The 46,529-nt window shown below is 60.8% G+C and carries 43 protein-coding genes, 1 pseudogene and 1 riboswitch; of the genes and pseudogenes, 25 read left to right on the forward strand and 19 right to left on the reverse strand.

The features are described from left to right. The first annotated feature begins 507 nt into the window (after positions 1-507). Positions 508-819: a hypothetical protein gene (locus PSEUDOMOFG3G_RS21870; RefSeq protein ID WP_047229442.1), complete on the forward strand. Its 312-nt coding sequence runs from the start codon at positions 508-510 to the stop codon at positions 817-819. A gap of 131 nt (positions 820-950) precedes the next feature. On the opposite strand, the gene PSEUDOMOFG3G_RS21875 is transcribed toward PSEUDOMOFG3G_RS21870, so the two are convergent. Next, positions 951-1,322 (reverse strand): PH domain-containing protein, encoded by a 372-nt coding sequence (locus PSEUDOMOFG3G_RS21875; protein WP_047229441.1) that lies wholly within the window; start codon positions 1,320-1,322, stop codon positions 951-953. Positions 1,323-1,771: 449 nt separating this feature from the next. Here PSEUDOMOFG3G_RS21875 and PSEUDOMOFG3G_RS21880 point away from each other — a divergent pair, with 449 nt between their 5' ends. From PSEUDOMOFG3G_RS21880 to PSEUDOMOFG3G_RS21900, 5 genes are all read left to right on the forward strand, one after another. Next, a complete protein-coding gene (locus tag PSEUDOMOFG3G_RS21880) occupies positions 1,772-2,767 on the forward strand; it encodes a TRAP transporter substrate-binding protein (RefSeq protein ID WP_047229440.1) in 996 nt (331 codons plus the stop codon). A gap of 66 nt (positions 2,768-2,833) precedes the next feature. Continuing rightward, on the forward strand, positions 2,834-3,466 hold the full coding sequence (locus PSEUDOMOFG3G_RS21885) for a TRAP transporter small permease (protein WP_139051126.1): 633 nt from the start codon (positions 2,834-2,836) through the stop codon (positions 3,464-3,466). Next, on the forward strand, positions 3,463-4,746 hold the full coding sequence (gene dctM / locus PSEUDOMOFG3G_RS21890; RefSeq protein WP_139051127.1) for a C4-dicarboxylate TRAP transporter large permease protein DctM: 1,284 nt from the start codon (positions 3,463-3,465) through the stop codon (positions 4,744-4,746). The genes PSEUDOMOFG3G_RS21885 and dctM overlap by 4 nt, the downstream gene beginning before the upstream one ends. A gap of 108 nt (positions 4,747-4,854) precedes the next feature. After that, positions 4,855-5,850: a TRAP transporter substrate-binding protein gene (locus tag PSEUDOMOFG3G_RS21895; RefSeq protein WP_139051128.1), complete on the forward strand. Its 996-nt coding sequence runs from the start codon at positions 4,855-4,857 to the stop codon at positions 5,848-5,850. A gap of 147 nt (positions 5,851-5,997) precedes the next feature. Further along, positions 5,998-7,905 carry an alkaline phosphatase D family protein gene (locus PSEUDOMOFG3G_RS21900; RefSeq protein WP_139051129.1) on the forward strand — a complete coding sequence of 636 codons (1,908 nt, stop codon included), beginning with the start codon at positions 5,998-6,000 and terminating at the stop codon, positions 7,903-7,905. Positions 7,906-8,052: 147 nt separating this feature from the next. Here the strand turns inward: PSEUDOMOFG3G_RS21900 and PSEUDOMOFG3G_RS21905 are convergent, their stop codons facing one another. From PSEUDOMOFG3G_RS21905 to PSEUDOMOFG3G_RS21930, 6 genes are all read right to left on the reverse strand, one after another. Next, positions 8,053-8,553, reverse strand: a complete 501-nt coding sequence (locus PSEUDOMOFG3G_RS21905) for a methylated-DNA--[protein]-cysteine S-methyltransferase (RefSeq protein WP_076386269.1) — start codon at positions 8,551-8,553, stop codon at positions 8,053-8,055. 47 nt (positions 8,554-8,600) lie between these two features. Then, positions 8,601-11,330 (reverse strand): LuxR C-terminal-related transcriptional regulator, encoded by a 2,730-nt coding sequence (locus tag PSEUDOMOFG3G_RS21910; RefSeq protein WP_139051130.1) that lies wholly within the window; start codon positions 11,328-11,330, stop codon positions 8,601-8,603. 326 nt (positions 11,331-11,656) lie between these two features. Further along, complete coding sequence (locus tag PSEUDOMOFG3G_RS21915) at positions 11,657-13,021, reverse strand: DUF1329 domain-containing protein (protein ID WP_047229433.1); 1,365 nt, start codon at positions 13,019-13,021, stop codon at positions 11,657-11,659. Between the two features lie 25 nt (positions 13,022-13,046). Continuing rightward, the gene (locus tag PSEUDOMOFG3G_RS21920; protein WP_139051131.1) at positions 13,047-14,912 is read right to left on the reverse strand and encodes a DUF1302 domain-containing protein; all 1,866 of its coding nucleotides are present in this window, start codon (positions 14,910-14,912) and stop codon (positions 13,047-13,049) included. A 335-nt stretch (positions 14,913-15,247) separates the two neighbouring features. Further along, positions 15,248-16,930 carry a fatty acid--CoA ligase gene (locus tag PSEUDOMOFG3G_RS21925; RefSeq protein ID WP_139051132.1) on the reverse strand — a complete coding sequence of 561 codons (1,683 nt, stop codon included), beginning with the start codon at positions 16,928-16,930 and terminating at the stop codon, positions 15,248-15,250. 153 nt (positions 16,931-17,083) lie between these two features. Beyond that, the gene (locus tag PSEUDOMOFG3G_RS21930; RefSeq protein WP_139051133.1) at positions 17,084-17,713 is read right to left on the reverse strand and encodes a LysE family translocator; all 630 of its coding nucleotides are present in this window, start codon (positions 17,711-17,713) and stop codon (positions 17,084-17,086) included. Between the two features lie 140 nt (positions 17,714-17,853). On the opposite strand from PSEUDOMOFG3G_RS21930, the gene PSEUDOMOFG3G_RS21935 reads away from it, so the two are divergent. The 3 genes from PSEUDOMOFG3G_RS21935 to PSEUDOMOFG3G_RS21945 all read left to right on the forward strand — a co-directional run bounded on the left by PSEUDOMOFG3G_RS21935 (position 17,854) and on the right by PSEUDOMOFG3G_RS21945 (position 20,698). Continuing rightward, positions 17,854-18,819, forward strand: coding sequence for a 2-hydroxyacid dehydrogenase (locus tag PSEUDOMOFG3G_RS21935; protein ID WP_139051134.1), 966 nt, complete (start codon positions 17,854-17,856; stop codon positions 18,817-18,819). A gap of 33 nt (positions 18,820-18,852) precedes the next feature. Beyond that, complete coding sequence (locus PSEUDOMOFG3G_RS21940) at positions 18,853-19,851, forward strand: class I SAM-dependent methyltransferase (protein ID WP_139051135.1); 999 nt, start codon at positions 18,853-18,855, stop codon at positions 19,849-19,851. A 51-nt stretch (positions 19,852-19,902) separates the two neighbouring features. Beyond that, positions 19,903-20,023, forward strand: a riboswitch (yybP-ykoY riboswitch). 90 nt (positions 20,024-20,113) lie between these two features. Further along, positions 20,114-20,698, forward strand: a complete 585-nt coding sequence (locus tag PSEUDOMOFG3G_RS21945; RefSeq protein ID WP_047229427.1) for a TMEM165/GDT1 family protein — start codon at positions 20,114-20,116, stop codon at positions 20,696-20,698. A 195-nt stretch (positions 20,699-20,893) separates the two neighbouring features. Here PSEUDOMOFG3G_RS21945 and PSEUDOMOFG3G_RS21950 read toward each other — a convergent pair whose 3' ends face one another. Then, entirely contained in the window at positions 20,894-21,709 is an 816-nt protein-coding gene (locus tag PSEUDOMOFG3G_RS21950) for a M48 family metallopeptidase (protein ID WP_047229426.1), read from the reverse strand. Between the two features lie 1,303 nt (positions 21,710-23,012). Between PSEUDOMOFG3G_RS21950 and PSEUDOMOFG3G_RS28445 the strand changes: the two are divergent. Both PSEUDOMOFG3G_RS28445 and PSEUDOMOFG3G_RS28450 read left to right on the forward strand, forming a co-directional pair. Beyond that, positions 23,013-23,207 (forward strand): annotated as a pseudogene (locus tag PSEUDOMOFG3G_RS28445) (HAMP domain-containing protein); the annotation flags it as partial. 114 nt (positions 23,208-23,321) lie between these two features. Continuing rightward, positions 23,322-24,065, forward strand: coding sequence for a methyl-accepting chemotaxis protein (locus PSEUDOMOFG3G_RS28450; RefSeq protein ID WP_372241397.1), 744 nt, complete (start codon positions 23,322-23,324; stop codon positions 24,063-24,065). 113 nt (positions 24,066-24,178) lie between these two features. Here PSEUDOMOFG3G_RS28450 and PSEUDOMOFG3G_RS21960 read toward each other — a convergent pair whose 3' ends face one another. Genes PSEUDOMOFG3G_RS21960 through PSEUDOMOFG3G_RS21970 form a run of 3 tightly spaced genes read right to left on the reverse strand, consistent with a single transcriptional unit; the run spans position 24,179 to position 25,293 of the window. Then, positions 24,179-24,802 (reverse strand): SOS response-associated peptidase, encoded by a 624-nt coding sequence (locus PSEUDOMOFG3G_RS21960; RefSeq protein WP_047229424.1) that lies wholly within the window; start codon positions 24,800-24,802, stop codon positions 24,179-24,181. 35 nt (positions 24,803-24,837) lie between these two features. After that, complete coding sequence (locus PSEUDOMOFG3G_RS21965) at positions 24,838-25,098, reverse strand: putative signal transducing protein (RefSeq protein ID WP_014340166.1); 261 nt, start codon at positions 25,096-25,098, stop codon at positions 24,838-24,840. A gap of 12 nt (positions 25,099-25,110) precedes the next feature. Continuing rightward, positions 25,111-25,293 carry a CPXCG motif-containing cysteine-rich protein gene (locus tag PSEUDOMOFG3G_RS21970; protein ID WP_047229423.1) on the reverse strand — a complete coding sequence of 61 codons (183 nt, stop codon included), beginning with the start codon at positions 25,291-25,293 and terminating at the stop codon, positions 25,111-25,113. A 139-nt stretch (positions 25,294-25,432) separates the two neighbouring features. Here PSEUDOMOFG3G_RS21970 and PSEUDOMOFG3G_RS21975 point away from each other — a divergent pair, with 139 nt between their 5' ends. Next, positions 25,433-26,599 (forward strand): 1-acyl-sn-glycerol-3-phosphate acyltransferase, encoded by a 1,167-nt coding sequence (locus PSEUDOMOFG3G_RS21975; RefSeq protein WP_139051136.1) that lies wholly within the window; start codon positions 25,433-25,435, stop codon positions 26,597-26,599. A 99-nt stretch (positions 26,600-26,698) separates the two neighbouring features. Here PSEUDOMOFG3G_RS21975 and PSEUDOMOFG3G_RS21980 read toward each other — a convergent pair whose 3' ends face one another. Next, positions 26,699-26,980, reverse strand: a complete 282-nt coding sequence (locus tag PSEUDOMOFG3G_RS21980) for a hypothetical protein (protein WP_047229421.1) — start codon at positions 26,978-26,980, stop codon at positions 26,699-26,701. 361 nt (positions 26,981-27,341) lie between these two features. Here PSEUDOMOFG3G_RS21980 and PSEUDOMOFG3G_RS21985 point away from each other — a divergent pair, with 361 nt between their 5' ends. Beyond that, complete coding sequence (locus PSEUDOMOFG3G_RS21985; RefSeq protein ID WP_047229420.1) at positions 27,342-27,548, forward strand: hypothetical protein; 207 nt, start codon at positions 27,342-27,344, stop codon at positions 27,546-27,548. Between the two features lie 129 nt (positions 27,549-27,677). Here PSEUDOMOFG3G_RS21985 and PSEUDOMOFG3G_RS21990 read toward each other — a convergent pair whose 3' ends face one another. Then, positions 27,678-28,262, reverse strand: coding sequence for a YajG family lipoprotein (locus PSEUDOMOFG3G_RS21990; protein ID WP_047229419.1), 585 nt, complete (start codon positions 28,260-28,262; stop codon positions 27,678-27,680). A 205-nt stretch (positions 28,263-28,467) separates the two neighbouring features. Between PSEUDOMOFG3G_RS21990 and PSEUDOMOFG3G_RS21995 the strand changes: the two genes are divergently transcribed. The 3 genes from PSEUDOMOFG3G_RS21995 (at position 28,468) to PSEUDOMOFG3G_RS22005 (ending at position 32,093) form a co-directional block, all read left to right on the forward strand. Further along, complete coding sequence (locus PSEUDOMOFG3G_RS21995) at positions 28,468-28,701, forward strand: hypothetical protein (protein ID WP_047229418.1); 234 nt, start codon at positions 28,468-28,470, stop codon at positions 28,699-28,701. Between the two features lie 737 nt (positions 28,702-29,438). Next, the gene (gene mqo, locus PSEUDOMOFG3G_RS22000; protein ID WP_047229417.1) at positions 29,439-30,947 is read left to right on the forward strand and encodes a malate dehydrogenase (quinone); all 1,509 of its coding nucleotides are present in this window, start codon (positions 29,439-29,441) and stop codon (positions 30,945-30,947) included. Between the two features lie 120 nt (positions 30,948-31,067). Next, positions 31,068-32,093 (forward strand): IS110 family transposase, encoded by a 1,026-nt coding sequence (locus PSEUDOMOFG3G_RS22005; RefSeq protein WP_139051137.1) that lies wholly within the window; start codon positions 31,068-31,070, stop codon positions 32,091-32,093. Between the two features lie 327 nt (positions 32,094-32,420). Here PSEUDOMOFG3G_RS22005 and PSEUDOMOFG3G_RS22010 read toward each other — a convergent pair whose 3' ends face one another. Next, a complete protein-coding gene (locus PSEUDOMOFG3G_RS22010; RefSeq protein ID WP_047229416.1) occupies positions 32,421-32,708 on the reverse strand; it encodes a PA4642 family protein in 288 nt (95 codons plus the stop codon). A 63-nt stretch (positions 32,709-32,771) separates the two neighbouring features. Then, on the reverse strand, positions 32,772-33,257 hold the full coding sequence (locus PSEUDOMOFG3G_RS22015; RefSeq protein ID WP_047229415.1) for a hypothetical protein: 486 nt from the start codon (positions 33,255-33,257) through the stop codon (positions 32,772-32,774). 287 nt (positions 33,258-33,544) lie between these two features. On the opposite strand from PSEUDOMOFG3G_RS22015, the gene dauA reads away from it, so the two are divergent. Beyond that, on the forward strand, positions 33,545-35,284 hold the full coding sequence (dauA, locus tag PSEUDOMOFG3G_RS22020; RefSeq protein WP_047229414.1) for a C4-dicarboxylic acid transporter DauA: 1,740 nt from the start codon (positions 33,545-33,547) through the stop codon (positions 35,282-35,284). 128 nt (positions 35,285-35,412) lie between these two features. Here the strand turns inward: dauA and PSEUDOMOFG3G_RS22025 are convergent, their stop codons facing one another. After that, entirely contained in the window at positions 35,413-35,886 is a 474-nt protein-coding gene (locus PSEUDOMOFG3G_RS22025) for a WbuC family cupin fold metalloprotein (RefSeq protein WP_139051138.1), read from the reverse strand. A 3-nt stretch (positions 35,887-35,889) separates the two neighbouring features. Further along, positions 35,890-36,447 (reverse strand): hypoxanthine-guanine phosphoribosyltransferase, encoded by a 558-nt coding sequence (locus PSEUDOMOFG3G_RS22030; protein WP_047229412.1) that lies wholly within the window; start codon positions 36,445-36,447, stop codon positions 35,890-35,892. Between the two features lie 175 nt (positions 36,448-36,622). On the opposite strand from PSEUDOMOFG3G_RS22030, the gene upp reads away from it, so the two are divergent. Together upp and PSEUDOMOFG3G_RS22040 are read left to right on the forward strand one after the other, a co-directional pair. Beyond that, a complete protein-coding gene (gene upp / locus PSEUDOMOFG3G_RS22035) occupies positions 36,623-37,261 on the forward strand; it encodes a uracil phosphoribosyltransferase (RefSeq protein ID WP_030138594.1) in 639 nt (212 codons plus the stop codon). A gap of 2 nt (positions 37,262-37,263) precedes the next feature. After that, on the forward strand, positions 37,264-38,538 hold the full coding sequence (locus PSEUDOMOFG3G_RS22040; protein WP_076386292.1) for a uracil-xanthine permease family protein: 1,275 nt from the start codon (positions 37,264-37,266) through the stop codon (positions 38,536-38,538). Positions 38,539-38,667: 129 nt separating this feature from the next. Here the strand turns inward: PSEUDOMOFG3G_RS22040 and hemH are convergent, their stop codons facing one another. Together hemH and PSEUDOMOFG3G_RS22050 are read right to left on the reverse strand one after the other, a co-directional pair. Continuing rightward, on the reverse strand, positions 38,668-39,693 hold the full coding sequence (gene hemH / locus PSEUDOMOFG3G_RS22045) for a ferrochelatase (RefSeq protein ID WP_139051139.1): 1,026 nt from the start codon (positions 39,691-39,693) through the stop codon (positions 38,668-38,670). 13 nt (positions 39,694-39,706) lie between these two features. Then, positions 39,707-40,606, reverse strand: a complete 900-nt coding sequence (locus tag PSEUDOMOFG3G_RS22050) for a TIGR01777 family oxidoreductase (protein WP_139051140.1) — start codon at positions 40,604-40,606, stop codon at positions 39,707-39,709. Positions 40,607-40,802: 196 nt separating this feature from the next. Here PSEUDOMOFG3G_RS22050 and PSEUDOMOFG3G_RS22055 point away from each other — a divergent pair, with 196 nt between their 5' ends. The 6 genes from PSEUDOMOFG3G_RS22055 to PSEUDOMOFG3G_RS22080 all read left to right on the forward strand — a co-directional run bounded on the left by PSEUDOMOFG3G_RS22055 (position 40,803) and on the right by PSEUDOMOFG3G_RS22080 (position 46,528). Beyond that, on the forward strand, positions 40,803-41,789 hold the full coding sequence (locus tag PSEUDOMOFG3G_RS22055; protein ID WP_047229408.1) for an NAD(P)/FAD-dependent oxidoreductase: 987 nt from the start codon (positions 40,803-40,805) through the stop codon (positions 41,787-41,789). A gap of 170 nt (positions 41,790-41,959) precedes the next feature. Beyond that, positions 41,960-42,922, forward strand: coding sequence for a DUF523 and DUF1722 domain-containing protein (locus tag PSEUDOMOFG3G_RS22060; protein WP_047229407.1), 963 nt, complete (start codon positions 41,960-41,962; stop codon positions 42,920-42,922). Then, positions 42,922-43,860: a MerR family transcriptional regulator gene (locus PSEUDOMOFG3G_RS22065; RefSeq protein WP_139051141.1), complete on the forward strand. Its 939-nt coding sequence runs from the start codon at positions 42,922-42,924 to the stop codon at positions 43,858-43,860. The genes PSEUDOMOFG3G_RS22060 and PSEUDOMOFG3G_RS22065 overlap by 1 nt, the downstream gene beginning before the upstream one ends. Further along, the gene (phrB, locus tag PSEUDOMOFG3G_RS22070) at positions 43,861-45,294 is read left to right on the forward strand and encodes a deoxyribodipyrimidine photo-lyase (RefSeq protein ID WP_139051142.1); all 1,434 of its coding nucleotides are present in this window, start codon (positions 43,861-43,863) and stop codon (positions 45,292-45,294) included. Positions 45,295-45,420: 126 nt separating this feature from the next. Then, on the forward strand, positions 45,421-46,194 hold the full coding sequence (locus PSEUDOMOFG3G_RS22075; protein ID WP_139051143.1) for an SDR family oxidoreductase: 774 nt from the start codon (positions 45,421-45,423) through the stop codon (positions 46,192-46,194). 28 nt (positions 46,195-46,222) lie between these two features. Further along, a complete protein-coding gene (locus tag PSEUDOMOFG3G_RS22080) occupies positions 46,223-46,528 on the forward strand; it encodes a YkgJ family cysteine cluster protein (protein ID WP_076386300.1) in 306 nt (101 codons plus the stop codon). Position 46,529: the final 1 nt, after the last annotated feature.

Below are 46,529 nucleotides of genomic sequence, written 5' to 3' on the forward strand. Positions count from 1 at the left end.
CTGTCTGAAACGGTGATGTTGGATGGGCCGCCGTCATCGCGAGCAGGCTCGCTCCCACAGGGGATCTGTGGCGGGCACAAAATCTGTGAACACCACCAAAAAACTGTGGGAGCGAGCCTGCTCGCGATAGCGGTCCGTCTGAAACGGTGATGTTGGATGGGCCGCCGTCATCGCGAGCAAGCTCGCTCCCACAGGGGATGTGGGGCGGGAACAAAATTCGTGAACACACCGATCAAAACTGTGGGAGCGAGCTTGCTCGCGATAGCGGTCTGTCTGAAACGGTGATGTTGGATGGGCCGCCGTCATCGCGAGCAAGCTCGCTCCCACAGGGGATGTGTGGCGGGCTTTCGCTTATAGCGTTCCAATACAAAATCCGTATTCACTTACTTCCATCAGGTCTTGGCTACTGTCAGATATGACAGTGGTCCTCACTGCGGCTCACTTCTAACCTGATCCAGCCTCGCAAGTATGCGAAGCCAATCTTCGATGACCCGCAAGGAGTTCATGATGAACACAAGATACTGTCCCACTAAACCGACCCTGCTGGCTCTTTCCCTATTATTGAGCGGCATGACTTTTCAAGCTTTCGCGGCAGGACGCGAGCCTTGCAGCGCGGACAAGGTCGCGCAAGCCAAGGAGTTGAAACCAGGGGGGATGGGTGAAACGGCTCTGTCCGAAGAAGAGTACGTAACGCAACTGAACCTGGAAGCGGTCAGGGTCACCGGAGTCGTCATGACCAAGGACTTGAGAAATGATCGTCTCACGGTAGTTACCGACAACTCCAGCAGCAAAATAGTGACCGACATGTACTGCAAATGAACGGTCCCGAAGGACTCGCCACATGCCCCTCATTGAAGTGGCATGTGGCTGTCACCCTTCGCTTGAATGCTCAACGTAACAGGCGTCACTTCACCCATCGAGTTTTCGTATTCACTCAGGGTCCGCTGACATCAGGCCAAAAGATGCCTGGAGATCAGCTTCGATATTTCGACGATGCCTGTCTTGCCGGTGAATTCAAACTTCACCTTGCCCAGGGATGAAAAGTAAATCTCCAGTTCCGAATCCAGGTCGAAGGTACCGGAGGTTTCTACCGAGTAGGCCACGATGTTCTTATAAGGCAGAGAGGTGAAGTCCTTTTTGCTGCCGGTGATGCCTTGCACGTTCACCGCGATGATGCGCTTGTTGGTGAAGACTACGCCGTCGCGCATGGACTTATAGGCGTCGATGACCTGTTCGCCATCCAGCAGCAGGGCTGTTACGCGTTCGGCATACTCATCGTTCTGCTTGAGCTTGAAGAAGCCTTTGTTGTTGAAATCGATCATCCGTAAATCCTTGTGGGGTTGAAAAGCGTTCCAGGCTTCCTGGGCCCATATCGAGACGGGCGCGGGGATTCTGGCGCAGCCAGGAGTAACATCACAAGGCCATGACCGAGCATTTCGCCGTCTCACCAGGCTAAATCCCCCGACACCCGATGCGTGGCCAGCGAACAGGCCAGTAGCCATTATTTCGCTTTTATGGTTTCCTGACCCCCGTTACGGTTGCAGGCTGAAACCTTTCGCCCTGTTTCGGTCCCGATGGTTGTCGCCCCAGCCCTGGAAGGCTCTAACGCACCCTTTTGAGGCGTTAGCCAATACCCGCGATTTTTCCCGCACTGACCGTCACAATCCCCCGGCAAACTGTTTTTCTGCCTAGACTTGCAACTGTCCCGCCGTGCGCTGCGTTTTGAATGAGCCCGCACGATAAATACAAAAACAAAAGAGGAAACCCCACAATGTTCAAACCTATCTGGAAAGCGCTCGCCTGTACGCTGGCACTCAGTGCGTTGAGCACGGCCATGGCGGCGGATCCTGTCGTCATCAAGTTCTCCCACGTAGTAGCCGAACAAACGCCCAAGGGCCAGGGCGCACTGATGTTCAAGAAGCTCGTGGAAGAGCGTCTGCCAGGCAAAGTGAAGGTCGAGGTGTACCCCAACTCCTCGCTGTTCGGCGATGGCAAGGAAATGGAAGCCCTGCTGCTGGGCGACGTGCAGATGATTGCGCCGTCGTTGGCCAAGTTCGAGCACTACACCAAGTCCGTGCAGTTGTTCGACCTGCCGTTTCTGTTCGATGACATCTCCGCTGTGGACCGCTTCCAGTTGAGCCCTGAAGGCCAGAAGCTGCTCAAGTCCATGGAAAGCAAGAACATCACCGGCCTGGCCTATTGGCACAACGGCATGAAGCAGTTGTCGGCGAACAAGCCACTGCGTGAACCCAAGGATGCCCGTGGCCTGAAGTTCCGCGTGCAGGCCTCGGCCGTGCTGGAAGAGCAGTTCAAGGCGGTGAACGCCAACCCGCGCAAAATGAGTTTCGCCGAGGTCTACCAAGGCCTGCAGACTGGCGTGGTCAACGGCGCGGAAAACCCGTACTCGAACATCTACAGCCAGAAAATGCATGAAGTACAGAAGTACATCACCGAGTCCAACCACGGTGTACTCGACTACATGCTGATCACCAACACCAAGTTCTGGAACGGCCTGCAACCTGACATCCGTACCGAACTGGACAAGATTCTGGTTGAAGTCACCACCCACGTGAACAACGAGGCGGCGCAACTGAACCAGAAAGACAAGCAGCGCATCCTGGACGCCAAGACCACCGAAATCATCACCCTCACGCCTGAAGAGCGCGGCGAGTGGCGCGACAAGATGAAGCCGGTATGGAAGAAGTTTGAAGGTGACATCGGTGCTGATCTGATCAAAGCCGCCGAAGCCTCCAACAAGGCTCAGTAATGGGTTGGCCGGTGCTGCCGCCCTGGCAGCGCCGGCCTGTCGTCCCCCCTGCAGGAGATGTCATCCATGAACGCCCTTCGGCGCATCTGGGAACACTTCGAGGAAGGTTTCATTGCCTTTCTTCTGGCCGCCATGACGCTGGTTACTTTCGTCTACGTGGTGCTCAACAACCTCTACACCGTTTTTTACAGCCTCGGTGACAACTGGCCAGCCGCCAGTGAGCCGGCGTTCGCCATTGGTGACAGCATCATGGGCATGGCCCAGGCCATGACCTGGAGCACCTCGCTGACCAAGGCCCTGTTTGGCTGGCTGATCTTTTTCGGCTTGTCCTACGGCGTACGCACGGCCGGGCATATCGGCGTGGATGCGCTGGTGAAGCTGGCGAGCAAACCGGTACAACGCTTTATCGGCGTGATCGCCTGCCTGTGCTGCCTGACTTACGCCGGGCTGCTGGCCGTCGCCAGTTACGAGTGGATCAATACCCTGATGATCGCGCAGATCGGCGCAGAGGACCTGGGCCACTTCGGCATCATGCAATGGCACATCGGCCTGATCGTGCCGGTGGGTTTTGCGTTGGTGTTTATCCGTTTCGCGGAAATTCTCGTGCGCATCCTGATGAATCGTCAGACCGGCCTGGGCCTGGCCGATGAAGCGGCCGAAGCCATCAAATTGACTGAACACGAGGAAGACAAGCCATGACCATTGCCTTCCTGTTCGTGGCGCTGTTCGTGCTGATGTTTATCGGCGTGCCCATCGCCATTTCGTTGGGGCTGGCCGGTTCGCTGACCATCATTTTCTTCAGCCCGGACTCAGTGCGCTCCCTGGCGATCAAGCTGTTCGAAACCTCTGAGCACTACACACTGCTGGCGATTCCGTTCTTCCTGCTGGCCGGTGCGTTCATGACCACCGGTGGCGTGGCGCGACGCCTGATCGACTTTGCCAACGCCTGCGTCGGGCATATCCGTGGCGGTCTGGCGATTGCGGCGGTACTGGCGTGCATGCTGTTTGCCGCGTTGTCGGGTTCAAGCCCTGCGACGGTGGCGGCGGTCGGTTCCATCGCCATTGCCGGTATGGTGCGCTCGGGTTATCCACAGGCGTTCGGCGCCGGCATCGTCTGCAACGCCGGCACCTTGGGCATCCTGATTCCGCCGTCGATCGTGATGGTGGTGTACGCCGCCGCGACCGAAACCTCGGTGGGCAAGCTGTTCATGGCCGGGGTGATTCCGGGCCTGCTGCTGGGGTTGTCGTTGATGGTGGCGATCTACGTCGTTGCCGTGAAGAAAAACCTGCCGGCCCTGCCTCGGGCGACGTTTCGCGAATGGCTGTCCACGGCGCGCAAGGCGCTCTGGGGTCTGCTGCTGATGGTGATCATCCTCGGCGGGATTTATTCCGGGATGTTCACACCCACCGAAGCGGCGGCTGTGGCAGCGGTGTATTCGGCATTCATCGCACTGTTCGTCTACAAGGACCTCACGTTCCGTGAGACGCCCAAGGTGCTGCTCGAATCGGCCAAGCTGAGCATCATGCTGATGTTCATCATCGCCAACGCCATGCTCTTCGCCCATGTGCTGACCACCGAGCAACTGCCGCAGCAAATCACCGCTTGGGTGATCGAGGCCGGGCTGACGCCGGTGACCTTCCTGCTGGTGGTGAACATCGTGCTGTTGATTGCCGGTGCGTTCATGGAGCCTTCGGCGATCATCCTGATCCTGGCGCCGATTCTGTTCCCTATCGCCATGCAACTGGGCATCGACCCGATCCACCTGGGCATCATCATGGTGGTGAACCTGGAGATCGGCTTGATCACGCCTCCGGTGGGGCTGAACCTGTTCGTCACCTCGGCGGTGACCGGCATGTCGCTGCCCGCCACCATCCGCGCAGCCATGCCATGGCTGATGATCCTGCTGGCGTTCCTGATGCTGATTACCTATGTGCCATGGATCTCGCTGGCCTTGCCGAACTGGTTGGGGATGAACTAGCCCCGACTCAAGACAGGCGCAGCGGCGAGGGCATTTGTTCCCTCGCCACTGCGCTGTCGGGCTAAGCCTGCGTGTCGCACCGTCGACCAATAAAAGGGAAGCCTCACCATGCTAAAACCTCTTTGCAAAGCGCTCGTCTGTACCTTGAGTTTCAGCCTGCTGGGCTCAGCCATGGCGGCTGAACCGATCGTGATCAAGTTTTCCCATGTCGTGGCCGAGCAAACGCCCAAGGGCCAGGGCGCGTTGATGTTCAAGAAACTGGCGGATGAACGATTGCCAGGCCGGGTGAAGGTCGAGGTGTATCCCAACTCCACGTTGTTTGGCGATGACAAGGAGATGGAAGCGCTGCTGCTGGGTGACGTGCAGATCATTGCGCGCTCGCTGGCCAAGTTCGATCAGTACACCCGATCCGTGCAGCTGTTCGACTTGCCGTTTCTGTTCAACGACATTGCCGCGGTGGACCGCTTCCAGCAGAGCGCGGAAGGCCAGAAACTGCTCAAGTCCATGGAAAGCAAGAACGTCACTGGCCTGGCCTATTGGCACAACGGCATGAAGCAGTTGTCGGCCAACAAACCTCTGCGTGTACCCGAGGATGCCCGTGGCTTGAAGTTCCGGGTGCAGAGTTCGACCGTGCTGGAAGAACAGTTCAAGGCGGTGGGCGCCCGGCCCCAACCGATGATTTTCTCTGTGGTGTACCAGGGCCTGCGCACCGGTTTGGTCAACGGCACGGAAAACACCTACTCAAACTTCTACAACCAGAAACAGCATCAAGTGCAGAAGTACATCACCGAATCCAACCACGGCATTCTCGACTACATGCTGATCGCCTCGTCCGACTTCTGGAACGGCCTGCCGCCGGATATCCGCACCGAACTGGACAAGATCGTGGTCGAGGCCACCGCCTATGCAAACAGTGAGGCGGACCGACTGAACCAGCAGGACAAGCAGTTCATCCTCGACGCCGGGACCACCGAGATCATCAGCCTCACCCCCCAGCAGCGCAACGCCTGGCGCGAGAAGATGAAACCGGTGTGGGCAAAGTTTGAAAAAGAGATTGGGCCGGATTTGATTAAAGCCGCTGAAGCTTCCAACCAGGCGCAGTGAGGCAGCAAAGCCCGGTGAACCTTGTGGCGAGGGAGCTTGCTCCCTCGTCACAAGAGCTGGAGCACGTCGCCTTTTCACCGAGTCCCAGTTCTCCAGCGCATTGCGTTATGATCCCCGCCTCCATCGGAGCCAGAGCTTTACCTGCGAATGTTGCCGTCCTCATCTGACATCTCCCCTGCCCTGCCCCCTGTCCTGGTCGGCCCGCTGCTGCGGCGACTGGAGCCCACACGGCTGGTGATGTGGCTGGTGGGTACACGCCCCCTCACGTTGACGCTGCGTGTGGCCGGTGTGGGCGATCTCACCCTGGATGCCCCGCGCTGCACCGTAGTGCCGGTGGGACAGCAGGCCTTTGTGCACCTGATCGATGTACGACTCGACACCGCCCTGCCCCAGGACGTGGTGATTGACTACGACCTGCTGGTGGACGGCGCGCCCATTGCCGAATGGGCGCCCCATCTGTTGTATGGCCAGGCGCAGTGCCCGAACTTCGTCCTGCATTCGCGTATCGATCAACTGGTCCATGGTTCCTGCCGCAAACCCCACTATCCGACCCACGACGGCTTGCTCTGCGTCGACCGGCTGTTGGCACAAGCCCCACAGCAGCGTCCGGCGTTGTTGATGATGAGCGGCGATCAGGTCTATGCCGATGACGTCGCCGGGCCCATGCTGCGGGCGATTCACGCGTTGATCGAGCGGCTGGGGCTGTTCGAGGAATGCCTGGACGGCGCGGTGGTTGAAGACAGCGCCAAGCTCTATGAACACCCGGCCAGCTACTACCACCGCGCCGATTTATTACCGGCGCTGGAAAGCAATGAAACCCTGCGCGAGCGTTTTTTCGGCGGGGCCCGCAAGCCGATATTCACCAGCAGCAGCGCCGACAATCATCTGGTGACCTTCGCTGAAGTGATGGCGATGTACTTGCTGGTGTGGTCACCCGTGCCGTGGACCCTGATCGACCCGCAACCGCCGGAACTGACCGCCGAGCGGCGCCAGCGCTATGCGCTGGAACAGCAGCGCATCGAGGGTTTCAAGACCGGTCTTGGGGACGCGGCGCGGGTGTTTGCACACCTGTCGTGCCTGATGATTTTCGACGATCACGACATCACCGATGACTGGAATCTATCCGCGCAGTGGGAAGAAACGGCCTACGGCCACCCGTTCTCCAAGCGCATCATCGGCAACGCACTGATCGCCTACATGCTCTGCCAGGGCTGGGGCAACAACCCCGACGCGTTTGATGAGGTGATCCAGCAAACCCTGGCCCTAAGCGACACCGCCCGGGACCGCTACCTGGACAGCGGCCCACAGGACAAACTGATCGACACGCTGCTGGGTTTCCAGCAATGGCACTACGTGTTGCCGACCACCCCGGCCCTGGTGGTGCTCGACACCCGCACCCGCCGCTGGCGCAGCGAGCGCAACCTCAAGCAGCCTTCGGGACTGCTCGATTGGGAAGCCCTGAGCGAACTTCAGCAGGAACTGCTGGATCACCCCTCGGCGATCATCGTTTCACCGGCGCCGATCTTCGGTGTGAAGCTGATCGAAACCGTGCAACGGGTGTTTAGTTGGTGCGGTTATCCGCTGCTGGTGGACGCGGAAAACTGGATGGCCCATCGCGGCGCGGCGCAAGTAATCCTGAACATTTTCCGGCACTCACGCACGCCCGGTAATTACGTGGTGCTGTCCGGGGATGTGCATTATTCCTTCGTCTATGAGGTGCTGATCCCACACCGTAAGGGCGGCCCGCGCATCTGGCAGATCACCAGCAGCGGCATCAAGAATGAGTTCCCGCCGGCGCTGCTGGAATGGTTCGATCGCCTGAACCGTTGGCTCTACTCTCCCCGCTCGCCCCTGAACTGGTTCACCAAGCGCCGCAGCATGCGCATCATTCCTCACACCCCCGAACACGCCGAGGCGGGAGAGCGGTTGTGGAACTCGGCGGGGATCGGGCAGGTGTTCTTCAATGAACAGGGGCAGCCGACGCAGATATTCCAGCACAACGCTAACGGCCAACCGCCGACGCGCATGCTGGCGCCGCAAGAGCCTTCGGCCTGAACCGAGTGAGTCCTGTGTGGGAGCGAGCCTGCTCGCGATAGCGCAGGCCCATCCAACATCCTTGCAAGCTGACCTTCCGCTATCGCGAACAGGCTCGCTCCCACAAGGGATTTGCAGTGTTATGGGCTTGCGGCCAAATGAAATAACTCAAAACACCAACTGCAGCGTCTGCTGACCTTCCAGGCTCAGCAGGAACTGCTTGGCCGCAAGGCCCCCCGCAAAGCCGGTAAGGCTGCCGGAGGTGCCGATGACGCGGTGGCAGGGGGCGATGATGGAGATGGGGTTGCGGCCGTTGGCGGCGCCTACCGCCCGCACCGCCGTGGGCTGGCCGATCTGGATGGCGATGTCGCGGTAGCTGCGGGTTTCACCGAACGGAATGCTCAGCAGCGCCTGCCAGACCCGGACCTGAAAGTCGGTGCCGGCAAAGTCCAGCGCCAGGTCGAAACGGCGGCGCTGGCCGGCGAAATACTCCATGAGCTGGCGCTCGGTTTCCTTGAGGACCGGATGCTGGCTGTCCTCTTCCAAAGGCCCCAGGCGCACGCGGTTGAGACGCTCGTTTTCCCAGAGAATGGCCGCCAGTTTTGTATCCCGGGCGACGAGAATCAGTTGGCCCACGGGGGATGGGATGGTTTTGTACAGGGGTAACATCAGGCATTCCTTATCGCTGGCCAACCGCTTGGCACAAGTAACCAGTCCTAGCCCAACAACCCCAGCACCTTCGCCCGCGCCACGGCCTGGGTGCGGCGCTCCACGCCGAGTTTGCTGTTGATGTGGCTGGCGTGGGTCTTGACCGTGTGCAGCGAGATGAACAACTGCTCGCTGATTTCCTGGTTCGAACAGCCCTGGGCAATCAATTGCAGCACCGCCCGCTCGCGACTGCTGAGGGTTTCGACGGGGGCCGGTGAATCGGCAGCCACCGTCGACGGCAAGCGCTCAAGCAGGTTCTGGCGCAAGGGACTGAGGGGTGCGCGCAACAATTGCTCGCGCAGCCACTCCCGATGTTCGCCCAGCAACCATTCGAACGGCTGCAGCACACCGCCAGCGGCGGCTTCGAGGGCTTGGGCCAGGGTACTGCGGGCTTCGGGTTCGCGGCCGACGCTCAGCAGCAAGGCGACCTTCTGGTTGAGCGCCATCACACTGAGCATCTGCCGGCCGGTTTGCTGGCCGTGTTCAAGCAAGGCATTGAGCCGTCCTTCGGCCAACATGGGCTGGCCGCGGATGGACTCCAGCACCGCCTGTTGCAATTCGACGTGCAGCGGCAGTTGCGGGTGGAATTCCGGCGGCGCGGCGGCCCGCTCACCGGTGTAGGTCTGCCCCAGTCGCGCCAGCCAGGCTTCGGCCAGGTCCGTACGGCCCTGGGCCAGCCAGAGTTCGCATTTGACCAGGGTGATCATCGCCAGGTAATAAATCGGCGGAACGTCCCAGATATGCATCAGGCGCTCGGCTTCGGCCAGTTCGGCAAAGGCCCGGGCGAATTCGCGAGCGTGGCCTTCAACCCGCGCGATCACGCAGTGGCCGATCAACACGCTGATGTCGCGACACGCCCGCGCTTCGGTAAGACCGGCCTGCAACCGCGCCAAGCCGGCCTGGGGCTGCATGCGCAAGGTCAGCAGGAACCCTTCGTACAGAATCAATCGCGCCCGCACGGCATACAGCCGTTGCGGCGAGAGTGCGTGCAGGCGTTGCAGGCCCTGGCGCACTTCATCGAGCGCCCGCAGGATCTCCCCTCGCGCTTGCAACACCCGGGCACGGTCGTAATGGGCCAGGGCCTCGAACAACGGGTTACCGACGCGCTGCGCCAGCTCCAGGGAGTCACGGTTCAAGGCCCGGGCGCGCCACAGGTCACCGTCGGCAATCGCCAGGTTCGACAGCGTGGACAGGCACATCAGACGTTGGCCATAGCGCTTTTGCGGCAGGCTCTCCAGGGCTTCGGTGCAGTAACGCACAGTGGCCTCGCGATCCCCACGGCCACGGGCAATGATCCCGCTCAGGGCCAGCCATTGGGCAAGCATGGATTTTTGCGCAGTGGCCGAAGGCGCCGGCAGAAACCGGCTCAGGTGGGCGGCCAGTTCTTCAGCGGCGTCCAACTGGCAGGCCAGCCCCAGCGCCCAGCTGTACAGCACGATCAAGCGCGGTGTGCTGATGAGCAGGCTGTCGGGCAAGTCCATTTTCCAGCGCAACAACATGCCGACGTTCTGCTCGGCCAGCAATTGCTCCTCCGAGAGGTTCTGCACCAGGTTCGCCGCCACATCCAGGTGCCCGGCCCGCAGCGCCTGCTCCACGGCCTCGTCGATCAAGCCCTGGGCATTGAACCAGCGGCAGGCCCGCAGGTGCAGGGTCGCAGCCGGCACCATGGCCGGCGCACTGGGACGGCTGCGCAGCAAATCGGAAAACAGATGGTGGTAACGGTACCAGTGGCCATGCTCGTCCAGCGGCACCAGGAACACCTGGTGCGCCGCCAGATACTCCAGGATTTCGGCGCTGTCATGGGCTTCGCGCACGGCATCACACAGTTCGCTGCAGAAACGTTCCTGGGACGCGGTGTCGTAGAGAAACGCCTGCACTTCGGCGGGCAGACAGTCGATGACTTCCTCAAGCAGGTAATCGCGAATCAGCCCTTCGCCGCCATGCAGAGCCTGGGGCATGCGGCCCTCAGTCCCGGCCTCGGAAGCGGCCAGCAACCAGAAACGCAGCCCGGCCACCCAGCCTTCGCTGCGCTGGATCAGGCTCTCCAGGGCTTCCCCGCGCAACGAACTGCTGTGGTGCTGCAGCAGGGTCAGGGCTTCTTCATGGGTCAGACGCAAGTCCTGCTCGTTCAGTTCGAGCAATTGGCGTGACAGACGCAGGCGCGCCAGATGCCAGTCCGGGCGCTGCCGACTGGTGACCAGCACCAGCAAACCTTCGGGCAGGTGATTAAGGAAAAATTGCAGGCAACGGTCCAGCACCGGGCTTTGGGCCAGGTGGTAGTCGTCGAGCACCAGCAGCAAGGGTGTATCCGGCGACAGATGCGCGGACAGTTCATCCAGCAGGCCGTCGAGCCATTCTTCGAAGGCGAAAGGCTGGTGGCGCTGGCGCATTTTCAGCAGCCCCAACGCACGACCTCCCAACTGCGGGTAGAACGCCTGGAGCCCTTCGAGCAGCCGTTCCAGAAAGCGTCCCGGGTCGTTGTCCCGGGCACTGAGCCCCAGCCAGAGGCTTTGCCAATGGGCCGGCAGGCTCTGGCAGAACTCCACCGCCAGTGAGCTTTTGCCGAACCCCGCCGGGGCGCTCACCAACAGCAACCGACCTCCAAGCCCCGCACTCAAGCGCTCGCACAACCGCGGCCGCACGACATGGCCGTCAGGCAAGGGCGGGCGGTAGAAGCGCCCGTCCTGGACCGCGACGGCGGTGCGGGCAGAACCCGGGAGTGAAGACAGATCAGTCATGGCCGGCTCTTGTTGAAATGCGGGTGGCGGCGTTGCAGATGTCCGCAGACTAGCGGTAAACGAGGAGGTATTGAAGGGAGTTGCTACAAATGGCTACAAAAAGGCTACAAGCCGACCGACTCGAAAAACTCAGGCAGCCACCGCTCTTGTGGCGAGGGAGTTTTGATCATTCCCACGCAGGAGCGAGGGAACGATCGAGCTTTTTGGGGCTGCTTTGCAGCCCAGCGGGGATAAATCCCCTCGCCACAGGGGTTTTGTGCTGGGCAAAAAAACGCCCCGAACCAGTCGGGGCGTTTTTTCGAGGATGCGGCCTCGGGTGAAGCTGTTTAGCGGATACCCTCCTGGCGCAATGCGTTGGGAGTGAACTCGGCGGTGCTGGCGGTGAAGCCGAAGTCGTAGGCCGATTTCTCTTCGTTCTTCATGCCCAGCGCCAGATAGCGGCCGGACTGCAGGTCGTAGAGGGTTTCCAGGGCGTACCACGGCACTTGCTTGTCGTAGTAGTTCTCGGCATGGGCCTCGGCAACGCGCCACAGTTGGCCACGACCGTCGTAATGGTCGATCACCGCGGCTTGCCAGGTGTCTTCGTCGATGTAGAAGTCACGCTTGGCGTAGATGTGGCGTTGGCCTTCCTTCAGGGTCGCGGTCACATGCCAGACCCGACGCAGCTCGTAGCGAGCCAGGTCCTGGTTGATATGGCCGGCCTTGATGATGTCGGCGTACTTGAGCTGAGGCGAATCGATCTTGTAGCTGTTGGAGGCAATGTACAGTTCTTTCTTGCCCACCAGCTTCCAGTCGTAGCGATCCGGCGCACCGTTGTACATGTCCAGGTTGTCGGAGGTACGCAGGCCGTCGGCAGCGGTGCCCGGGCCGTCATAGGAGACCTGTGGCGCACGGCGCACACGGCGCTGGCCGGCGTTGTAGACCCACGCAGAACGCGGTTCCTTCACCTGGTCGAGGGTTTCGTGCACCAGCAGTACACCACCGGCCAGACGCGCCGGCGCGGTGACTTGCTGCTTGAAGTAGAACAGGATGTTGCCAGGGTTGGCCGGATCGAAATCCTTCATCTTGTCGCGGAACACGAACTGGTCCCGGAAGTACACCAGGCTGTAGGAGCCGTTGGGCTGCGGCGTGGCCTGGGTCACCAGGCGGGTCACGCTGCCGCCGCGATAGCGAGTGATGTGGTTCCAGATCACTTCCACACCGCTCTGGGGAATCGGGAACGGCACAGCCGTCTCGAAGTTCTCCAGACCGTTACCGCCGGACACCAGCTTGGTGTTCACCGCGTTTTTCTTGATGGAGGCGTACACGTCATCCGGCACGGTGGCGCCGCGATGGGATGGGTAGACCGGCATCTTGAAGGATTCCGGGTAACGCTTGAACATCGCGTACTGGCCCGGCGCGAGCTTGTCTTTGTACTGGTCGACGTTCTGCGCAGTGATGGTGAACAGCGGCTTTTCACTGGCGTACGGGTCGGAAAGGAAACCCTTGCTGTCTACGCTGCCGGCGTTCTTGGCCATGGGTTTCCAGGCCGGGATCGAACCGTCGGCATTACCGGCCATTTCGGCGCCCATCGGCGTCAGGCTTTTGCCCAGTTTGTCGGCTTCGGCGGCAGGCACAGCCGCCATGACGCTGGCGGCCAGCAGGGATAGCCCCAAAACACCGACCTGCAACAGACTCTTTGTTATTTTCATAGTGTGTCGTCCTGAAATACTGTGCTTAGAAGGTCACGCCGACGCTGAGCGCCAGGAAATCGCGATCGTCCACGGTGCTGAAGTCGCCACCAAAGAAGTTGGTGTAGGCCAGGCTCGCGTTGTAGGTGTTCTGGTACTCGGCATCCAGTCCGAGGCTGACGGCTTTGCGGCCTTCTTCAAAGTTGGCGCCCGGGCCTGGCGAGTAGCCTTTGACGTCATGGGACCAGGCCACGTTGGGCTTGAGGTTCACGCCGGCGAACACATCCGGATACTCCCAGATGGCGCGGGCACGGTAGCCCCAGGAAGTGGAGGTGGTGAAGCCGTCGTTGTTGCAGTTGCTGTTCACATCGGCACTGGTCTGGCCACCACCGGCCGCAGTCGAGCCATTGAGCACGTTACAGAAACCGTTGGGCAGTTCTCCCGGGCCAAACACCGGGTCACGGCCATAACGAGCGTCGGATTTGCTTTCCAGGCCGCCCACGTAGGTCACGCCGACTTCGCCCACCAGGGTCAGACGGCTGGCGCCCATGACCTGATCCAGGAAGTGGGTGAATGTGGTCTGGAACTGAGTGATTTCCTTACGGTTATAGCCATGCAGGTCCTGACCCGGCGAGCCAGGGAGGATCGAAGCATTGCCAAGACCGGGAAGCGGGGTCACACCGGCGAAAAGAATGTCCGTGGTGCTCAGTTGCACCGGGGCGTTCGGACGATAGCTCAGTTCACCGCTCCACGCCGTACCGGTAGGCAAGGTGGTGGAGAAACTCAAACCGTAGAGACGGATATCTTCAGGGTACTCGATGAAATAGTTCGAGTTACCCGCCACCAGCAGAGGCGACAGCGCGGCGAACGCAGGCGGCAGTCCTGCTGCCAGGTCAAAAACGGACTGTGGAGCACCGGTGGCACTGAAAATCGGCGCACGGCTGTGGTAGTTCATGAAGTAGGCACCAAACTCGGTGTCCAGCGGCTCGAACATGTACTTGAACGACACGCCCCACTGGCCACTGTCGCGAGCATCACGATCCGGACCGCGACGCACCAGCACGCCTTCTTCGTTGACGTTGACGCCAAGCGCCTCCGCTGGGCCCAGGGCGGCCGCCGGGAGCGTAGAGCGTTTGTTCAGCACTCGCAGGTTGTCGCTGCAACCATCGGCAACCACGTCCGGCTGGGAGAAGAACGTGCCGCAGTTATCGACGACCGTCTGGTCCCACTCCAACTGGTAGAACGCCTCGGCCGACAGGTTGTCGGTCAGGCTCTGGGACACATAGAACATGTTGACCGGAATCAGGCCTTCCTTGATCTCGGCACCAGGACGACGGAACGCCGACACGTCGACCGGGTTGATCGAGTTGATCCCGCCCTGGATGAAGGTGCTTTCACCCCAGCTGACCACCTGTTTACCCAGGCGGACCGAGCCAGGCTGATCGCCAATGGCGTAGTTGTGGTAGATGAAGGCATCGAGGATCTGCCCGCCGGACGACTTGGCGCCTTCCTTGCGGTTGCTGTCGCTGATGTCCTTGTACAGGCGATGTTCGTCCTTGAGTTCGAAGTCGTACCAGTACTTGCCGCGCACAAACACGCCGGTATCGCCGTACTTGAGTTCCAGGTCGTGGATACCCTTGAAGATCTTCGAAAAGGTTTCCCCGCGCTTGAAGTTCAGGTGACCGTCGTCGGAGGTCTGGGACAGGCCCTTGCCGCCGTTGTTGACGCCGATCAGGTCCCTGTTGGCCTTGGCCGTGGACCAGCTTGCGCCGACCGACAGGGACGAGTCGAACTGGCCCTCGATTTCACCGATGTTGAAACTGACGCCGAATGCTGGCCCGGCGAGCGAAGAGGCGAGACTGACCGCCAGAGGCAGTTTTGCCCGGCGCCAGAACGTGTTTGCTGAGGTCATCGACGCTACTCCATGTGCTTTTATTTTTATGGCAGTCAGTATTTTCCAAGAACACTTTCAACGGCTGGGAATGGCAACGTTCCACCCCGTTCAAAGTCGCATCGCCCGTTTAGTGCGTGCGCCCCGTTCTTGAAAATCCTTAAACGGACTATAGCCAGCAGGTAGTACGGCTTGATCCCTCTAAAGTGTGATTTGCAGCCCGCGACCACTCTGGAACAGTCCTTTCGCCAGGCCGACAGATGTCGGCACGGCAAGGATGGCTGAAATTTTCGGTTTGACAAGGCAAGCGCTTGCTTGGTGGGGCTGCCGTGCCCTTTTGGACACGGCAAAAACGTTTAAAGCGTCGACAGGAAGGTGCTGTTATTGCTCTGCCATTCGGTGACGTCGATGCGGATACGCTTCTTGTCGAGCTTGCCGACGCTGGTCTTGGGAATTTCCGTAACAAGGGCGATCTGGCTCGGGATCGCCCACTTGCTCAGGTGCCCCAATTCGACGAACGGCTTGAGATGTTCCTTGAGCTCGCGAGCCCCGATCTGATGCCCTTCGCGGATGACCAGCAAGGCAAATGGGCGCTCGCCCCACTGCGGATCGGGAATCCCCACCACTGCTACTTCGCGTACCGCGACGTGACGGCTGATGAGGTCTTCCAGGTCCAGGGACGAGATCCATTCACCGCCAGTCTTGATCACGTCCTTGATGCGGTCGCGAATATCGATCACGCCCATGCTGTCCAGCGTGGCGACATCGCCGGTGTGCAGCCAGCCGCCGGCCCAGAGCTCGGCGCCCTTCTGCGGCTCGTTGAAATAACCCTCGGTGAGCCACGGTGCGCGCAGCACCAGCTCGCCCTGGGTCTCGCCGTCAGCGGGCAGGAAATGCCCCTCGGCGTCGACAATCGCCGCTTCCACCAATGGCCCTGGTACGCCGGCCTTGATCCGGTAGGTGATGCGTTCGTCTTCGCTGCCGGCCATCAATTCGTCGTTGAGGTGGGCGCAGGACACCAGCGGGCCGGTTTCCGACATGCCATAGGCGGCGGTGAGCTGGATGCCCCTGGCCTTGGCCGCTTCATACAGGCTGCGGTTCAGGGCGCTGCCGCCGATGACGATTTTCCAGCCAGCGAAATCGGTGTCCTGGGCGCCCTTGGCATTGAGGACCATTTGCAGGATGGTCGGCACGCAGTGGGAAAAGGTGACTTTCTCCTTGCGCCACAACTGGACCAGGAATTCGGGGTCATAACGACCGGGGTAGACCTGCTTGAGCCCGAGCATGGTCGCCACGTACGGCAGGCCCCAGGCATGGACATGGAACATCGGCGTAATCGGCATGTACACGTCGTTGGTACCCAGCAACCGCACACTGTCAATGGCGCCCATGATGGTCGACACGCCCATGGTGTGCAGCACCAGTTGCCGATGGGTGAAATACACGCCCTTGGGGTTGCCGGTGGTGCCGGTGGTATAGAACGTGGTGGCGACCGAGTTTTCGTCGAAGTCCTGGAAATCGTAGGCGGGGCTGGCAGCGGCGAGCAGTTGTTCGTATTCGCCCACCAGGTTCGGCAGGTCGGCGGTTTTTTCAGGCAGGTCGGTCAGCAGGAGGGTTTTTTCTACGGTTGTCAGGTGTCCGGCAATCGCCTGGTACAAACCGACGAACTCGCTGTTGACCAGCACGAAGCGGTCTTCAGCGTGATTCATGGTGTAGAGGATCTGTTCCGGTGACAGGCGCACGTTGATGGTGTGGATCACCGCGCCGATCATCGGGATCGCAAACATGCACTCCAGATAACGATGGCTGTCCCAGTCCATCACCGCCACGGTATCCCCGGCCTTGACCCCGGCCTCGGTCAGCACATTGGCCAGCCGCGCGACGCGTTCGATCAGGGTCGGATAGCTGTAGCGAAACTGGTCGCGGTAAATGATCTCGCGGGTTTTCTCATAACGCGCACCGGACATCAGCAGCCGCTTGATCAGCAGCGGGTATTGATAAGCGCCTTCGGCTGGAGGAATAACGCGAGTCTGCAACATAAGAGTCCCTTTTCTGACTGCACGGTCTTGGCTGGAAGTAAGCACTGTAGAGCGCCGGTACGCGGATCAAATCAGCCAAAGGAATGATTTGATCCGCCCGCAAATACTAGCCTTGAGCCATATACCGTCACCTGCAGTCAGGAGTCGGGGCGATCAACGCATCTCGGTAAACGCCAATTTGACGCCAATGGCAACGAGTACCGCGCCCATGGTCCGGTCGAACCAGTGGCCCATGCGGGCGAACCCGGCGCGCACTCGCTGTTGGCTGAACAGCATGGCCACCAGACAGAACCACACTGCCGTCGCCGCCGCCAGGTAAACGCCGTAACCGGCCTGGATTGCCAGGGGGGTATGAGGGTTGATGACCACGGTGAACAGCGACAGGAAAAACAGCGTCGCCTTGGGGTTCAGTCCGTTGGTGACGAAGCCCGAGGTGAAAGCGCCACGGGCGGTACGTTCGCCGGCCTCTTTGTGCAGGTTGCCCGCCGTCGGCTTGACCGGTTGCGCACGCAACGCCTTGAAGCCGATGTACAGCAGGTAGGCGGCGGCGGCCCATTTCAGCGCGTTGAACAGCACGATCGATTGCGACACGATCAGGCCAATGCCCAGCAGCGAATACCCCACATGCAGGAAAATCGCCGTGCCCACGCCCAGCGCTGTCCAGGTTCCGGCGCGGCGACCATGGGTCACGCTCTCGCGCACCACCACGGCAAAATCCGGCCCGGGGCTGGCCACGGCCAACAGGTGGATCAGGGCGACGGTGAGGAATTCGGTGAGGTACATGGGGACTCCTTGGCTAGCTCAATCTCAAGACAAACATCAACTGTGAGTGAGGGGCTGTGTGGGAGCAAAGCTTGCTCCCACACACATCTGATAGGCTCGCCACATTACGCCTTCGATTCCTGCGATAAAAGGTACAGCTGATGACGAACAACGGCCGCGCAGTTTTCCTCGACCACCCTTCCCTGGACCTCGGCGATTTGGACCTGGGACCACTGCGCAACTGCTTCAGTGAACTGCAACTGTTCGCCCGCACGAGCCGGGATGAAGTGAGCGAGCGGCTCAAGGGCGCCACGGTGGCGATCACCAACAAGGTCGTGATCGATGCGACCGCCATGGCCGCCAACCCCGAACTGAAACTGATCCTGATCAGCGCCACCGGCACCAATAACGTCGACCTGGAAGCCGCGCGCCAACACGGCATCACAGTGTGCAACTGTCAGGGCTACGGTACGCCGTCGGTGGCCCAGCATACGATCATGCTGCTCTTGAATCTGGCGACGCGCCTGGGTGATTACCAAAAAGCAGTCGGCGCAGGTCGGTGGCAGCAGGCTTCGCAGTTTTGCCTGCTGGACTATCCCATTGTCGAACTGGAAGGCAAAACCCTCGGGCTGTTGGGTCATGGTGAACTGGGCAGCGCCGTCGGACGACTGGCCGAGGCCTTTGGCATGCGCGTGCTGTTGGGGCAGATCCCCGGACGCCCTGCTCGTCCCGACCGCTTGCCTCTGGATCAACTGTTGCCGCAGATCGATGCCCTGACCTTGCACTGTCCTCTCAACGAACACACGCGCAACTTCATCGGCGCCCGGCAACTGGCGCAGCTCAAACCCGGCGCCTTTGTGCTCAACACCGCCCGCGGCGGCCTGATCGACGAACAGGCCCTGGCCGATGCCTTGCGCAGCGGCCATTTGGGCGGCGCGGCCACCGATGTACTGAGCGTGGAGCCACCGACCCAGGGCAATCCGCTGCTGGCCGCCGACATTCCGCGGTTGATCGTCACGCCCCATAACGCCTGGGGCAGCCGCGAGGCGCGGCAACGGATCGTTAGCCAACTGACGGAAAACGCCTTGGGTTTTTTCAGCGGTACAGCGCTGCGAGTCGTCAGTTGATAAACTGCCGCACTTTTTTTCAAGGAGCAGACCATGGATCCGCGCAGTGAAGTACTGCTTCGTCAGGCCGAGTTATTTCAGGGTTCGGTCCTGCTGGCCGGCCTGCCCGCCGATGATCTGCTCGGCCGCTTGCCCCAAGCCCACGGCTGGTGCTGGCACGCCGGTGATCAGGCCGCGCTGGATGCCCGTTTCCCCGAGCGCAGCCACTTTGGCGTGAACGTGCCGGCCCGTGAGTTCGAGACCGCCGTGGTGTTCCTGCCCAAGGCCAAGGACCTGACCGACTACATCCTCAACGCCGTGGCCTCGCGCCTGGCCGGTCGCGAGGTGTATCTGGTGGGGGAAAAGCGCAGCGGCATCGAAGGCGCGTCCAAGCAGCTCAATGCCTTCGGCAAGCCGCGCAAGCTCGACAGCGCGCGCCATTGTCAGCTATGGCAGGTCACCGTGGCCGACGTCCCCGAGGCCAAGCCTTTGGAAAGCCTCGCCCAGACCTACGAGCTGCCCCTGGCCGAAGGCGCACTGAAGGTCATCAGCCTGCCGGGGGTGTTCAGCCACGGTCGCCTGGATCGCGGCAGTGCGCTGTTGCTGGAACACCTGGATAAACTGCCCAGCGGCCACCTGCTGGACTTCGGTTGTGGCGCCGGGGTGCTGGGGGCAGTGGTCAAGCGTCGCTATCCGCACAACACCGTCACGCTGCTGGACGTGGATGCGTTCGCTGCCGCCAGCAGCCGCCTGACCCTGGCCGCCAATGGTCTGGAGGCCGAGGTGCTGACCGGCGACGGTATCGACGCCGCGCCCATGGGATTAAGTGCGATTCTGAGCAACCCGCCGTTCCATGTCGGCGTGCACACCGACTATCACGCCACGGAAAATCTGCTGCGAAAAGCAGCGAAACATCTGAAAAACGGCGGCGAACTGCGCTTGGTGGCGAACAGTTTCCTCAAGTATCAGCCGTTGATCGAAGAGCATCTGGGCGTGTGCGCGATCAAGGCCGAAGGCCAGGGTTTTCGCATCTATCGGGCCAAGCGCGGCTGAAGCAAATTTAAGAAACAGCACTTGCCCAATCGGATTTGCCTAGGCAGAATCCGCTCCGTCCTAGGGGAGTAGTCTCCCGCGAGCGCCATGCTCGCCCGGCATACGTCAACATACTTGGTCAGCAGACCATGGCGTATGCGGCCCAAGCGTCCACGCAGATGGTCGCTGGGTTTGACAAGACCTATGACACGCACACCTTACCCGGGGCGGGAAGGCTGTACGTGTCATAGCCGTGTCGACCCGCCCCTCTAGGAATCACCTGATGCTGGACTCTTTCCTCGTACCTACCGCTATCGTTGCGCTGGCCGAAATCGGCGACAAGACGCAACTGCTCGCGCTTATTCTCGCGGCTCGCTTTCGCAAACCCTGGCCCATCATTGCCGGCATCGTTGCCGCCACCTTGGCCAACCATGCGGCAGCCGGCGCGGTGGGGGCCTGGGTCGGTAGTATTTTCTCGGACGCGGTCCTGCACTGGATCCTGGCGGTGAGCTTTGCCGCCACGGCGCTGTGGACGTTGGTGCCGGACAAACTGGACGATGACGAAGCCAGTACGGCCCGCAAGTTCGGGCCTTTCCTGACCACGCTGATCGCGTTCTTCCTGGCGGAAATCGGCGACAAGACCCAGATCGCCACCGTGATGCTCGCCGCGCAGTACCCGGAACTGTGGCTGGTGATCATCGGCACCACCGTGGGCATGCTGATTGCCAACGTGCCGGTGGTCCTGGCGGGCAATTTCGCCGCCGAGAAGCTGCCCCTGACACTGATCCGCCGCCTGGCCGCCTCGGCGTTCTTGGTCCTGGCGATCGTGGCGGTGTACAAGGCGATGCAGAGCAGTGGGTGGGTTTGATCGGGTAGGTGAGTAATACCGCGTTATCGTTCATCGCGAGCAGGCTCGCTCCCACACTGGCTGCGGGTGTTCACAAGAATATCGAACACGGCCAATCTCTTGTGGGAGCGAGCCTGCCCGCGATGAACGATGACGCGGTCTGATTGAAGTCTGCGTCGCCTCTGTCGCGAGCAAGCTTTGCTCCCACAACGATGATTACTTTCTAGCCTGCTGATACAGCGGCATCACCTTCGGAATCGCCGCCTGCAGCGACGCGATCCGGCTGCTGGAGGACGGGTGGGTGCTCATGAATTCCGGCGGCGCGCCTTCCGAAGCCTTGGCCATCTTGTTCCACAACGTGATCGCGGCATTCGGGTCGTAGCCGGCGCGAGCGGCCAGTTCCAGGCCGATCAGGTCGGCTTCGTTCTCATTGCCGCGACTGTTGGGCAGGGTCATGCCGTAGTTGGCCACAGTATCGGCCAACGCCAGGCTGTCCTGACCCAGACCGAACAATGCACCGGCGCCCTGCTTGGCCATTTCGATGCCGTAGGCCTTGGACATCGCTTCGCGGCCGTGCTCGCGCAAGGCGTGGGCGATTTCGTGGCCGATGATCGCGGCGATTTCATCGTCAGTGAGCTTGAGCTTGTTGATCAAGCCGGTATAGAAAATGATTTTGCCGCCGGGGCCGCAACTGGCGTTGAGCTCATCGCTCTTGATCAGGTTCACTTCCCAGTTCCATTGCGCCGAATCCGGGCGGAACACAGGTGCCTGAGCGATCAGCCGACTGGAGATGGCCTGGACGCGCTTGGCATCGCTACTCGTCTTGTCCAATACACCCTTGGCGCTCGCTTCGCCCATGGTCTTTTGGTAGGACTGGGCATACATCTGATTGACCTGGTCGGTGGACAGCATGCTGAACATGTATTGCTTGCGCTCCACGCCCACGGCTCCGCCGCTGGTGGTGTTGACCGACTGGCAACCGGCAAGCAGCAAGCCCACACTCAGTGCACTCACCATCAATATCTTGTTCATGTAAGAAGCTCCCTGGAAACGTGGGCGTATCCTAGGCGCTGATTTGTATCGGCGCCAGATACATAGCGTGGGATTACAGTTTTTTCAGACAGACCCTACTCCAGTCCATTTACGACACCCACAAAGCCAAAACAGTCATCCGACGAACAGCGCCTCATGCTGGGCCAAAGAATCGCCGATACAGGCTTCAGACGTCATTCCCGCGTCCGGAGCCTTTATGAAATTCAAATCGATACAGTTTTCCGTGGCCGCTCTGGCCGGCGCCATCATTCTCAGTGTGGTCGGCGCCCTGGTGCTGTACGCGCTGTTTGCCGGCGCCCGCACCCAGGACATGGTGCAACAGCGGACCAAGGCGCAGTTCGAGCATCTGATCGAACAACGCCTCGACGCGCTCGCCCGCACCCAGGCCAGCCTGATCCAGCGAGAACTGGAGGCACCGCTGTTGCTTGCCCGGGGCCTGGCGACCACCAATGCCTTGATGGGCATGAACGGCCCGGACGGCAACGCACAACTGAAGGTGCCCCGCGAGCAGATGATCAGCCTGCTGCGCGAAACCGTGGTGCGCAACCCGAAGATTCTCGGCGCCTACATCGCCTGGGAACCAAACGCCATTGACCACGACGACGCCAATTACGTGAACAGCCCGGTGCTGGGCATGGAAACCGACGGGCGCTTCCTGCCGTGGTGGTTTCGCAACCAGGACGGCACCCTGGGCCTGGAAAAGCTCGCCGATGTGACGGACCAGAAACTGCTGTCCACCGGTATTCGCGCCAGTGAGTACTACCTGTGCTCCCGGGACAGCAAGAAAGCCTGCGTGATCGACCCGGCGCCTTATCGCGTTGGCAACACCATGACCATGCTCGCCTCGTTCATCGAGCCGATCATGGTCGATGGCAAGTTCCAGGGCATCGTCGGCGCCGACCTGTCGGTGAACTTCATCCAGGACATGCTCGTCGCTGCCGACCGCGAGCTGTATGAGGGCGCCGGGGAAATGGCGTTGCTCTCCAGCAACAACCGCTTGGTGGCCTTCACGAAGGACCCGTCCAAACTGGGAGAAAAGGCCAGCGACCTGCTGGACGCCAATGAACTGGACAACCTGTCCAAGCTCAGCGTCGGCCAGGTACGTTACGACGTCGATGAAGCCCATGGGCATATCGAGGTGTACATGCCGTTCGGCATCGGTGAAACCCAAGCCCGTTGGACGCTGATGCTACAACTGCCACTGGATGCGGTGATGGCCGAACTGCAAGCGTTGCAAAAAGACCTGGATGCGCAACGCCAGACCGACATCTTCGGCATGGCCATGGTGGGCCTGGTGATTGCCGGCATCGGCCTGTTGGTGATCTGGCTGGTGGCCCACGGAATCGCCCGTCCCCTCAAGCAAATGGTGGCGATGCTCGATGACATCGCCCAGGGCGAAGGCGACCTGACCCGTCGCCTGGTGAGCGACCGCGCGGATGAACTGGGTGCGATCGCCAAGGGCTTCAATACCTTCCTGAGCAAGTTGCAAGGGATGATCACCCAGGTCGTCACCTCGGTGCAGAGCGTCAGCGATTCCTCGGAGCACACTGCCGACATCGCCATCCGCACCAACCAGGGCGTGCACAAGCAAATGGTGGAGATCGATCAGGTCGCCACCGCCGTGCACGAGATGACCGCCACCGCCCAGGACGTGGCCCGCAACGCGACCCAGGCCGCCCAAGCCGCTGGTCACGCAGACCAGGCTGCCAGCCAGGGCATGCAGATCGTGCGGGACACTTCCACCTCCATCGGCGCCCTGGCCGTGGAAATCGGCAAGGCCGTGGGCGTGGTGCAGGCTCTGGCCAAGGACAGCGAGAACATCAACGCGATTCTCACCGCCATCCGCGGGATCGCCGAACAGACCAACCTGCTGGCTCTCAACGCGGCCATCGAAGCGGCTCGCGCCGGTGAACAAGGGCGTGGATTTGCGGTGGTGGCCGATGAGGTGCGCAACCTGGCGCAGAAAACGCAGCAGGCCACTGAAGAAATCCAGACGATGATCCAACAGTTGCAACAAGGCACCCGGGATGTGGTGCGGGTGATGGAAGACAGCCAGCACCGCACCGATGAAAGCGTGCAACACGCAGCGAAAGCGGCCCAGGCCCTGGAGACCATCACCCAGGCGGTATCGGTGATCAACGACATGAACACCCAGATCGCCAGCGCCGCCGAGGAACAAAGCGCGGTGGCCGATGACATCAACCGTAACGTGATCAACATCGGGCAAGTGGCAAATGAAGTGGCCGGTGGCGCGGACGAATCCAGCGCGGCCAGTGCGGATCTGACCAAACTGGCGGAGCAGCAGCGGCGGTTGATCAATCAGTTCAAGGTTTGATCCTCGGGCCCCATCGCGAGCAGGCTCGCTCCCACAAAGGGTTGGTGGCGAACACTATCTCTAATGTGGGAGCGAGCCTGCTCGCGATGGGGCCAGCACAGGCGCCTCAACACTCAAGCCGGAGTCAGGCACTCCGGCCCGTTGAGCTTCGGATCATTGACCATGTTGGCCAGTACCCGCTCGCGCAGTGCCGCCGGCTCACTGGCCAGCAAGCCTTGCAATACATGCAAGGGCGTCTCGGGATCGAGCCACAGGCGCTGGCCCTCTTCATCCAGGATCAACGGCCGACGCTGCCCTGCCGCCGGCTGGGTGATGACTGCGGTGCTCAGCCACACCTGTTCCTGCACGGGATAGGCTTCCCAGATCGCGGCGAAAAACAACGAAGAGCCCTCACCCGGCGTCAACCAGTAAGGGCGTTTGCGCGTGCCACCGCGCCATTCATAGAAGCCGTTGGCCGGCAGCAGGCAGCGGCGCAGGCGCAGGGCCTCACGAAACATCGGCTGCTCGGCCACGGTTTCGGCCCGGGCGTGGGCCGGGGTACGGGACAGGTCGGTCAGCCAGGGCGGCGTGAGGCCCCAGCGGGCCCGGGCCAGTTCGCGCTGCCCCTCAGCGCCGGCGCGCAGCATCAGCACCGAATCGTTGGGCGAAATATTCCACTGGGCCTTCTGGTCGGCAGGGAAGCCGGGCAAGGCCGCAAAGGCGGGGTTCCAGCGAAACAGGGCATAACGTCCACACATGGGGCAACACGACTCTTGATCAAACGGTCGCCAGCCTAACAGACCAATGTGCCGGGGTAACTGTCCGGCTCATCGCCGGGCAATGGCAGCGCGGCATTGTAGGCGGCGATCAGCTCCCGGGCGTATTGCGCCTGGTCGTCCTCCACCGCCAGTCCCAGCAGGCCATACATCGGCAACTCGCCGGCGCCGCCCACCAGGTCACGGCCCACCAGGTGGGCGGTGATGCCTTCGCTGGCGAGCATGCCCTGGAGCAGTTCGCCTTCCATCAGGTTTTCCAGCTCGTAGATTCGCTGCATGGACGTCCCCCATCATTCGTTTTCACTGAAGACTTCCAGATGCCATTCCTCATCGTGGACCTGCAGGACAAATGTTATCGGTCGGCAACAGACCTGACAGTCCTCGATATAGGTCTGATCACCGCCGGACAGGTCCACCAGCGTTTCCACTTCCTCACCACAATACGGACATTCATACGGAGCGGTTTCCAGCATCGCGGTCTCCCAGGTGACTTGTGCGTATAATCGCCGGTCTATTTGCAGGGCTATTTTTGTCTGGCGGATCTTCCAGGCCGTGCCCTGTCGGTTTTTCGATCGAACCTTTACTTACCCTAGCCGTTTCCTACAAGAGAGCATGATGGGCGAATTCGATGCCATCCGACCTTACGACGACAGCGAAGTCCCAGCGGTGCTGGCACGGCTGCTCGGCGACAAGGCGTTTCTAGATATCCTCACCCACTTCCGCTTCCCACGCCTGGCCGGGGCTTTCGGCTGGATGCTCAAGCCTCTTATAGCGCAAAGGTTGCGTCGTGAGTTCGCCGGCGTGACATCGGTCGCCACTTTGCAGGACAAAGTGGAGTTCTATGTCGACCACACGATCGAGCGTGCCACCGATGGCGTGACCTACACCGGGGTGGAGCAATTCAAATCCGGTAGCGCGTACCTGTTCATCGCCAACCACCGCGACATCGTGATGGACCCGGCCTTCGTCAACTACGCCGTGTACCACGCCGGCTTGCCGACGCCACGCATCGCCATCGGCGACAACCTGCTGCAGAAGCCCTTTGTCAGCGATCTGATGCGTCTGAACAAAAGCTTCATCGTGCACCGCTCCATCACCGGACGGCGGGAAAAAATGGCCGCGTACCAGTTGCTCTCGGCCTATATCAATCACTCGATCCGCAACGACTGCGCCTCGATCTGGATTGCCCAGGCCGAGGGTCGGGCCAAGGACGGTGACGACCGCACCGAATCGGCGATCCTCAAGATGTTCCACATGAGCCGCAAGGACGAACCCTTCGGCGAGGTCATCCAGTCGCTGAACCTCACGCCGGTGTCCATCAGCTACGAATACGACCCGTGCGACCAGGCCAAGGCCCGCGAGCTGTACATCCGCGCCACCACCGGCACCTACACCAAGGCACCGGGCGAAGACGACGTGAGCATCGCCAAGGGCATTACCGGCTATAAGGGTCGGGTCCACGTGAACTTCGCCGCGCCGATCACCGAGCTGTTCGAGGACACCAAGCAACTGGCCCAGGAAATGGACCGGCAGATTCTCGGCGGCTACCGCCTGTTCCCGGTGCATTACCTGGCTTACGCCCAATGGGCCGACGCCGACCCGCAGTTGCAGGTGCCGACAGCGGCCCAGGTATTCGGCGCCGATGAACTGGCCAAGGCCCAGGAAGAATGGCAGCGCCGGCTGGACGCTTGCCCGCCGGAGCACCGCCCATTCCTGGTGCTGCAATACGCGACACCGGTGCGTAATCAGTATCGGGTCAAGGCGGGATTGGCGCTTTAAGCGACGCCTGTCAAAAAGATCGCAGCCTTCGCCAGCGCCTACATGAATCGATTGTTCATCTTGTAGGCGCTGGCGAAGGCTGCGATCTTTTTTTATCCATCAGAACTGGGTGCTGACCCACGACACCAGCAGTGCCAGGCCCAGGCAGGCAAAGCCGAAACGGTAGAAAAACCGGTTCATGCGCTGGGTCGCCAGGTCCAGCAAGGCTTCGAATCGCTCGTCGCCGTCGCTCTTGCGCGCCTCAAGGCAGGCCCGCGCCCGTTGTTCACGGCGACGCGTGGCATGCAGCACCCAACCGCCCGGGCAGGCAAACAACAATGCGAGCAGGTTGATCAGTTTGGCGGGGTGAGCAGCGAACAACGAAAACAAATGCAGCGACATCACAAACCTCAAGCAATAAACGGACAGGACGCGCCCGGGACCTACGAACGGCGTGAATTCTACCGAAAGCGCCCTCGCCTACTGCACTTTTTCCGACCAATAACGATCCCCTTGCCCTGCATGCCATATTCCTTTGTGGCGAGGGAGCTTGCTCCCGCTGGGGTGCGAAGCGCCCCCAATGAAGCTGAGGCAATCAACCTCAGACACCGCAGCGACAAGTTTGGGGCTGCTGTGCAGCCCAGCGGGAGCAAGCTCCCTCGCCACAGAATCCGTCAGCAAGCCCTGGGTTAATTTTTCACGTCACGGTTTCGTCATCTGAATAGGCCACCCTGTCGCCCTTCAAACCTGCCCGGAACCCACCATGCTCCACGCCGAAAACCAGGATCGTCTCTATCTCATCAGCCCGAGCGACGAACAACAGAACCTCGTCGGCAGCCTGTCCTTCAACGTACAGGATCGGCATTGGCTGGTGTATTGCGCCCTTGGCGGCCATCAACACGCCGACCTTCCGGAGACCGATCTGCTGACTGGGATCAGCGTGCTGGAGCTGTATTCCCAGGCTGCATGAAGGTTTCTTGCTTGCAAAAAAACTGTGGGAGCGAGCCTGCTCGCGATAGCGGAGTGTCAGTCACCTCAATGTTGACTGATCCGCCATCGCGAGCAGGCTCGCTCCCACAGGGGGTACGGAACGTCCTACTTACTCAGCCAGCACCTGACCAATGGTCGGGTCCTTGAACAGGCGTGTCAGGGCATCGCTCAACACGTCGCTGACCAGCTTGGTGTTGGTGTCCTGGTTAGGCGCCATGCCGAAGCGCTGGTCCAGCGAGGCACCGTAACGACCGCTGTAACGACGATTGGCGTTCTGCACCTCGGAGCGGAAGGTCGCGCCGATGGTGGCTTCGGTCACATACATGCCTTCCTTGGGCGACTGGTACTTCAACTCGGCCAGGGTGACGGTCAGTTGCGGTGCATTCATCGCGTTGGCGGTAGGGGTGAAGCCCAGCAAACGTACCGCCGCTTCGGCCTGGGCCTGCAGCTTGGGCAGAATCTGCGCGCCCTGCACCGTGATCACACTGGTTTCCGGGTACAGCCCGCCGCGGGTGCCGAGGGTCGGCGACGGACGACCGTCCACCACCCGTACCACCACCGGCTGGCCGCGGCCCACGGGCGCCAGCTGGGCGTTGAGCTTGGGCTCCGGGTTAAGTTGTTGCGGGCTGTGGGCGCAGCCGACGAGGGCCAGACTGGTCACAGCGATCAAACCGAACAACAGGCGTTGCAACATGCTCTTCTCTCCAGAATCGGGCACAAACAGGCCCGCAGTATAGCGGTGCGCTATGGCGGTGAACTAGCGCTGCACGATGAATACTCAAATGTCTGACACCCCATGGGAAAACCGGTTCGTGTCATGCCATTGTCATGATCCTTACATCGGCATGTCATGGCCTCCTGTCAGCCTTGGCACAAGCTCCCCGACACGGTGTCCGACCATGCGCTTTCTCATTTCCCTGTTCACTCCGCGCCCACAGCACCGCTGCTTCGCCCTGCTGGACCGCAACGGCCGTTGCCAGGCGTTCAAGCAATGCAACCTGCAGCCCATGGGTGAAGGTTGGGTGGAAATCGAAGAGATTCGCCTGAACTGGCTACACCAGCCATTGCCCGCCAGCGCCCGCGTGCAAACCCTTGGCGCTCGCCCACGCAACCGTCAACTGTTGGCCGTCTGACCGGATGGCTAATAAAAGTCATTAAACACGACCATTTCCCTGCGTTTCTTCGATACAATCTGCCCCCGATTATAAGGACGTCTCCTGATCGGGCCTCGCAACACCGCTAATGCGCTTGTATTGGCACCCCGCACCGCCCACAGAGAGCCGCCCACACAGATCGAGTGAAGCTGGCGCGCTTGCTGTTCTTCAAGCAAATCACCACTTTTCGCGAATCTGCAGAGCTGTCATTACGCTCGGTCACTGAGCTGTCTGCCCGTTTTGCCTGTCATGTATTACATGGGGGCAAACCAAACCGGGCGCGGTGCCAGGCTGGGACAGCCCTTTTTTGAGGTTCACGTCTTCAAAAGAGCGTGAAAAAACGGGTTTTCACAACTTCACGAGAGTGTGGCGAGCAAATGAATAGTTTTGCGTCTGAACAAGCACCATTAGCGTCTGAAACAGCCCAACGACACAGGACCGCCTATCGCTCAAGAACCGGCGCCTGAAGCCTGTCCGCTACGGATTTGGTTGCACGAACGGATGTCTCGGCCATAAGTCGAATTGCCTGCCCGGCGCTTAAATGAGTTCATGGGACTCTGAGGCCAGGCTGCATGCATCCGCAGTAGTTGCGAAAAATTGCGAAGATTCGGACATGGCGATCCTGGCCATGGATACCTGGGGCGCAACTGACCTGCCCCGCCACTCCTGGCCGCCATGCCGACAATTTGGTGCTGCAGATTTTGGAGACGCGTTAAATGGCGCATAACGAAGCAGTCGATGTAGTTCTGGTAGGGGCCGGCATCATGAGTGCCACCCTGGCCGTGCTGCTCAAGGAACTCGACCCCGCGATCTCGCTGGAAGTCGTCGAGTTGATGGATTCCGGTGCCGCGGAGAGTTCCAACCCGTGGAACAACGCCGGCACCGGCCACGCCGGGCTGTGTGAGCTGAATTACACGCCCCAGGCGGCCGATGGCAGTGTCGACATCAAGAAAGCCGTGCACATCAACACCCAGTTCGAGGTGTCGAAGCAGTTCTGGACGTACCTGACCAAAAAAGGCACGTTCGGCTCATCCAAATCCTTCATTGCCCCCGTCCCGCACCTGAGCTTCGTGCAGGGTGAAAAAGGCGTGTCGTTCCTGAAAAAGCGCTTTGAACTGATGCGCCAGCATCACGCCTTCGCTGACATGGAATACACCGAGGACAAGGCCGTGATGGCCGAGTGGATGCCGCTGATGATGCCGGGCCGGCCAGCTGACGAAGTCATCGCCGCCACCCGCGTCATGAACGGCACCGACGTCAACTTCGGCGCCCTGACCAACCAGTTGCTCAAGCACCTGACCAGCGCCCCGGACACCCAGGTCAAATATTGCAAGCGCGTCACCGGCCTCAAGCGCAACGGCGCTGGCTGGACCGTCAGCATCAAGGACGTCAATTCCGGCAGCAGCCGTGACGTCGATGCCAAGTTTGTCTTCCTGGGCGCCGGTGGGGCGGCATTGCCGCTGCTGCAAGCGTCGGGCATCGAAGAAAGCAAAGGCTTCGGTGGCTTCCCGGTCAGCGGCCAGTGGCTGCGTTGCGACAACCCGGAAGTGGTCAAACATCACCAGGCCAAGGTCTACAGCCAGGCCGCCGTGGGCTCGCCACCGATGTCCGTGCCGCACCTGGACACCCGCGTGGTCGATGGCAAGAAATCCCTGCTGTTCGGGCCATACGCCGGTTTCACCACCAAGTTCCTCAAGCATGGTTCGCTCATGGATCTGCCGCTGTCGGTACGTGCCGGCAACATCGGCCCGATGCTGGCCGTGGCCCGGGACAACATGGACCTGACCAAGTACCTGATCAGCGAAGTGATGCAGTCCATGGAGCAGCGCCTGGAATCCCTGCGTCGCTTCTATCCCGAGGCGAAAGCCGAGGACTGGCGCCTGGAAGTGGCCGGCCAACGGGTTCAGATCATCAAGAAGGACCCGAAGAAAGGCGGTGTCCTGCAGTTCGGCACCGAACTGGTGGCGGCCAAGGACGGCACCCTCGCCGCCTTGCTCGGCGCCTCGCCCGGTGCTTCGGTGACCGTCTCGATCATGCTGGACCTGATCGAGCGCTGCTTCCCGGACAAAGCCAAGGGAGAATGGGCGAGCAAACTCGCTGAGATCTTCCCGGCGCGGGAAAAAGTGCTGGAAACCGACGCGGCGCTGTATCGCAAGGTCAATGCGCAGAACAACGTCGCCCTGGAACTGGTTGAAGAAAGCAGCGAGACACCCAGCTTCGCTTGATTCTGCCGGATAAAAAAACGCCCCGTTCTTTCTGAGAGCGGGGCGTTAATGAGATGGTCACCCCCACACCCTGCGAGGGCTACGCTTTCGCAGGGTGTTTTGTTTTCGGAGGCCATCATTATGAGCGAGTCAGCGCTGATCGGGATCGATCTCGGTAAACACAGTTTCCACCTGCACGGCCAAGACAAATTGGGCCGAGAGGTGTTTCGCAAGAAGTTCTCGCGTCAACAGATGATGACGCTCTTCGGCAATCTGCCGGCCTGTACCGTGGTGATGGAAGCTTGTGCCGGGGCGCATTTCGTCGCTCGCCAGCTGATGGCCATGGGGCATGAAGCCAAACTGATTTCCCCGCAATTCGTCCGCCCCTTCGTCAAAGGCAACAAAAATGACTTCGTGGATGCCGAAGCCATTTGCGAGGCGGCTTCGCGTCCATCGATGCGCTTCGTTTCGCCTAAAACCGAGGCACAGCAGACGCTTTCCGTTCTGCATCGCCTGCGCGAGTCGCTGGTACGCGATCGCACCAAAACCGCCAATCAAATGCATGGTTTCCTACTGGAGTTCGGCATCAGCCTGCCCAAGGGCCTGGCGATCATGAAGCGGTTGGCGAGTATTTTGGCTGAGCATGAGTTGCCCGTTCGGTTGACAGTGCTGTTACAGCGCTTGCATGAGCATTTCTGTTATCTGGATGAACAGATCAAGACGCTGGATAAAGAGCTGGCAAGCCAACTGGCCGACGATGATCTCGGCAGCCGCTTGCTGAGCTTGCCGTGTGTCGGGCCGATCACCGCCAGCCTGCTGGCTGTAGAGATGGGGGACGGCAGGCAGTACCGATGCAGCCGTGACTTCGCCGCCTCCGTGGGCTTGGTGCCCAGGCAGTACAGCACCGGCGGCAGGGCTAATTTGCTGGGTATCAGCAAGCGCGGCGACAAGCACCTCAGGCAGTTGCTGGTTCAATGTGCTCGGGTCTATATGCAGAGGCTAGAACACCAGAAAGGGGCTCTGGCCGACTGGGTGCGCTCATTGCTTGGGCGACGACACTCGAACGTGGTGGCCTGCGCCCTGGCTAACAAGCTGGCGCGGATCGCGTGGGCGCTAGCGGCTCACCATACGCAATATGAAGCAGGGCCAGACGCGCTGAACGCCTGACCCTGCGGTTGTTGCAGTACCACGAATCACCCTTCAGGTTTTGCGATAGCTGAACAACGGATGACGTGAACGGCCCACCGGCCTGACGAAGAACCTGACATAAAAATCGGCTTCAGAAGCCGCGGCATTTTTCAGGATCGTCAGGCGCGACTCTCATCGTGGCGCGGGGCATGCCCTGGATCGACGCCGGATAGATTTAAGCAAGCCAACCACTTCACCCATTAATCAGTATTGCAAAAATGGGGGTGACCATAGATTTTTTATGGGAGAAGCTGTCGTGGCGAGGGGGCTTGCTCCCGCTGGCCTGCGAGGCAGGCCGCCAAGTAATCAGCCACGAGCCTTGTTGATCAACTCGATGTATTCCTCGGCATTACGCTGGTCCTGGATCAGCGCCACGAAATCGTTGCCATGCTCATCCTTGCCATTGAGGTCGTAGCCGGCCTCGACGAAAAACGTCAGAAAGCGCTCGAAGTCGTCGACCCGCAGGCCACGGTAGGCCTTGATCAGTTTGTGCAGCGACGGCGAAGTGGCATCGACCGGATCGAAATTGAGGAACAGCTTGATCTGCTCATCGCCAATCTCGTCACCAATCACTTGTTTCTTGTCTTTACGCATTGCCGGGCTCCAGCTCGCACAGTTCACGGGGGCGGGCAGTTTACCCCCGGCAGGCCTCGGGGCTCAACGCGGGCGTACAGCGCCGGTGTGCAGGTCGGCCCAGATATGGCCGTTGGCGTAGCTGAGGAACTGCACGTACACCGTGTCGCTGCGCAGCAGATCGATCACCACTTGATACTGGGCCTGTGGATAAGACAGGGTCAGAGTCTTGCTCGCCTCGTCGAAGGCAGGTTTTTTCAGGCTTTTGCTTTCGCCATCGAAGTTCAGGATCACCTGGTTGAGGGTGGCGCCTTTGTTCAGGGGTTTACCTTTGAGGCGCACCAGCAACGGCGATGTAACTGGTATCGGTTGCTGGTTGGACTGACGCTGATTGCCCAGCACCACCGAATACTCGGTGACCTGGAGCAATTGCTGGTGTTCGGGTTGTTCCTGACGTACCGCCAGATCGTCGGGGGGCAGAAATTGACTGTGCATCGGTGCGCCAACGGCCGCCCACGACAGGCTGGACATCAGCAGCAGAGCGGCGCAGCGGCGGGTCAGTACACTCATGACAGGCTCCAGGATCTTGGCCCGGCACTCTAGCATGAGCCCAGGCGGTAAAAATAACGATCCAGGTCAATACATCCGCGCCACGAGCACGGCATACTCAAAGAGCCATCAGCCCCGGCCTGCCGGTGTATGCCTTTGTGGCGAGGGGGCTTGCTCCCGCTGGGTTGCGCAGCGGCTCCAAGATTTTGCGAGCGCTACGCACTCGAGCGGGAGCAAGCTCCCTCGCCACGGGTTTTGTGTTTGGCAAAGCTCAGGATGTATCCCTTTCTTTCATGCGTGGAGTGCCCATGTCCTTCTCCGCCCCACCGATATTCGCCGCTTGGCGCCAAACCTGGCGCGCCGGTTACACCCTTGAACGCCTGCGCGGAGATCTGGTGGCCGGGCTGACCGTCGGCATCATTGCCATCCCCTTGGCCATGGCCCTGGCAATCGCCGTCGGCGTGCCGCCGCAGCATGGCTTGTACACGGTGCTGGTGGCCGCCCCCCTGATTGCCCTCACCGGCGGCTCGCGCTTCAACGTGAGCGGGCCGACAGCGGCGTTCGTGGTGATCCTGCTGCCCATTACCCAGCAATACGGCCTGGGCGGCCTGCTGCTGTGCACGATGCTGGCGGGCATGATCCTGATAGCGCTGGGCCTGATGCGGGCCGGGCGGCTGATCCAGTACATTCCTTATCCGGTCGTTCTCGGTTTTACCGCTGGGATCGGCGTGGTCATTGCCACCCTGCAACTCAAAGACCTGTTGGGCCTGACCACTGTCGGCAACGCCGAGCATTACATCGAGCAATTGGGCGCCTTGATCACGGCGCTGCCCAGCGCCCGGCTCGGCGACGGCCTTATCGGCCTCATCTGCCTGGCGGTATTGATTGTCTGGCCGCGCTGGGTGCCGCGTGTTCCGGGACATCTGGTCGCCCTGTTGGTGGGTGCGCTGTTGGGGCTGGCGCTGGAAAGCGGCGGCTGGCAAATCGCGACATTGGGCGAACGTTTCAGCTACGTGGTCGACGGCATCAGTTACCCCGGCATCCCGCCATTTTTGCCGAGTTTCGACTGGCCTTGGAATCTCCCGGACAATCAGGGCCGCTCCTTGGAACTGTCCTACGATCTGATCCGCCAATTGCTCGGGCCTGCCTTTGCCATCGCCATGCTCGGTGCCATTGAGTCGCTGTTGTGCGCGGTGGTGGCCGACGGCATGACCGGCAGTAAACACGACCCCAACGCCGAACTGATCGGCCAGGGCCTGGGCAATCTGGTGGCGCCACTGTTCGGCGGCATCACTGCCACGGCGGCGATTGCCCGCAGCGCCACCAATGTGCGCAGCGGCGCGTTTTCGCCATTGGCCGCAATCATTCACAGCCTCGTGGTGCTGGGGGCAATTGTGCTGCTGGCGCCGTTGTTCAGCTATCTGCCCATGGCAGCGCTGGCGGCGTTGCTGGTGATGGTGGCCTGGAACATGAGCGAAGCCGGACACGTGCTGCACACCTTGCGTATCGCCCCACGCAGTGACGTGCTGGTGCTACTGACCTGCCTGAGCCTGACCGTACTGTTCGACATGGTCCTGGCCGTCGCCGTCGGGCTGCTGCTGGCCGCCGGGCTGTTCATCAAACGCATGAGCGAGCTGACGGACACCGCCGAACTGCCGCGCCATTTCCATCAGGCCCTGCTGGAGATGCCCGAACACGTTCGCTGCTACGCCATTCGCGGACCGCTGTTTTTCGGCGCGGCAGAAAAGGCCCTGGATGTGCTGCGAAAATTCGATCCGGGGATTCGGGTGATGGTGGTGGAAATGAGCGCCGTGCCGATGCTGGACATGACTGCGCTGGCGGCTTTTGAAAGCATCCTCAAGGACTACCGCAAGCAGGGCATCGGCCTGATTCTGGTGGCAACCGCGCCACGGGTACGCCTGAAGTTGCGCCGCGCCGGCATCCATCGCGAGCAGCGCCAACTGGCGTATGTGCAGACCCTGGAGCAGGCACGGGCCAAAAGCGAAAAATGGCTCGCCGGTAGCGCTGCACACTCAAGCCCGGCCTGATTGATCTGTTGCCACGCAGCTTTTTGTGGCGAGGGAACTTGCTCCCGCTTGGGTGCGTAGCACCCACCTGCAATTGGGGCTGCTGCGCAGCCCAGCGGGAGCAAGCTCCCTCGCCACAGAAGCACCGCTCAGTCGAACTGAGCGCGCATCCAGGCCTGGTACTGCGCCACCCCCGCCTCGCCTTCGCGGGGCGCCCAGGGGGCCAGTTCACCGTCGCCCACCGGGCGGTAAGGCCCGGCCTTGCACTCGAACATCAGGCTGTCGGCTTCCAGCACCACTAAACCGTGGTAAACGCCCGCCGGCAGGTCGACACCGAGGCAATCGCCACCGGCCTGCAGGATACGCTTGTCCACCACCGTCCCGGTTTCATCAAAGATCAACACACCGAGCCGGCCCTTGAGCACCAGCAGGGTTTCAGCCTTGTCAGCGCTCAGGTGGCGATGCGGCGGGATGTAAGTGGACGGCTGCAAGCCAACCGCCATGCGATGGCAAGGCTCGTCCATCCGATGAAAATTGTGGTGTTGGCGCCCGCGAGGACTGGCCGTGGCTTTCTCGGCCAGTTCGTTGAACAGCGCTTGATCCAGAAAGCCCGGCTGGTTCATCGATTACATTCCTTTGACGGCGAAAATACCGTTGGCATTGCGCCAGTAGCCTTTGTAGTCCATGCCGTAGCCGAAGATGTAGCGGTCAATACACGGCAGGCCGACGAAATCGGCTTTCAGGTCCGGACGGGCCTTGCGGTCATGGTCCTTGTCGATCAGCACGGCGGTGTGCACGGCGCGGGCACCGGCGTGTTTGCAGAAGTCGATGATGGCGCCCAGGGTGTGACCTTCGTCGAGGATGTCGTCGATGATCAGCACGTCACGGTCGATGAACGAAACTTCCGGCTTGGCTTTCCAGAACAGGTCGCCACCGCTGGTTTCGTTGCGGTAACGGGTGGCGTGCAGATAGGACGCTTCCAGCGGGAAGTTCAGGTAGGTCAGCAGTTTGCCGGAGAAAATCAGCCCACCGTTCATGACGCAGAACACCACCGGGTTGGAATCGGCCAACTGGTCGTTGATTTGCGCGCCGACACGGGCGATGGCCGCTTCGACTTCGGCTTCGGTGTACAGGCAGTCAGCCTCTCGCATGATTTGACGGATATGCTCGAGATCAGCGGACATGGCGCTCTCCAGGGGAGGTTGGGGGAGGGACGGGTTCGGAAAAGCGGGCAAAGGTACGCATCCCGCCCGGCCAGATCAAGCGTTTGTGGACTAACGTTCTGTATTGTCTATAGGACAACACCCTCGGATAGATTAATCTAGGCCGGTTTTTTTGCCCGCCGCCGGAGCTTTCCCCATGCCCATCCTCGAGATCCGCCACCCGCTGATCAGACATAAACTCGGCCTGATGCGCCGCGCCGACATTAGCACGAAGAACTTCCGCGAACTTGCCCAGGAAGTCGGTGCACTGCTCACCTACGAAGCCACCAAGGACCTGCCGCTGGAGTCCTATGAAATCGACGGTTGGGCCGGCACGGTCCAGGTGGAAAAAATCGCCGGCAAGAAAATCACCGTGGTGCCGATCCTGCGTGCCGGCATCGGCATGCTCGAAGGCGTGCTGAGCCTGATCCCGGGCGCCAAAGTCAGCGCCGTGGGCGTGGCCCGCAACGAGCAGACCCTGCAGGCGCACACCTACCTGGAAAAACTGGTGCCGGAAATCGACGAGCGCCTGGCAATGATCATCGATCCGATGCTCGCCACCGGCAGCTCCATGGTCGCCACCATCGACCTGCTGAAAAAAGCCGGTTGCCGTGACATCCGCGCCATGGTGCTGGTGGCGGCCCCCGAAGGCATCAAGGCCGTGGAAGACGCTCACCCCGACGTCACCATCTACACCGCTTCCATCGACCAGAAACTCAACGAACATGGCTACATCATCCCGGGCCTGGGCGATGCCGGCGACAAGATCTTCGGTACCAAGCAGAAGGACGCTTGAGCATGCAGGATGAGTTCAACGATCCGCTCTGGCGCCAGGTATTGTCTGGCGCGCAGATGCTGTTCGTCGCCTTCGGCGCGCTGGTACTGATGCCGCTGATCACCGGGCTGGACCCCAACGTAGCGCTGTTCACCGCAGGCCTGGGAACAATCCTGTTCCAGATCGTCACCGGGCGCCAGGTGCCGGTGTTTCTGGCATCGAGCTTTGCCTTCATCACCCCGATCATTCTCGCCAAGGGCCAGTTCGGCCTGGCCGCGACCATGGGCGGGGTGATGGCGGCCGGTTTCGTCTACACCTTCCTGGGCCTGGCGGTGAAGGTCAAGGGCACCGGTTTTATCGACCGCTTGCTGCCGCCGGTGGTGATTGGGCCGGTGATCATTTCCATCGGCCTGGCCATGGCACCGATTGCCGCCAACATGGCCATGGGCAAGGCCGGCGACGGCACCGAGCTGATTGCCTACCAGACGGCGATGCTGATCTCGATGCCGGCGCTGCTCACCACCCTGATCGTCGCGGTGTTCGGCAAAGGTATTTTCCGCCTGGTGCCGATCATTTCCGGCGTGCTGGTGGGCTTTGCCATGGCGTTTTATTTTGGTGTAGTGGACACCGCCAAAATCGCCGCCGCGCCATGGTTCGCCCTGCCGAACTTCACCGCGCCGGAGTTCAACTGGCAAGCGATCCTGTTCATCGTACCGGTGGCTTTGGCGCCAGCCATCGAGCACATCGGTGGGGTCATCGCCGTGGGCAGCGTGACCGGTCGCGACTACCTGAAAAAACCCGGCCTGCACCGCACCCTGCTCGGCGATGGCATCGCCACCACGGCAGCCGGCCTGTTCGGCGGCCCGCCCAACACCACCTACGCCGAAGTCACTGGCGCGGTGATGCTGACCAAAAACTACAATCCGAAAATCATGACCTGGGCGGCGATCTTCGCCATCAGCCTGGCGTTCATCGGCAAGTTCGGCGCGCTGCTGCAAAGCATCCCAGTGCCGGTAATGGGCGGGATCCTGTGCCTGTTGTTCGGTTCGATCGCGGCGGTGGGCATGAACACGCTGATCCGCCACAAGATCGACCTGAGCGAAGCGCGCAACCTGGTGATCGTTTCGGTGACGCTGGTGTTTGGTATCGGCGGTGTGCTGGTAGGCACCGGCACCGGCCCGGACGACTTCGGCCTCAAAGGCATCGCGCTGTGCGCGGTGGTGGCGATCGCCCTGAACCTGATCCTGCCGGGCAATGACGGCTGGAAGCAGAAGAAGGCGGATGAGCCGCTGATCTGACTCAAGCTTGAAGTTTTGTGCTGCCAGTCAAATAGCTATCGCGAGCAGGCTCGCTCCCACATCAGCGGATCTTTGAACACTCGAGATCCATTGTGGGAGCGAGCCTGCTCACGATTGGGCCCTTGAATTTTACAAAGCGATCGGTGCCCGCTCGCACAGGGTGCTCAACGCCTGCGCCCATTGCACATCATCATTGAGACACGGCACCAGCACCAACTCCTCCCCGCCCGCCTCACGAAATTGCTCGCGCCCGCGATCACCGATTTCTTCCAGGGTTTCGATGCAGTCGGCCACGAACGCCGGGCACATCACCAGCACTTTCTTCACGCCACTTTTAGCCAGTTCATCCAGGCGCGCTTCGGTGTAGGGTTCGATCCACTTGGCGCGCCCCAGCCGCGACTGGAACGACACCGACCATTGGCCATCCTTGAGCCCCATGCGCTGGGCGAACAGGTCGGCGGTGCGAATGCATTGCGCGCGGTAACACGTAGCCATGACCTCAGGCGGCGCATTTTTGCAGCAGTCGGCGTCCTTGAAGCAATGAAAACCCGTGGGGTCGAGCTTGGTCAGGTGCCGCTCGGGCAAACCATGGAAGCTCAACAGCAGGTGGTCGTAATCCTGCATCAGATACGGCTTGGCGCTGGCAACCAGGGCGTCGAGGTATTCCGGCTGATCGTAGAACGGCTGGAGAATCGAGAACTGCACATTGAGCTTCTTTTCGCGCACTACCCGCTTGGCTTCTTCGATCACCGTGGTGACTGTGCTGTCGGCAAATTGCGGATACAACGGCGCCAGCGTGATCTTCTTGTGGCCCTGACTTGCCAGGCGCACCAGGGTCGACTCAATGGACGGCTCGCCATAACGCATCGCCAACTCAACCGGCCCCTGGGTCCATTGCGCAGTCATGGCTTGTTGCAAGCGACGGCTGAGCACCACCAGCGGCGAGCCCTCGTCCCACCAGATCGACGCATAGGCATGGGCCGATTGCTCGGGGCGCCTGATCAGGATCAGCGACACCAGCAAGCGCCGCACCGGCCACGGCAGGTCGATGACGTAGGGGTCCATCAGAAACTGATTGAGGTAGCGGCGCACATCGGCCACCGAAGTAGAAGCAGGCGAACCCAGATTCACCAGAAGCAACGCGTGATCGGTCATGCAACGTCCTATTTCAAAGGCGGTTCGACAAATCGTCGAGAGCCGCATGCAAATCAGTGAAGCGGAAAGTGAAACCCGCCGCCTGCAATCGGGCCGGCGTTGCGCGCTGGCCGCCCAGCAGCAGCAATGACAATTCTCCCAATGCGACCTTCAGCGCCAGCTCCGGCATCGGCACCACGGCCGGCCGATGCAACACGCCCCCCAGGGCCTTGGCAAAATCGCGGTTACGCACCGGGTTCGGCGCGCAGGCATTATAAGGACCGCTGGCCTCATCGCGGTGCAGAAGAAAATCAATCAGAGCGATTTGATCGGCAATGTGAATCCACGGCATCCACTGCCGGCCATTGCCAATACGCCCGCCCAACCCCAGTTTGAACGGCAGCAGCAGCCGCGACAAAAAGCCGCCCTCGGCCGACAGGACCAGACCGGTGCGAACCAGTACCACCCGTATGCCCATGGCCTCGGCGCGCTGCGCGGTTTCCTCCCAGGCGATGCACAACTGGCTGGCGAAGTCCTCGCTCACCGGTCCCGAGTCCTCGGTCAGCTCACGCTCGCCGCCGTCGCCGTACCACCCCACCGCGGAACCGGAAATCAATACCCCGGGTTTGTGTTCGCTACGCTCCAGCCAAGCCAACAACGCTTCTGTCAGGGTGATGCGACTGCTCCACAACAACTTCTTGCGTTTATGGCTCCAGGGGCGATCCGCAATCGGTGCACCCGCGAGGTTGACCACCGCATCCACCGGCTCGGCAATCTCCTCGAGCCTGGCGACACCCCGCACTTGCGCGCCGCAGATCTTCGCCACGTCTTCGGGGCGACGACTCCACACCGTCAAGCGATGGCCCTGCGCCAACCAGTGGCGGCAGAGCTGACGTCCGATCAAACCAGTACCGCCGGTCAGCAATATGTGCATGAAGTGTTCCTCGCATCGCGTTTTACCCAGCCCATTAGTCTATTTTTATAAGCAGGGATTTTTCGTATCAGGCAGGGTCTGTGTTTAACAATAGGTCACCCTGTCAAAACGCGAACGGTAAAACTTATACCAAAAACCCTAATTGTACAGGTTTAAACGACGGCGTAGTCTGTACAGAAAGGTAAACGAGGCCCTCATGACTGTACCTATCGCAATCATCGGCACCGGCATCGCCGGACTTTCAGCCGCCCAGGCCCTGACGGAGGCCGGGCATGTCGTTCAACTCTTCGATAAAAGCCATGGCAGTGGCGGACGCATGTCCAGCAAGCGCAGTGATGCCGGCGCACTGGACATGGGCGCACAGTATTTCACCGCCCGCGATCGCCGCTTCGTGATGGAAGTCCAGCGTTGGCAAGCCCAGGGCTGGGCGGCGGAATGGACACCTCAGCTTTATCATTTCAAGGATGGGCAACTGAGCCCGTCGCCGGATGAGCAGACCCGCTGGGTCGGCACCCCGCGCATGAGCGCCATCACCCGCGCCTTGCTTGGCGAGTTGCAGGTGCAGTTCTCCTGTCGCATTACCGAGGTGTACCGCGGTCAGGAGCATTGGCACTTGCAGGACGCGGAAGGCTTCACCCACGGCCCCTTCGGCCAGGTGGTGATCGCCACGCCCGCGCCCCAGGCCACGGCATTGCTGGCGGCCGTGCCAAAGCTGGCCGCAGTGGCGGCGGGCGTGAAGATGGACCCCACCTGGGCCGTGGCCCTGGCCTTCGAAACACCGCTGGATACCTCAATGGAAGGCTGCTTCGTCCAGGACAGCCCCCTCGACTGGCTGGCTCGCAACCGCAGCAAACCGGGGCGCGACAGCACGCTCGACACCTGGGTGCTGCACGCCACCAGCGACTGGAGTCGCCAACATATCGACATGGCCAAGGAGGCGGTGATCGAACACCTGCACGGCGCGTTCGCCGAGCTGCTGCACAGTGCTATGCCTGCGCCCAGCTTCAGCGTGGCCCATCGCTGGCTTTACGCGCGCCCCGCCGGCAACCATGAATGGGGCGCCTTGGCCGATGCCGACCTGGGTATGTATGTTTGTGGCGACTGGTGCCTGTCCGGTCGTGTCGAAGGTGCTTGGCTAAGCGGTCAGGAAGCCGCACGCCGTCTGCACGCCAGCCTGCAATAGAACGCGCCAGCCTACGTCACCCGCTGCTGTCGAAACAGGCAGCAGCCTGTCTGCGCAAAAACCACATCGCCCCACACGCAAAAGCGGTTGACTTGTGCGCGTTCGGATCTATGATGAAAATATTGTACACAAATGTTATTTTGTACAAGATTTGAAATCAGAGGTCGCCCATGCCCCATGATGCCGTCGTCAAACCGAAAATCGCTATCAGCGCCTGCCTGATGGGCGCTGAAGTTCGCTTCAACGGCGGACACAAGCAATCGCAGCTATGCAGCCGTACCTTGGTCGACTACTTCGACTTCGTCCCGGTCTGCCCTGAAGTCGCCATTGGCCTGGGCATTCCCCGCGAGCCGATCCGGCTGGTGGGCAATCCCGAACGACCCGACGCGGTCGGCACGGTCAGGCACGACCTCAATGTAACCCGGCCATTGGCCGCTTACGGAGAGCAGATGGCCGAGGAACTGGATGACATCTGCGGCTACATCTTCATGCAGAAGTCGCCGTCCTGCGGACTGGAGCGGGTCAAGGTCTACGATCACAACAGCGTGCCACAGGACGGCGGCGGACGCGGCATCTATGCCCAGGCGTTTTGCGAGCGCCACCCCGACTTGCCGGTGGAGGAAGACGGTCGCCTGAACGACCCGGTGCTGCGGGAAAATTTCCTGACCCGGGTATTTGCCTACGCGGCCTGGCAACCGCTGCGCCGCAAAGGCCTGACACGCCGCGACCTGATCCACTTTCACTCGCGCTACAAATATCTGTTGATGGCCCATAACCCTGTGCAATACAAGGCCTTGGGCAATCTGTTGGGCAACATGGGCAAGGCCGATCCTGACGAGCTGGGCGCACGCTACTTCAGCGCCTTGATGGCTGCTTTGAAGAAATGCGCCACCCGCCGCACTCACACCAATGTGCTGCAACACCTGAGCGGTTACCTCAAACGCGCCATCAACGCCGAAGACAAGCAGGAAGTACAACACCTCATCGGGCAATACCGCCTCGGCATCGTACCCTTGGTGGTTCCGCTGACCTTGCTCAAGCATCACTTGCGCCTGCATCCCGATCCCTATCTGGCGCAGCAGGTCTACCTGCAACCGCACCCGGAAAACCTCAGTCTGCGAAATGCCATTTGATGAAAAGCGAACCTGATTCCAGCGCCAGCGAAGACCTGGGGGCCGACTTCGCCAAAGCCCTGGCGCAGGGCTGGCTGCCCATACGCGAAGTCGCCCGCCAAACCGGGGTCAATGCCGTCACCCTGAGAGCCTGGGAGCGCCGTTATGGCCTGATCGTGCCGCACCGCACCCCCAAGGGTCACCGACTGTTCAATGCCGATCATGTGCAACGTATCTTGAGCATCCTCACCTGGATCGATCGGGGGGTGGCGGTGAGCAAGATAAAACCGCTGCTCGACACACCGCAGCCGCCCAGTGAACCGTTGGAAAACGACTGGCAGCGTCAGCGCCACGCCCTGATGCTGGCGGTCACGCAACTGGCCGAGCGTCAGGTCGATGATCTGGTCAACCAGGCTATGGCGCTTTATCCGCCCTGGACGGTGTGCGAGCAGTTGTTGCTGCCTTTGCTGGCCGAACTGCAATTGCGCTGGCAAGGCCAGTTCGGTGCGCAGTTGGAGCGGGTGTTTCTGTACTCCTGGCTGCGCAGCAAATTCGGCAGTCGGATCTACCACAACAATCGTCAGTTGCGCGGTGCGCCAATGCTGCTGGTCAACCATTCGGACCTGCCCCTGGAGCCCCAATTGTGGCTTAGCGCCTGGCTGGCCAGCAGCGCCGATTGCCCCGTGGAGGTGTTCGATGGGCCGATACCCGCAGGCGAACTGGCCTTGGCCGTCGAACGCCTCAAAGCCCGTGGAGTGCTGCTGTACTCCAGCAACGCGCTGAACCTGTCCCAACTGCCCAAGCTGATCAGTGGGGTGGATTGCCCGATCATCATCGCCGGCCCGGCCGCATCGATCCATCACGCCCGGTTATCCACAGGCATTTCGACCGACAACCTTACGTGGGCCGAAGATCCGTTATCGGCTTACCGCGAACTGAGTCGCAGAGCACTTATTTGAATGAAAAACCCCACGCAACTGATCTGGCTGCGCAGCGACCTGCGCCTGCACGACAACACCGCCCTCGCCACCGCAGCAGCCCGGGGACCTTGTGTGGCGGTGTACCTGCCGAGCCCGGAACAATGGCGCGCGCATGACGATGCACCGTGCAAGATCGACTTTTGGCTGCGTAACCTCGCCTCGTTGAGCACTGCCCTGGAGGCGTTGAACATCCCGCTGCTGATCCGCCACGCTGCACGCTGGGATCAGGCACCGCAGATTCTGCTCTCGCTGTGCCACGAACTGGCAATCGACGCCGTCCATGTCAATGAAGAATACGGCTTGAACGAAACCCATCGAGATGCCGAAGTTGCCCGAACGTTGCAGGGCCAGGGCATCGAATTTCACAGCCACCTCGACCAACTGCTGTTCAAGCCCGGCAGTGTGCTGACCAAAACCGGCACCTATTTCCAGGTGTTCAGCCAGTTCCGCAAGGTCTGTTACAGCCGCCTGCACTTTTCGCTGCCAGGCCTGGTCGCCAAACCGGCCCGGCAGGCACCCACCGGCATTGTCAGCGACCCGGTGCCCACGCAAGTCGAAGGCTTCTCGCCTGCGAGTGAAACGCTGCGCGCCCTCTGGCCAGCGGGTGAAAACGAAGCCCAGCGGCGTTTGGACACCTTCGCTGAGCAACACCTCGATTATTACCAGAGCGAACGGGACTTCCCCGCCAGACCAGGCACCAGCCAGCTCTCGGCGTACCTGGTGGCGGGTGTGATCTCGCCGCGCCAATGCCTGCATGCGGCGCTGCAGGCCAACCAGGGTGAATTCGAGAGCGGAAATGTCGGTGTTGTGACATGGATCAATGAATTGCTCTGGCGTGAGTTCTATAAACACATTCTAGTGGGCTATCCACGTGTGTCTCGCCATCGCGCGTTCCGTACGGAAACCGAAGCGCTGGCCTGGCGCAACGCCCCCGAAGAGCTGGAGGCCTGGAAACAGGCACGCACTGGCTTGCCGATCATCGACGCGGCCATGCGCCAGTTGCTGGAAACCGGGTGGATGCACAACCGTTTGCGGATGGTGGTGGCGATGTTTCTGACCAAGAACCTGCTGATCGACTGGCGCGAGGGTGAGCGCTTTTTCATGCAACACCTGATCGACGGCGACTTGGCCGCCAACAACGGCGGCTGGCAGTGGAGCGCCTCAACCGGGACGGATGCGGCGCCCTGGTTCCGGATCTTCAACCCCTTGAGTCAATCGGAGAAATTCGACCGTGAAGGATTGTTCATCAAACGCTGGTTACCTGAACTGAACGATCTCGATAAGCAACAGGTCCATAATCCAAACATGCAGGGCCGATTGTTTGGCGTGACGGATTATCCTCCGGCGATTGTCGACCTGAGTCAGTCCCGGGCTCGTGCATTGCAGGCGTTCAGAAACCTGCCAACTCGATAAGTGTAAAACCAAGAAATCGGGCGATCAGCGAACAGAAAAACACGGACCGTAAGATGCAATTTCAACCCTGCGGCCATACAGTCTTATACCAAACTCGTGCACTCTGCTCGGCGAAGGAAGTATGGAATGGGTCTAGAAACTCGTAAGCGATATTGGCTGACCGGTGCGGGCAACGGAATCGGCGTTTCGTTGGCCGAAGCGATACTCAAAACCGGCGCACACCTGGCCGTTAGCTCGCGCTCGTCGCGCTCGAGTGAAGACCTTTCGGCACGTTATCCGGGACAAGTACTGGCGGTACCCGGCAACTTGACCGACAGCCAGACCGTACGCGAGATCGGCGAACAGATTGCCCGGCAGTGGGGCTCGCTGGACACCGTGATTCTCAATGCAGGAACCGCCGAATACATCGACGGCCAACCCGCCGACCCTTTGATCATCGAACACATTGTGCGCAGCAATCTGATAGCGGCCAGCTTCTGCATTCACACTGCCCTGCCATTGCTGCGTGCAGGCAACCGGTCCCATCTGGTGGGCATCGCCAGCCCGGCGACTTACCTGCCACCGTCATATAGCGAGGCCGACGGCAAAGGCATGCGTTTTCTGTTTGAGTCGGCTCGCGTCGAACTGGTGGCCGAGGGCATCGACGTGACGCTGGTTCATCCGGGCTTCGATAGCCCTTCGCTCAGCCTCGACGACTGTTTTCCGGCCCCAGTCCAGTGGACGGCCGAAACGGCGGCACATCACGTGCTGACACAACTGGCCGAGCGCCCCCATGAAGTGGCGCTCCCCGTTTCGTCCATGACCGTACTCTGGCCGCTACCTTCATCGACCGAATCGATGCTCACTGACGTCAACTCAGATAAAGCGGGGAATGGGTGCCCGATCAAGGGCCAACCCTGAGGGGCGCGGTTGCCTTACACTGCGCGCCATGAAAACCATCCCTGTCCATCAGATCCCCCAGCCTGCCGTCACTTGTTCGACGTGCGCGGCGTGCTGTTGCCAACTGGAAGTGATGCTGATCACTGACACTGGCGTGCCCGAACGCTTTATCGACACGGACGAATGGGGTGGAGAAGTGATGTTGCGGCTCGACGATGGTTGGTGCGCGGCGCTGGATCGCGATAGCATGAGGTGCACGATCTACGAAAAACGCCCGCTGATCTGCCGCGAGTTCGAGATGGGCGCGCCGGAATGTATTGAAGAACGCAAAGGGATTGCGACTGCATATCGGTAGC

The organism is Pseudomonas sp. FG-3G, assembly GCF_901007645.1.
GTDB lineage: Bacteria > Pseudomonadota > Gammaproteobacteria > Pseudomonadales > Pseudomonadaceae > Aquipseudomonas > Aquipseudomonas rhizophila.

Bases quoted from the DNA above. Each gene is read 5' to 3' on its own strand.
- PSEUDOMOFG3G_RS28450 (WP_372241397.1), top strand. From the start codon at position 23,322: ATGGTGGAGATCGATCAGGTCGCCACCGCCGTGCACGAGATGACCGCC.
- PSEUDOMOFG3G_RS21895 (WP_139051128.1), top strand. From the start codon at position 4,855: ATGCTAAAACCTCTTTGCAAAGCGCTCGTCTGTACCTTGAGTTTCAGC.
- PSEUDOMOFG3G_RS22065 (WP_139051141.1), top strand. From the start codon at position 42,922: ATGAAAAGCGAACCTGATTCCAGCGCCAGCGAAGACCTGGGGGCCGAC.
- PSEUDOMOFG3G_RS21970 (WP_047229423.1), bottom strand. From the start codon at position 25,293: ATGCTGGAAACCGCTCCGTATGAATGTCCGTATTGTGGTGAGGAAGTG.
- PSEUDOMOFG3G_RS21905 (WP_076386269.1), bottom strand. From the start codon at position 8,553: ATGTTACCCCTGTACAAAACCATCCCATCCCCCGTGGGCCAACTGATT.
- PSEUDOMOFG3G_RS22080 (WP_076386300.1), top strand. From the start codon at position 46,223: ATGAAAACCATCCCTGTCCATCAGATCCCCCAGCCTGCCGTCACTTGT.
- PSEUDOMOFG3G_RS22050 (WP_139051140.1), bottom strand. From the start codon at position 40,606: ATGCACATATTGCTGACCGGCGGTACTGGTTTGATCGGACGTCAGCTC.
- PSEUDOMOFG3G_RS22040 (WP_076386292.1), top strand. From the start codon at position 37,264: ATGCAGGATGAGTTCAACGATCCGCTCTGGCGCCAGGTATTGTCTGGC.
- PSEUDOMOFG3G_RS22075 (WP_139051143.1), top strand. From the start codon at position 45,421: ATGGGTCTAGAAACTCGTAAGCGATATTGGCTGACCGGTGCGGGCAAC.
- PSEUDOMOFG3G_RS22005 (WP_139051137.1), top strand. From the start codon at position 31,068: ATGAGCGAGTCAGCGCTGATCGGGATCGATCTCGGTAAACACAGTTTC.
- PSEUDOMOFG3G_RS21935 (WP_139051134.1), top strand. From the start codon at position 17,854: ATGACGAACAACGGCCGCGCAGTTTTCCTCGACCACCCTTCCCTGGAC.
- upp (WP_030138594.1), top strand. From the start codon at position 36,623: ATGCCCATCCTCGAGATCCGCCACCCGCTGATCAGACATAAACTCGGC.
- PSEUDOMOFG3G_RS21985 (WP_047229420.1), top strand. From the start codon at position 27,342: ATGCTCCACGCCGAAAACCAGGATCGTCTCTATCTCATCAGCCCGAGC.
- PSEUDOMOFG3G_RS21995 (WP_047229418.1), top strand. From the start codon at position 28,468: ATGCGCTTTCTCATTTCCCTGTTCACTCCGCGCCCACAGCACCGCTGC.
- PSEUDOMOFG3G_RS21885 (WP_139051126.1), top strand. From the start codon at position 2,834: ATGAACGCCCTTCGGCGCATCTGGGAACACTTCGAGGAAGGTTTCATT.
- dctM (WP_139051127.1), top strand. From the start codon at position 3,463: ATGACCATTGCCTTCCTGTTCGTGGCGCTGTTCGTGCTGATGTTTATC.
- hemH (WP_139051139.1), bottom strand. From the start codon at position 39,693: ATGACCGATCACGCGTTGCTTCTGGTGAATCTGGGTTCGCCTGCTTCT.
- PSEUDOMOFG3G_RS21960 (WP_047229424.1), bottom strand. From the start codon at position 24,802: ATGTGTGGACGTTATGCCCTGTTTCGCTGGAACCCCGCCTTTGCGGCC.
- PSEUDOMOFG3G_RS22030 (WP_047229412.1), bottom strand. From the start codon at position 36,447: ATGTCCGCTGATCTCGAGCATATCCGTCAAATCATGCGAGAGGCTGAC.
- PSEUDOMOFG3G_RS21915 (WP_047229433.1), bottom strand. From the start codon at position 13,021: ATGAAAATAACAAAGAGTCTGTTGCAGGTCGGTGTTTTGGGGCTATCC.
- PSEUDOMOFG3G_RS21925 (WP_139051132.1), bottom strand. From the start codon at position 16,930: ATGTTGCAGACTCGCGTTATTCCTCCAGCCGAAGGCGCTTATCAATAC.
- PSEUDOMOFG3G_RS21940 (WP_139051135.1), top strand. From the start codon at position 18,853: ATGGATCCGCGCAGTGAAGTACTGCTTCGTCAGGCCGAGTTATTTCAG.
- PSEUDOMOFG3G_RS21990 (WP_047229419.1), bottom strand. From the start codon at position 28,262: ATGTTGCAACGCCTGTTGTTCGGTTTGATCGCTGTGACCAGTCTGGCC.
- PSEUDOMOFG3G_RS21950 (WP_047229426.1), bottom strand. From the start codon at position 21,709: ATGAACAAGATATTGATGGTGAGTGCACTGAGTGTGGGCTTGCTGCTT.
- PSEUDOMOFG3G_RS22015 (WP_047229415.1), bottom strand. From the start codon at position 33,257: ATGAGTGTACTGACCCGCCGCTGCGCCGCTCTGCTGCTGATGTCCAGC.
- PSEUDOMOFG3G_RS21880 (WP_047229440.1), top strand. From the start codon at position 1,772: ATGTTCAAACCTATCTGGAAAGCGCTCGCCTGTACGCTGGCACTCAGT.
- phrB (WP_139051142.1), top strand. From the start codon at position 43,861: ATGAAAAACCCCACGCAACTGATCTGGCTGCGCAGCGACCTGCGCCTG.
- dauA (WP_047229414.1), top strand. From the start codon at position 33,545: ATGTCCTTCTCCGCCCCACCGATATTCGCCGCTTGGCGCCAAACCTGG.
- PSEUDOMOFG3G_RS21980 (WP_047229421.1), bottom strand. From the start codon at position 26,980: ATGTCGCTGCATTTGTTTTCGTTGTTCGCTGCTCACCCCGCCAAACTG.
- mqo (WP_047229417.1), top strand. From the start codon at position 29,439: ATGGCGCATAACGAAGCAGTCGATGTAGTTCTGGTAGGGGCCGGCATC.
- PSEUDOMOFG3G_RS22025 (WP_139051138.1), bottom strand. From the start codon at position 35,886: ATGAACCAGCCGGGCTTTCTGGATCAAGCGCTGTTCAACGAACTGGCC.
- PSEUDOMOFG3G_RS22010 (WP_047229416.1), bottom strand. From the start codon at position 32,708: ATGCGTAAAGACAAGAAACAAGTGATTGGTGACGAGATTGGCGATGAG.
- PSEUDOMOFG3G_RS22060 (WP_047229407.1), top strand. From the start codon at position 41,960: ATGCCCCATGATGCCGTCGTCAAACCGAAAATCGCTATCAGCGCCTGC.
- PSEUDOMOFG3G_RS21910 (WP_139051130.1), bottom strand. From the start codon at position 11,330: ATGACTGATCTGTCTTCACTCCCGGGTTCTGCCCGCACCGCCGTCGCG.
- PSEUDOMOFG3G_RS22055 (WP_047229408.1), top strand. From the start codon at position 40,803: ATGACTGTACCTATCGCAATCATCGGCACCGGCATCGCCGGACTTTCA.
- PSEUDOMOFG3G_RS21975 (WP_139051136.1), top strand. From the start codon at position 25,433: ATGATGGGCGAATTCGATGCCATCCGACCTTACGACGACAGCGAAGTC.
- PSEUDOMOFG3G_RS21965 (WP_014340166.1), bottom strand. From the start codon at position 25,098: ATGCAGCGAATCTACGAGCTGGAAAACCTGATGGAAGGCGAACTGCTC.
- PSEUDOMOFG3G_RS21920 (WP_139051131.1), bottom strand. From the start codon at position 14,912: ATGACCTCAGCAAACACGTTCTGGCGCCGGGCAAAACTGCCTCTGGCG.
- PSEUDOMOFG3G_RS21945 (WP_047229427.1), top strand. From the start codon at position 20,114: ATGCTGGACTCTTTCCTCGTACCTACCGCTATCGTTGCGCTGGCCGAA.
- PSEUDOMOFG3G_RS21870 (WP_047229442.1), top strand. From the start codon at position 508: ATGAACACAAGATACTGTCCCACTAAACCGACCCTGCTGGCTCTTTCC.
- PSEUDOMOFG3G_RS21930 (WP_139051133.1), bottom strand. From the start codon at position 17,713: ATGTACCTCACCGAATTCCTCACCGTCGCCCTGATCCACCTGTTGGCC.
- PSEUDOMOFG3G_RS21875 (WP_047229441.1), bottom strand. From the start codon at position 1,322: ATGATCGATTTCAACAACAAAGGCTTCTTCAAGCTCAAGCAGAACGAT.
- PSEUDOMOFG3G_RS21900 (WP_139051129.1), top strand. From the start codon at position 5,998: ATGTTGCCGTCCTCATCTGACATCTCCCCTGCCCTGCCCCCTGTCCTG.